74 protein-coding genes are annotated in these 55,854 nt (G+C 35.2%); 27 read left to right on the top strand and 47 right to left on the bottom strand.

What is annotated here, in order from left to right; genetic code table 11:
• The first annotated feature begins 59 nt into the window (after positions 1-59).
• Positions 60-1,394: an O-phosphoseryl-tRNA(Sec) selenium transferase gene (gene spcS, locus QVB70_RS16045; RefSeq protein ID WP_287588358.1), complete on the top strand. Its 1,335-nt coding sequence runs from the start codon at positions 60-62 to the stop codon at positions 1,392-1,394.
• A gap of 45 nt (positions 1,395-1,439) precedes the next feature.
• On the opposite strand, the gene QVB70_RS16040 is transcribed toward spcS, so the two are convergent.
• Both QVB70_RS16040 and QVB70_RS16035 read right to left on the bottom strand, forming a co-directional pair.
• Positions 1,440-1,925, bottom strand: coding sequence for a hypothetical protein (locus QVB70_RS16040; protein WP_287588356.1), 486 nt, complete (start codon positions 1,923-1,925; stop codon positions 1,440-1,442).
• Between the two features lie 18 nt (positions 1,926-1,943).
• Positions 1,944-2,687 (bottom strand): hypothetical protein, encoded by a 744-nt coding sequence (locus tag QVB70_RS16035; protein WP_287588354.1) that lies wholly within the window; start codon positions 2,685-2,687, stop codon positions 1,944-1,946.
• Between the two features lie 306 nt (positions 2,688-2,993).
• Between QVB70_RS16035 and QVB70_RS16030 the strand changes: the two genes are divergently transcribed.
• Complete coding sequence (locus QVB70_RS16030) at positions 2,994-3,797, top strand: radical SAM protein (RefSeq protein ID WP_287588352.1); 804 nt, start codon at positions 2,994-2,996, stop codon at positions 3,795-3,797.
• Between the two features lie 280 nt (positions 3,798-4,077).
• Here QVB70_RS16030 and QVB70_RS16025 read toward each other — a convergent pair whose 3' ends face one another.
• From QVB70_RS16025 to QVB70_RS16015, 3 genes are all read right to left on the bottom strand, one after another.
• Positions 4,078-4,356 carry a hypothetical protein gene (locus QVB70_RS16025; RefSeq protein WP_287588350.1) on the bottom strand — a complete coding sequence of 93 codons (279 nt, stop codon included), beginning with the start codon at positions 4,354-4,356 and terminating at the stop codon, positions 4,078-4,080.
• A 103-nt stretch (positions 4,357-4,459) separates the two neighbouring features.
• Positions 4,460-5,122, bottom strand: coding sequence for a hypothetical protein (locus QVB70_RS16020; protein ID WP_287588348.1), 663 nt, complete (start codon positions 5,120-5,122; stop codon positions 4,460-4,462).
• A 553-nt stretch (positions 5,123-5,675) separates the two neighbouring features.
• On the bottom strand, positions 5,676-6,311 hold the full coding sequence (locus QVB70_RS16015; RefSeq protein WP_287588346.1) for a hypothetical protein: 636 nt from the start codon (positions 6,309-6,311) through the stop codon (positions 5,676-5,678).
• A gap of 500 nt (positions 6,312-6,811) precedes the next feature.
• Between QVB70_RS16015 and QVB70_RS16010 the strand changes: the two genes are divergently transcribed.
• Positions 6,812-7,891, top strand: a complete 1,080-nt coding sequence (locus QVB70_RS16010; RefSeq protein ID WP_287588344.1) for a tyrosine-type recombinase/integrase — start codon at positions 6,812-6,814, stop codon at positions 7,889-7,891.
• A 252-nt stretch (positions 7,892-8,143) separates the two neighbouring features.
• Here the strand turns inward: QVB70_RS16010 and QVB70_RS16005 are convergent, their stop codons facing one another.
• The 5 genes from QVB70_RS16005 to QVB70_RS15985 all read right to left on the bottom strand — a co-directional run bounded on the left by QVB70_RS16005 (position 8,144) and on the right by QVB70_RS15985 (position 10,837).
• The gene (locus tag QVB70_RS16005) at positions 8,144-8,512 is read right to left on the bottom strand and encodes a hypothetical protein (protein WP_287588342.1); all 369 of its coding nucleotides are present in this window, start codon (positions 8,510-8,512) and stop codon (positions 8,144-8,146) included.
• A gap of 11 nt (positions 8,513-8,523) precedes the next feature.
• Positions 8,524-8,685 (bottom strand): hypothetical protein, encoded by a 162-nt coding sequence (locus QVB70_RS16000; protein ID WP_287588340.1) that lies wholly within the window; start codon positions 8,683-8,685, stop codon positions 8,524-8,526.
• Positions 8,686-8,944: 259 nt separating this feature from the next.
• Positions 8,945-10,486 carry a hypothetical protein gene (locus tag QVB70_RS15995; protein ID WP_287588339.1) on the bottom strand — a complete coding sequence of 514 codons (1,542 nt, stop codon included), beginning with the start codon at positions 10,484-10,486 and terminating at the stop codon, positions 8,945-8,947.
• Between the two features lie 7 nt (positions 10,487-10,493).
• The gene (locus tag QVB70_RS15990; protein ID WP_287588336.1) at positions 10,494-10,667 is read right to left on the bottom strand and encodes a hypothetical protein; all 174 of its coding nucleotides are present in this window, start codon (positions 10,665-10,667) and stop codon (positions 10,494-10,496) included.
• Between the two features lie 29 nt (positions 10,668-10,696).
• Positions 10,697-10,837, bottom strand: a complete 141-nt coding sequence (locus QVB70_RS15985) for a hypothetical protein (protein WP_287588333.1) — start codon at positions 10,835-10,837, stop codon at positions 10,697-10,699.
• A 937-nt stretch (positions 10,838-11,774) separates the two neighbouring features.
• On the opposite strand from QVB70_RS15985, the gene QVB70_RS15980 reads away from it, so the two are divergent.
• The 4 genes from QVB70_RS15980 (at position 11,775) to QVB70_RS15965 (ending at position 13,799) form a co-directional block, all read left to right on the top strand.
• A complete protein-coding gene (locus QVB70_RS15980) occupies positions 11,775-12,194 on the top strand; it encodes a hypothetical protein (protein ID WP_287588332.1) in 420 nt (139 codons plus the stop codon).
• Positions 12,195-12,234: 40 nt separating this feature from the next.
• Positions 12,235-12,912 (top strand): hypothetical protein, encoded by a 678-nt coding sequence (locus QVB70_RS15975; RefSeq protein WP_287588331.1) that lies wholly within the window; start codon positions 12,235-12,237, stop codon positions 12,910-12,912.
• Positions 12,913-12,931: 19 nt separating this feature from the next.
• Positions 12,932-13,354 (top strand): hypothetical protein, encoded by a 423-nt coding sequence (locus tag QVB70_RS15970; protein ID WP_287588329.1) that lies wholly within the window; start codon positions 12,932-12,934, stop codon positions 13,352-13,354.
• Positions 13,355-13,550: 196 nt separating this feature from the next.
• Positions 13,551-13,799, top strand: a complete 249-nt coding sequence (locus tag QVB70_RS15965) for a hypothetical protein (RefSeq protein ID WP_287588327.1) — start codon at positions 13,551-13,553, stop codon at positions 13,797-13,799.
• A gap of 113 nt (positions 13,800-13,912) precedes the next feature.
• Here QVB70_RS15965 and QVB70_RS15960 read toward each other — a convergent pair whose 3' ends face one another.
• The 3 genes from QVB70_RS15960 to QVB70_RS15950 all read right to left on the bottom strand — a co-directional run bounded on the left by QVB70_RS15960 (position 13,913) and on the right by QVB70_RS15950 (position 15,999).
• A complete protein-coding gene (locus QVB70_RS15960) occupies positions 13,913-14,431 on the bottom strand; it encodes a hypothetical protein (RefSeq protein ID WP_287588326.1) in 519 nt (172 codons plus the stop codon).
• A 526-nt stretch (positions 14,432-14,957) separates the two neighbouring features.
• A complete protein-coding gene (locus tag QVB70_RS15955) occupies positions 14,958-15,158 on the bottom strand; it encodes a hypothetical protein (protein ID WP_287588324.1) in 201 nt (66 codons plus the stop codon).
• Positions 15,159-15,312: 154 nt separating this feature from the next.
• Positions 15,313-15,999, bottom strand: coding sequence for a hypothetical protein (locus QVB70_RS15950; RefSeq protein WP_287588322.1), 687 nt, complete (start codon positions 15,997-15,999; stop codon positions 15,313-15,315).
• A gap of 197 nt (positions 16,000-16,196) precedes the next feature.
• Here QVB70_RS15950 and QVB70_RS15945 point away from each other — a divergent pair, with 197 nt between their 5' ends.
• From QVB70_RS15945 to QVB70_RS15935, 3 genes are all read left to right on the top strand, one after another.
• Entirely contained in the window at positions 16,197-16,736 is a 540-nt protein-coding gene (locus QVB70_RS15945) for a hypothetical protein (RefSeq protein WP_287588320.1), read from the top strand.
• A gap of 26 nt (positions 16,737-16,762) precedes the next feature.
• On the top strand, positions 16,763-17,353 hold the full coding sequence (locus QVB70_RS15940; RefSeq protein ID WP_287588318.1) for a hypothetical protein: 591 nt from the start codon (positions 16,763-16,765) through the stop codon (positions 17,351-17,353).
• Positions 17,354-17,677: 324 nt separating this feature from the next.
• On the top strand, positions 17,678-18,853 hold the full coding sequence (locus QVB70_RS15935) for a tyrosine-type recombinase/integrase (RefSeq protein WP_287588316.1): 1,176 nt from the start codon (positions 17,678-17,680) through the stop codon (positions 18,851-18,853).
• A 6-nt stretch (positions 18,854-18,859) separates the two neighbouring features.
• Here the strand turns inward: QVB70_RS15935 and QVB70_RS15930 are convergent, their stop codons facing one another.
• The 5 genes from QVB70_RS15930 to QVB70_RS15910 all read right to left on the bottom strand — a co-directional run bounded on the left by QVB70_RS15930 (position 18,860) and on the right by QVB70_RS15910 (position 22,440).
• The gene (locus tag QVB70_RS15930) at positions 18,860-19,000 is read right to left on the bottom strand and encodes a hypothetical protein (protein WP_287588314.1); all 141 of its coding nucleotides are present in this window, start codon (positions 18,998-19,000) and stop codon (positions 18,860-18,862) included.
• Between the two features lie 107 nt (positions 19,001-19,107).
• A complete protein-coding gene (locus QVB70_RS15925) occupies positions 19,108-19,455 on the bottom strand; it encodes a hypothetical protein (protein WP_287588312.1) in 348 nt (115 codons plus the stop codon).
• A 180-nt stretch (positions 19,456-19,635) separates the two neighbouring features.
• Positions 19,636-20,646 carry a DNA primase small subunit domain-containing protein gene (locus QVB70_RS15920; RefSeq protein WP_287588310.1) on the bottom strand — a complete coding sequence of 337 codons (1,011 nt, stop codon included), beginning with the start codon at positions 20,644-20,646 and terminating at the stop codon, positions 19,636-19,638.
• Position 20,647: 1 nt separating this feature from the next.
• Positions 20,648-20,965, bottom strand: coding sequence for a hypothetical protein (locus tag QVB70_RS15915; RefSeq protein ID WP_287588307.1), 318 nt, complete (start codon positions 20,963-20,965; stop codon positions 20,648-20,650).
• 587 nt (positions 20,966-21,552) lie between these two features.
• Positions 21,553-22,440, bottom strand: coding sequence for a spore photoproduct lyase family protein (locus tag QVB70_RS15910; protein ID WP_287588305.1), 888 nt, complete (start codon positions 22,438-22,440; stop codon positions 21,553-21,555).
• 118 nt (positions 22,441-22,558) lie between these two features.
• Here QVB70_RS15910 and QVB70_RS15905 point away from each other — a divergent pair, with 118 nt between their 5' ends.
• The 5 genes from QVB70_RS15905 to QVB70_RS15885 all read left to right on the top strand — a co-directional run bounded on the left by QVB70_RS15905 (position 22,559) and on the right by QVB70_RS15885 (position 24,740).
• The gene (locus QVB70_RS15905; protein ID WP_287588303.1) at positions 22,559-22,738 is read left to right on the top strand and encodes a hypothetical protein; all 180 of its coding nucleotides are present in this window, start codon (positions 22,559-22,561) and stop codon (positions 22,736-22,738) included.
• Positions 22,739-22,894: 156 nt separating this feature from the next.
• Complete coding sequence (locus QVB70_RS15900) at positions 22,895-23,308, top strand: hypothetical protein (RefSeq protein ID WP_287588287.1); 414 nt, start codon at positions 22,895-22,897, stop codon at positions 23,306-23,308.
• A 211-nt stretch (positions 23,309-23,519) separates the two neighbouring features.
• A complete protein-coding gene (locus QVB70_RS15895; protein WP_287588285.1) occupies positions 23,520-23,726 on the top strand; it encodes a hypothetical protein in 207 nt (68 codons plus the stop codon).
• Positions 23,727-23,766: 40 nt separating this feature from the next.
• The gene (locus QVB70_RS15890) at positions 23,767-24,186 is read left to right on the top strand and encodes a hypothetical protein (RefSeq protein WP_287588283.1); all 420 of its coding nucleotides are present in this window, start codon (positions 23,767-23,769) and stop codon (positions 24,184-24,186) included.
• Entirely contained in the window at positions 24,183-24,740 is a 558-nt protein-coding gene (locus QVB70_RS15885) for a hypothetical protein (RefSeq protein ID WP_287588281.1), read from the top strand. Before QVB70_RS15890 ends, QVB70_RS15885 begins: the two co-directional genes overlap by 4 nt.
• A gap of 18 nt (positions 24,741-24,758) precedes the next feature.
• Here QVB70_RS15885 and QVB70_RS15880 read toward each other — a convergent pair whose 3' ends face one another.
• Complete coding sequence (locus tag QVB70_RS15880; protein ID WP_287588280.1) at positions 24,759-25,709, bottom strand: hypothetical protein; 951 nt, start codon at positions 25,707-25,709, stop codon at positions 24,759-24,761.
• A gap of 606 nt (positions 25,710-26,315) precedes the next feature.
• Between QVB70_RS15880 and QVB70_RS15875 the strand changes: the two genes are divergently transcribed.
• Positions 26,316-27,191 (top strand): hypothetical protein, encoded by an 876-nt coding sequence (locus QVB70_RS15875; protein ID WP_287588278.1) that lies wholly within the window; start codon positions 26,316-26,318, stop codon positions 27,189-27,191.
• A 105-nt stretch (positions 27,192-27,296) separates the two neighbouring features.
• Here QVB70_RS15875 and QVB70_RS15870 read toward each other — a convergent pair whose 3' ends face one another.
• The 5 genes from QVB70_RS15870 to QVB70_RS15850 all read right to left on the bottom strand — a co-directional run bounded on the left by QVB70_RS15870 (position 27,297) and on the right by QVB70_RS15850 (position 29,077).
• Positions 27,297-27,611: a hypothetical protein gene (locus QVB70_RS15870; protein ID WP_287588275.1), complete on the bottom strand. Its 315-nt coding sequence runs from the start codon at positions 27,609-27,611 to the stop codon at positions 27,297-27,299.
• Positions 27,612-27,625: 14 nt separating this feature from the next.
• Positions 27,626-27,967, bottom strand: coding sequence for a hypothetical protein (locus tag QVB70_RS15865; protein WP_287588273.1), 342 nt, complete (start codon positions 27,965-27,967; stop codon positions 27,626-27,628).
• 21 nt (positions 27,968-27,988) lie between these two features.
• Positions 27,989-28,252 (bottom strand): hypothetical protein, encoded by a 264-nt coding sequence (locus QVB70_RS15860; protein ID WP_287588271.1) that lies wholly within the window; start codon positions 28,250-28,252, stop codon positions 27,989-27,991.
• A gap of 204 nt (positions 28,253-28,456) precedes the next feature.
• Positions 28,457-28,840: a hypothetical protein gene (locus QVB70_RS15855; protein ID WP_287588269.1), complete on the bottom strand. Its 384-nt coding sequence runs from the start codon at positions 28,838-28,840 to the stop codon at positions 28,457-28,459.
• A gap of 21 nt (positions 28,841-28,861) precedes the next feature.
• Positions 28,862-29,077, bottom strand: coding sequence for a hypothetical protein (locus QVB70_RS15850; RefSeq protein WP_287588267.1), 216 nt, complete (start codon positions 29,075-29,077; stop codon positions 28,862-28,864).
• 112 nt (positions 29,078-29,189) lie between these two features.
• Here QVB70_RS15850 and QVB70_RS15845 point away from each other — a divergent pair, with 112 nt between their 5' ends.
• The 6 genes from QVB70_RS15845 to QVB70_RS15820 all read left to right on the top strand — a co-directional run bounded on the left by QVB70_RS15845 (position 29,190) and on the right by QVB70_RS15820 (position 33,171).
• On the top strand, positions 29,190-29,966 hold the full coding sequence (locus QVB70_RS15845; protein WP_287588265.1) for a recombinase family protein: 777 nt from the start codon (positions 29,190-29,192) through the stop codon (positions 29,964-29,966).
• A complete protein-coding gene (locus tag QVB70_RS15840; RefSeq protein ID WP_287588263.1) occupies positions 29,959-30,252 on the top strand; it encodes a VRR-NUC domain-containing protein in 294 nt (97 codons plus the stop codon). The genes QVB70_RS15845 and QVB70_RS15840 overlap by 8 nt, the downstream gene beginning before the upstream one ends.
• A 114-nt stretch (positions 30,253-30,366) precedes the next feature.
• Complete coding sequence (locus tag QVB70_RS15835) at positions 30,367-31,368, top strand: hypothetical protein (RefSeq protein WP_287588260.1); 1,002 nt, start codon at positions 30,367-30,369, stop codon at positions 31,366-31,368.
• A gap of 119 nt (positions 31,369-31,487) precedes the next feature.
• Positions 31,488-32,291 carry a hypothetical protein gene (locus QVB70_RS15830; RefSeq protein ID WP_287588257.1) on the top strand — a complete coding sequence of 268 codons (804 nt, stop codon included), beginning with the start codon at positions 31,488-31,490 and terminating at the stop codon, positions 32,289-32,291.
• The gene (locus tag QVB70_RS15825) at positions 32,292-32,762 is read left to right on the top strand and encodes a hypothetical protein (RefSeq protein WP_287588255.1); all 471 of its coding nucleotides are present in this window, start codon (positions 32,292-32,294) and stop codon (positions 32,760-32,762) included.
• A gap of 16 nt (positions 32,763-32,778) precedes the next feature.
• A complete protein-coding gene (locus QVB70_RS15820) occupies positions 32,779-33,171 on the top strand; it encodes a hypothetical protein (RefSeq protein ID WP_287588253.1) in 393 nt (130 codons plus the stop codon).
• A gap of 157 nt (positions 33,172-33,328) precedes the next feature.
• On the opposite strand, the gene QVB70_RS15815 is transcribed toward QVB70_RS15820, so the two are convergent.
• The 7 genes from QVB70_RS15815 to QVB70_RS15785 all read right to left on the bottom strand — a co-directional run bounded on the left by QVB70_RS15815 (position 33,329) and on the right by QVB70_RS15785 (position 41,201).
• Positions 33,329-33,850: a hypothetical protein gene (locus QVB70_RS15815; RefSeq protein WP_287588252.1), complete on the bottom strand. Its 522-nt coding sequence runs from the start codon at positions 33,848-33,850 to the stop codon at positions 33,329-33,331.
• A gap of 1,315 nt (positions 33,851-35,165) precedes the next feature.
• The gene (locus QVB70_RS15810) at positions 35,166-36,410 is read right to left on the bottom strand and encodes a hypothetical protein (protein ID WP_287588250.1); all 1,245 of its coding nucleotides are present in this window, start codon (positions 36,408-36,410) and stop codon (positions 35,166-35,168) included.
• 244 nt (positions 36,411-36,654) lie between these two features.
• On the bottom strand, positions 36,655-37,161 hold the full coding sequence (locus QVB70_RS15805) for a hypothetical protein (protein ID WP_287588249.1): 507 nt from the start codon (positions 37,159-37,161) through the stop codon (positions 36,655-36,657).
• A complete protein-coding gene (locus tag QVB70_RS15800; protein ID WP_287588248.1) occupies positions 37,148-37,444 on the bottom strand; it encodes a hypothetical protein in 297 nt (98 codons plus the stop codon). Before QVB70_RS15800 ends, QVB70_RS15805 begins: the two co-directional genes overlap by 14 nt.
• A gap of 193 nt (positions 37,445-37,637) precedes the next feature.
• A complete protein-coding gene (locus tag QVB70_RS15795) occupies positions 37,638-37,853 on the bottom strand; it encodes a hypothetical protein (protein ID WP_287588246.1) in 216 nt (71 codons plus the stop codon).
• Positions 37,850-37,990, bottom strand: coding sequence for a hypothetical protein (locus QVB70_RS15790; RefSeq protein WP_287588245.1), 141 nt, complete (start codon positions 37,988-37,990; stop codon positions 37,850-37,852). The genes QVB70_RS15795 and QVB70_RS15790 overlap by 4 nt, the downstream gene beginning before the upstream one ends.
• Positions 37,991-38,318: 328 nt before the next feature.
• Positions 38,319-41,201: an N-6 DNA methylase gene (locus QVB70_RS15785; protein WP_287588243.1), complete on the bottom strand. Its 2,883-nt coding sequence runs from the start codon at positions 41,199-41,201 to the stop codon at positions 38,319-38,321.
• Positions 41,202-41,598: 397 nt separating this feature from the next.
• On the opposite strand from QVB70_RS15785, the gene QVB70_RS15780 reads away from it, so the two are divergent.
• Together QVB70_RS15780 and QVB70_RS15775 are read left to right on the top strand one after the other, a co-directional pair.
• Entirely contained in the window at positions 41,599-41,991 is a 393-nt protein-coding gene (locus QVB70_RS15780; RefSeq protein WP_287588241.1) for a hypothetical protein, read from the top strand.
• A 493-nt stretch (positions 41,992-42,484) separates the two neighbouring features.
• Complete coding sequence (locus QVB70_RS15775; RefSeq protein ID WP_287588240.1) at positions 42,485-42,769, top strand: hypothetical protein; 285 nt, start codon at positions 42,485-42,487, stop codon at positions 42,767-42,769.
• 430 nt (positions 42,770-43,199) lie between these two features.
• On the opposite strand, the gene QVB70_RS15770 is transcribed toward QVB70_RS15775, so the two are convergent.
• Positions 43,200-43,349 carry a hypothetical protein gene (locus tag QVB70_RS15770; protein ID WP_287588238.1) on the bottom strand — a complete coding sequence of 50 codons (150 nt, stop codon included), beginning with the start codon at positions 43,347-43,349 and terminating at the stop codon, positions 43,200-43,202.
• A gap of 141 nt (positions 43,350-43,490) precedes the next feature.
• Here QVB70_RS15770 and QVB70_RS15765 point away from each other — a divergent pair, with 141 nt between their 5' ends.
• Both QVB70_RS15765 and QVB70_RS15760 read left to right on the top strand, forming a co-directional pair.
• Positions 43,491-43,853: a hypothetical protein gene (locus QVB70_RS15765; protein WP_287588236.1), complete on the top strand. Its 363-nt coding sequence runs from the start codon at positions 43,491-43,493 to the stop codon at positions 43,851-43,853.
• Between the two features lie 6 nt (positions 43,854-43,859).
• Entirely contained in the window at positions 43,860-44,696 is an 837-nt protein-coding gene (locus QVB70_RS15760) for a hypothetical protein (RefSeq protein WP_287588234.1), read from the top strand.
• Between the two features lie 85 nt (positions 44,697-44,781).
• Here QVB70_RS15760 and QVB70_RS15755 read toward each other — a convergent pair whose 3' ends face one another.
• Together QVB70_RS15755 and QVB70_RS15750 are read right to left on the bottom strand one after the other, a co-directional pair.
• Positions 44,782-45,051, bottom strand: coding sequence for a hypothetical protein (locus QVB70_RS15755; protein WP_287588232.1), 270 nt, complete (start codon positions 45,049-45,051; stop codon positions 44,782-44,784).
• A 174-nt stretch (positions 45,052-45,225) separates the two neighbouring features.
• On the bottom strand, positions 45,226-45,837 hold the full coding sequence (locus QVB70_RS15750) for a M48 family metalloprotease (RefSeq protein WP_287588231.1): 612 nt from the start codon (positions 45,835-45,837) through the stop codon (positions 45,226-45,228).
• Between the two features lie 425 nt (positions 45,838-46,262).
• Between QVB70_RS15750 and QVB70_RS15745 the strand changes: the two genes are divergently transcribed.
• Positions 46,263-46,520 (top strand): HNH endonuclease, encoded by a 258-nt coding sequence (locus QVB70_RS15745; protein ID WP_287588230.1) that lies wholly within the window; start codon positions 46,263-46,265, stop codon positions 46,518-46,520.
• 251 nt (positions 46,521-46,771) lie between these two features.
• Here QVB70_RS15745 and QVB70_RS15740 read toward each other — a convergent pair whose 3' ends face one another.
• The 13 genes from QVB70_RS15740 to QVB70_RS15680 all read right to left on the bottom strand — a co-directional run.
• Positions 46,772-47,320, bottom strand: coding sequence for a hypothetical protein (locus tag QVB70_RS15740; RefSeq protein ID WP_287588228.1), 549 nt, complete (start codon positions 47,318-47,320; stop codon positions 46,772-46,774).
• Between the two features lie 2 nt (positions 47,321-47,322).
• Positions 47,323-47,613: a hypothetical protein gene (locus QVB70_RS15735; RefSeq protein ID WP_287588227.1), complete on the bottom strand. Its 291-nt coding sequence runs from the start codon at positions 47,611-47,613 to the stop codon at positions 47,323-47,325.
• 326 nt (positions 47,614-47,939) lie between these two features.
• Positions 47,940-48,158 (bottom strand): hypothetical protein, encoded by a 219-nt coding sequence (locus QVB70_RS15730; RefSeq protein ID WP_287588225.1) that lies wholly within the window; start codon positions 48,156-48,158, stop codon positions 47,940-47,942.
• Between the two features lie 122 nt (positions 48,159-48,280).
• Positions 48,281-48,478: a hypothetical protein gene (locus tag QVB70_RS15725; RefSeq protein ID WP_287588223.1), complete on the bottom strand. Its 198-nt coding sequence runs from the start codon at positions 48,476-48,478 to the stop codon at positions 48,281-48,283.
• 91 nt (positions 48,479-48,569) lie between these two features.
• Complete coding sequence (locus tag QVB70_RS15720; RefSeq protein ID WP_287588221.1) at positions 48,570-49,712, bottom strand: hypothetical protein; 1,143 nt, start codon at positions 49,710-49,712, stop codon at positions 48,570-48,572.
• A gap of 186 nt (positions 49,713-49,898) precedes the next feature.
• A complete protein-coding gene (locus QVB70_RS15715; protein ID WP_287588219.1) occupies positions 49,899-50,105 on the bottom strand; it encodes a DUF2997 domain-containing protein in 207 nt (68 codons plus the stop codon).
• Positions 50,102-50,602 carry a DUF1257 domain-containing protein gene (locus QVB70_RS15710; protein WP_287588217.1) on the bottom strand — a complete coding sequence of 167 codons (501 nt, stop codon included), beginning with the start codon at positions 50,600-50,602 and terminating at the stop codon, positions 50,102-50,104. Before QVB70_RS15710 ends, QVB70_RS15715 begins: the two co-directional genes overlap by 4 nt.
• A 97-nt stretch (positions 50,603-50,699) precedes the next feature.
• Positions 50,700-52,418, bottom strand: a complete 1,719-nt coding sequence (locus QVB70_RS15705; protein ID WP_287588215.1) for an ATP-binding protein — start codon at positions 52,416-52,418, stop codon at positions 50,700-50,702.
• A gap of 52 nt (positions 52,419-52,470) precedes the next feature.
• On the bottom strand, positions 52,471-53,412 hold the full coding sequence (locus tag QVB70_RS15700) for a hypothetical protein (RefSeq protein WP_287588213.1): 942 nt from the start codon (positions 53,410-53,412) through the stop codon (positions 52,471-52,473).
• A gap of 580 nt (positions 53,413-53,992) precedes the next feature.
• A complete protein-coding gene (locus tag QVB70_RS15695) occupies positions 53,993-54,277 on the bottom strand; it encodes a hypothetical protein (protein ID WP_287588210.1) in 285 nt (94 codons plus the stop codon).
• A 69-nt stretch (positions 54,278-54,346) separates the two neighbouring features.
• On the bottom strand, positions 54,347-55,291 hold the full coding sequence (locus tag QVB70_RS15690) for a C2H2-type zinc finger protein (protein ID WP_287588207.1): 945 nt from the start codon (positions 55,289-55,291) through the stop codon (positions 54,347-54,349).
• 93 nt (positions 55,292-55,384) lie between these two features.
• A complete protein-coding gene (locus QVB70_RS15685) occupies positions 55,385-55,519 on the bottom strand; it encodes a hypothetical protein (RefSeq protein WP_287588205.1) in 135 nt (44 codons plus the stop codon).
• Between the two features lie 22 nt (positions 55,520-55,541).
• On the bottom strand, positions 55,542-55,854 hold a 313-nt coding region (locus QVB70_RS15680; protein ID WP_287588203.1), incomplete at its 5' end, for a hypothetical protein.

Here is a 55,854-nt window from a genome sequence, read left to right as displayed (position 1 = left end):
GATTTGAAGAGCAAGAAAACTATCTAATAGTACCATATAACATATAATAGGGGATTCCTATGAAGTTACCAAAAGAACTTCTTTTAGGATTAATACCACCTCACATGCTGGATCGTGGTCTTATTGTTTTGGAAGAAACGCTAATAAAACCTATAAAAAGGCTTTTTGAACAAAGAACACTTCCAAAAGAGGGATGGTCTGATGAGTCAATTAGATTATTGCTCAAGGTTTTGTCATCTATGGATACAGATAAGGATCCTAAGGCGGCGCGAATCGGCGAACGGGAAGCGAGAATTGCATCGCCTTTAGTTTCAGAATTAGCTGCGGGATTTAATCATGGAGTTGGAAGAAGTGGTGTATTAATAGATCCTCAACCAAAGGCAGCAGGCGGATCTTTAATGTATCAGATCGCTAACAGACTTGCGACAGACTTACTCAAAAAATTTGGAATTGAAAATATTTCAGGGGCATACATCATCCCTCTAGCTACTGGTATGAGCATTGGTCTGGCATTAAAAGTTGCACGGGATCTTACAGGAGGACAAGAGGTCGTTTATCCTCGAATAGATCATGAATCACCGTTAAACGGTATTTCACTTGTTGATTTGCAACCGAAAATTATACAATGTAAATTAGACGGTGATGCTGTTATTTCTGATCCAAATGATGTTGAAGCAGCAATAGATGAACACACCTCTGCGATTTTGACAACAACTACCTTTTTCCCACCACGACAGCCTGATGATGTAATTTCAATAGCAAAAATAGCAAAAGAAAAGAGGATCCCACATGTAATAAATAATGCTTATGGCGTGCAATCACCTGTGATAATGAAGATGATAAGAAGCGCGATTTTTAAAGGACGTGTAGATGCAATAATCCAATCTACTGACAAGAATTTTCTGTGCCCTGTTGGCGGATCTATTATAGCTGGACCTGATGAAGAATTTCTTAAAAGAGTAGCGCATTCATACGCGGGACGTGCAACTGCTGCACCAGTTGTACAATTTCTGGCCGCGATTCTATCATTAGGAGAGAATGGATATAGAGAATTAATACAGCAACAAAATGAATGCTATAATTTATTGAAAACAAGACTTGAAGAGACGGCAGAAAAACATGGAGAGCGTTTACTTGAAGTAGATAGTACTATCGCTGTAGCAATGACAATTACAGAACCAAGAATCGCGCATAAATTAGGTGCGCAATTATACACTTTACGAGTAACAGGACCGCGCGGGTTACCTAAGGCAGACTCTACTTTTGGAACATGCCATGACACATATCCAACCCAATATCTTACAATTAATGCTGCTATTGGAGTAGAGAAAACAGATATTAACACAACTGTAAAACGATTAGATGAACTTCTCAGTAAACATCCTCTCTCATAAACAGCGATAAAAGGAAATTTGTTATAGCCTCCAGGAAAAGCAATGTTAAACTAACTTTTTTATAGTAGCCTTCACCCATTTAACGAGTTCTGGGCTTCCTCCCTTCATTAACGCTTCTTTGTCTGCAAGCAAATTAATAGGTGAGATTTTAAAAAACCATCCTGCTCCATACGGATCTGTTATAACCAATTGAGGATCATATTCTACATCTTGATTCACTTCTACTATTTTACCAGAAATTGGGTTGTAAAGAGTTAAAGAGCCCTTCCACGAATCCGATGCCCCTATTGGCTTCCCCGCAGTTATTTCATACCCAACTGGATAGAAGATTTCGATGAGCGCAAACTCTTTAACCGCTTTTACAGCAAGTTCATTGAGTCCGATTATCGCCAAATTGTCACTTTCTATGCGAATCCATAAAAACTGGTCGGAATAATAGAGATCATCAGGAAATACATAACCTTCTATGTCCATTTTTATTTCTCCTAAATATAATGTATAAATCTCCTGGCGGTCGCGTTCATCGCCCATCTCCCACCTCAAGAGGCTTTAAGAGGTGGAATCATTTGTATTTTTTATTTTATTTAATAGCGCAATACCTTGCTCCATGTTCGAGTGGAAATGTGTTTTATCCATACCTGCTGCAAAAACCACTGGTAAGTTGATCGTTTTTTGAGGCGATAGCTGTCCAAAATCCCATTGTAAGCCAATTGAACAGTCATCAGGACCTCGAAAGTTGATGTTTCCTAAGTTAAGGTGATGTGATTTGATTCTGAGTCCATAAGGACTGTTACATTCATACCGGGATGATTTAATTGTACTACAGAAGCCCGCATGAACATTAGATCGCGAATGGTATTGGTAAATTATGTCATCATCGTACCGTGCAAAATTATCTTTGTAACTCTCCTTACCCTCGATATCAAGGTCTATGAGCCAATAAAGAGAAACATCAGTAAGTGATGAGTTTTTCGAAGTATTTTTTATCATGTAATCAAGCACAAAGAACGGTTGCTTTGGAAAATACACACAGATGTTAAGAGATAAGGATATATTCCTCAAGGGATCGTATTGCAGATGAGTTTCTCTGTATCGAATTCTGTGACCACTAATTTCTGCAAATGAAGCAGTCGTGTCAACGATCTCCCAATAATCGCAACTTTTTATGATCTTCTGAGAATTATTCATATTGCATTTTATCCAGAGACCATTTACTCTTTTTAGCGGGTTATCCAATAATCTGTGTTCACCAGTGTCATCAACATATGTGATTCTTGCGATGTCAAGCCCCATCAGATCCGCTTCCGTGATTCATTTAGAGCAAAGCATTCGTGACTCTACTATCATTCTTTCGACAGTGGAAATTAGCGCCCACCTCCTCAATGTTCTTGCACTACATCATCAGCCTCATATAAAGATCTAATACTTAAATTGTTACTGTTAAAACTTTCTCCATCGGCATATTCTTTCCGATTTTTGGGCATTTACAATAACAAACAGCACAAAGTACTTCAATTAAACGCTTAACAAAAAGGTTTCATTACCTGAACAGTTACTAATTAAACTTAAGGGTCAAATTGATATGATTGAGGGACAAGAGTGGACAGTTTACAGTACGTAATGCAGAATCATCCTTGTTATATCAACGGCCATTCGAGATACGGGCGAATTCATCTTCCAGTCGCTCCAAAGTGCAATATGAAATGTAATTACTGTGACCAAAAAATAGGCTGCAGTTATCATGCTTTTAGACCCTCAGTGGCTACGAAAATTCTTTCGCCTGATGAAGCTGTTGAGTTAGTCAGAAAATATGCACACAATGAACGGTTGAGAGTAGCGGGTATTGCTGGCCCGGGTGAACCACTATATAATGAAAATACATTCAAAACACTAGAGAAAATTCATATAGCCTTTCCAGAGTTGATATTGTGTCTAAGCACAAATGGTCTTCTATTAGAAGACTATGCTGAAATGTTGAAAGACTTAGGCGTTAAAGCGTGTACAATAACGATAAATTGCTTAGATGCAAATATTGGAGCTAAGATATACTCCTATGTGACATATAAAGGTACTAGATATGAAGGAATCGAGGGAGCCCAACTCCTGATAGAAAAACAACTGAAAGGGTTAAGTAAAATCGTTAAACAGGGGATAGTTACAAAAATAAATAGTATTTTGATCCCAGGAATAAACGACATGCATATAGCGGAGATTGCAGCTGAAGTGAAAAGAAGAGGTGCACACCTCCAGAATATAACTCCATTAATCCCTTTAGCTTCTTTTGAGGATATTAGAAAACCTACATCTAGCGAAATAATAGATGCTAGGAATAACTGCGAAAAAATAATTCCTCAATTCCGACACTGCAAACAGTGTAGAGCAGATGTTATTGAGATCGCTTGAGATTTTGGTGGTTTTTATTACTCTTTCAAAATGAGCTGCGTGAAAATATAGTTTATTTAATTTGTAATGACAGTAAAAATTATAATGACAAGTTTATGAGAAGGAAAGTATTCATTACCTAGTATCTGATGATTAAGTTCTTTATGAGAAGGAAAACTCAAATTTTAGTAGGTTTCTAGAAGATACCTAAATCATAATCATTTTTCATAATGGTATTTTCTTCACTTCTAAGAGCATAAAAACAGGATTTTGTGACTTCTAATCGAATTTTTTTGTGATTTTATTCTGATTCTATTTTTCTCTTCGTTTCAGGTATTTTATAGATCTCTTTTACTGTATCAACGAATGGTCTGTATATGTTATGGATTTTCTGTAAATCTCCTTCCTTTTCTATTTCTATAGCTAAGTCCTGTAAAATATTACGAATCTGATGTTTCCATTCATAAGGTTCAGGTTCAACAAAAGGATCATCTTTTGCATGTCTTTCTTTGTAGGTATCTAAATAATCCTCTAAAGTGTATATCAGTGATTTTATTTCATCTTTATAATTTTTAGACAAATACCATTCCCCCTTTTGATTTTTCGAAAAAGAAATTATTGAATTATGTATGTATGTTGTACTTAAGAGCATGATATTTTTTCGAAAGTATCTTTTTTGCTGATTAATCGTTTTTATTGTATTTTTTCTCAACAGATTTTCTCATTCTCTTAACTCTTTTCGAAAGTCTATCATATAGAGTTACATTTTCTGAGTAGAGAAGATTTATCTTTGATCCTATCCAAAGAAAAGCAAACAACAAACTTATAATCAAAATTTCTACGTATCCGCTGCTTATCTGATTGAAAGTATCAATTTTCCATACAAATGGCTGCAAAATAAGCCAAATAATTGCGATAAAACCAAATAGAGATACTATAGTTCTCGATCTAACTTCCTTTCTACTTTCGACAAATAAATCATCGTATAATTTTAGACTTATAGAGGACAATTCTTTAATCAAATTATTTGTAGCTTCAGTCATGGGCATTGATTCACCTTTGGACAACTCAGAATACAGAGTTTTAAGTTTTTCAGAAACTATCTGTTTAATATCTGTAATTTTATTTGAAAATGCTTCATATTCTTTATAATAACGCTCAGTTGGGACTTGAAGGTCAAAAGCGATGAAAATACCCAGCACAGTAACTATAGTTCCTATGACTGCTAAACCGATTTCGTAGCGAATAACTGGAAATCCAAAAAACACATCTATTACAAAATAGACCATAGCAAAAAAAGCAGATAAGATGACTAAGCGAATATAGAATAATTTATCTTCATCCATATCTATTTCTAGTTCTCTTCATCCATATTACACTTTCCTAGAACTTGTTCCAAAATATTGACCACTTCTTACCACTTTTTACCACTGTGAAAAGTACATACTTTGTATAAAAGTGAAATATACAATGAATGGCGTCATTTAGTTTCACTGGCCTTAAACAACGCAACAATTATAACAATAATGAAAAAGAACACAATAAGATGAGCTGTCCATATAGCAAGCTCTATGATAAACGAATTAAAACTCATAGGCCGGTTGCATAGAAGTATAACTCAATGGTCAAAAGAGAAACAAAAATTGGAGAAGCAGAGATTACAACTGCAAAGAAAAACACGGTTCTTATGAAAGTGTTAAATTGTTATAAAATGGTAAAAAGTGTTAGAAAAGTGGTAAATTTGTGTCTTCTTATAGCTAATGTTCTCAAAAAAAGTAACTTAAAGACTTAAAATTCTTCATGTCTAGATCCAGGACCGATCATTTTCCTTCAAATAAATAATATCTTCGTTCTTATTTAATGTTTGGGGTACATACATTTTTTAGGAGTGATATTAAATTAAGCGAAGTGTGTTATCCAAATGAATGAAAGACAAAAACAGATTACTGTAAAAATCGATGTATAAACCGCTATCCTGAATCTTTTTTTAATACATTTGATTGTGAGTGCATTATTTCGTATTGCATGTTGATATGAAAGCACGGTATCATGATACCATTCATTTAATGATTGTGCGAAATCTGTTCTTATTTCAGTTTCATTCTTGTAACCGACACCCCAAGTCCTCACAGTAGAAACACCATAGATTGTTAGGATAGTTGCTGCTGACCAAACTGAGAAACTCAGAATTACTGGAACGCTCACAGAAAGCAAATCTTTTGCATCAATAAGGAAACCTTGGTCTAGGAATATCCTTAAAAGAAGCGCAACCAAAGCCGAAAGAAAAGACAATACAACCAGTAAATATTGAAAAAATGTTTTAAAATCTCTTAATATCTGATGTTGCTGACTTAGATATGTTTTTTGGGCATCATACATTACCTTTATGAGTTCGTCATCTGGCGTTCCAATTAGTCTTCTATCTGCCCGAGCTTCAGGTATTGGGCCACAATAAGCATAATACAAAAAAATACAATAGATTATAATTGAAACCGCGTCTACAACACAAAGAACTTCCCAGTTTATTTCTAACATTGCCCTCTCTCCCATTTTTGAGAACAATTAGAAGGTATTATGACAACTTATTCTTTAAAAATTTAAAATGGTTTTTTTTTCGATATTCCTATACCAGTCTTTTTTTAGGCAATTCGCCATTAATACTCAATGTTTATTACTTTACTTTAGAAAACAAGCATGCATTGACACTCTTTTTTAAAAAGTAGTCTTTATTGACAATTATTCACTTGCGACATTTGTCATTTTTGAATATAGCGTGAAATGCAGATTAAACGCAATATTTTAGAACAACAAAGAAAAAGGTACTAGATCCTTCTTAGTGACTTAGATACTACCATAGCATTCCAATTCCTTAGGAATATAGAGAGTCAATTGCTGTATACCTTTTCAAAACTTTATACGTTCCCGATCATAGCTCACGATAGTACTAATTGCGTGAAAATATAGTATTACCTCTATTTTTTGCATGAAAAAAATATATATACCACTACGTCTTATTTATACTCAGGTGTATTGTTATGGCAACTACAACAAAAGAAACCTTAAAGGAATGGAGTCAAAAACACTCTGTTGTTGAAAATTGGCTTACAAGTTTTCCTGAATCAACACAAAAACAATATAGACCTAAAATGAAGCATTTTTGTGAGTTTTTTGACATAACACCTGAAGACTTTTTAGAAGAAGCACAGTTAGACGTAATCAGTGTAAAAACAAAACTCAATAAATGGTATAATCACCTTAGAAGACAAAAAAAGACACTAAACTATAGCGCAGTGTCAGAAGCAATCATAAAATCATTCTTAAAATATTATGAGATTAAAATTCAGACTCCAAAACGTAAACGCGCTAAAAAATACAAACGAAAGGCATTACGAAAAGAACAAATAAAAGACATTGTTAATGCAGCTTCTAATTTACGAGATAAAGCATTAATCGTTGTAGCATTTCAAACAGGTATGGGTATAGGTGACCTGTTAAACCTTGATTATTCAGATGTAAAGGAAGCAATTGAAGACAATAAGGACTATCATATTATTGAATACATTAGGGGAAAAGAAGGGGTCGAATCAACAGCTGTTATAGGTAGGGATTCAATCAGTTTGTTGAAACAATATATTAAATGGCGCACACAACTGGGAAATGTGATTAAAGATGATTCACCTTTATTTACAGGAATTAAGAAGCATGAACTTCAAAACCGTTTGAGTAATAGGACAGCACAATATATAATGAGACACACTATAGTTAAAGCTGGTTTGATTACTTTTGAAGACCTTGAAAAATATGGAAAACAAAACCCTTTAGGTTTTCATGCTATAAGAAAGGCTTTTTCCAGTGTTGCAAAACAGAACGGTATTCCTTTTGAACAAGCAGAAATGAGTATGGGTCATAAATTACCCTTTGACAGTGCTTATGACGAATATAAAGAACATGAATTAATTAGGAATTTCAAACTTGCAGAACCACACCTTTCAATAAGTGTTGATACAAGAGAACTTGAAGAAAAGGCAAAAGACCAAGAAGAAGACATAGAAACCTTAAAACACAAGATTAGTGAACTTGAATTAATGATAAAAGCATTAGCAAAATCAAAATAAACTAACTTTCAATTAAAGAAGGTTTTTTTGTTCTACCTTCTATCCTACCCACTATTTCTTTAATTTCTTCAACTTTTTTTAACATTTTATTTCGAACTTCTTCTTCTATCATTCCAGTTCTTCACCACCTTGAAGTTTCATAATTCTGCATATGCATTTTTGAAAAGTGTAAATGTTGCATATTTTGTAGGATATAGCAATTTTTTCAACAATTTACAGTCTTTCAATTTCACAGTCTCACAATCCCTGAAATTACAATCTTAACCTTGAAATCACACTTTTAGTGTAACGTACATGGCGGGGAAAAATTGTCTTTTTGAGAGACACTTCTACAATAGGAATAAGTTCATTTATCAGTAAATCTAAGAATTGTTTTAGTTGGTTTTCGATAAACTTCAATATGGCTTTTTCACTTTCACCTGTAATTGATATACGTTTTTGATGTTTCTGCTTTATCCTTTCACGAATATATTCAATTAGAACGGTTTTAGATAGCAGGTCACGGTCTATCTTAGACAGGTCATAGTTCAGTTTTTCTTCCGTGTCAAGGTCTTCTTCGTCCTTAAGCCAAGATTCGTCCTTCAGGTCAAAATCAATATCATCAAACTCTGTATCTTTCATATCTTATTCCCCTATCTATTTAAACCATTAAACAGGTCTACTAATAGTTTAATCAATTCTTTGTGTTCTTCTGTTTGTGGTCTATCATCTTGTATTTTGTTAATCAAATTCCAACACTTTTTTCTTGTTTCTGGTGGTGTCTTTGGCAACTTCAATTTATCAAATAAATTCATGTCAGAACACCTTTTTTTCTTCATTTTCTTTTATTTTACAAACTTATCTTAATTCTCCTGATCCAACTTAGTTAGGATAGTTAGTTAAGTTAGGTTGTTTTTAGACCCAGAAACATACATTTATCCTATCCTAACTAAACTGAACCACCTAATTACATATCTTAATCTCCTAACTCTTTTCCTTGAACTTCATAGGTAAAGTTTTAACATTATCAGAAGCATATATCCACGTCATTTTTACCTAACTCACCTAACTATCCTAACTATGTCCGTCATTCTCCTGTGAGATCGCATCAATGGGGAATGGAGATAATCCACTACGTTTAATCCAATTTTCTACCTTCTCATAATCCACTCTAAATTTTGCACGATTACCTGTTCCTCTTGTGGGGTCACGATAAAGATTTAAATTCTTTAATGACTTCTGTATAGGTCTCCAAGAGTAATATTTAGGGTCTAAACCTAATGTATCTATAACAATGCCTGTAAAATCTTTAAGATAAAGATAACCGTCCTTAATGCGCCAATTTGTTTCATTCTGAGTTTCAGCGTCAATATCAATAATTTGTTTCAAAACTAAAAGCACTTGATAATCAAATTGTTCTGTTTTATCAATAGTTTTCTGTTTAATGCGTTCTTTAATGACTTCAATAAGTGAGTCTTCTATATAAGGCGCAAAAAACGAAGTTAATGCAAGGAATGGCTTAAAAAGTTCCCAGTCTCTATTAGAGATATTATAATCCTTATTTGAAAGGTTGTGATAGTGTTCACAAATTTCAGAACCAGATTCAAGAGTAACAATGTATAGTTTATCTCTTATAATCGTTGGTAAACTGTCTTCTCTGTAGGGTTCTGATTTATCTGAGTATTCAGATTTATCGGTGACTTGCATCATAACTTCTATAGCTCTGGTAGACGTAGCATAAGGCATTTCTTTGGTACTTGAATAAATAAGGGGACCGAACACAGAGAACGGTATAATTTTTCGTGGATTTCCTTCACTCATTCTTAAGACTGCACCACCTTTCTTGTATGCGTTGTTTATGAGATCTTCAAGAATAGATTCTTCCTTTTTACTCCTAATATTAGTTTCATCAAGTCCCAGTGAGCAATGATAATTAGACCTTGCGTAATAGAAGGTTGCGTCACTTAAATTAGGGGTGAACAGAGCATTGTAACTTACTGAACACATGACTTGATTAGTTCGTGTCTTACCACATTCAGGTGGTCCCCTTAGCGCATAAATAGGATAGACGTTAAATGCTTGATGAAAGTAAGTACCGATTACATAAAGGGTTTCCAAGTCATAAAGACGGTGGTCTTCGTACCAAGTGTATTGACTCAGGAAATTTTTCAAATCGGTATAAAATTCATCAAGTTTTGTTAGAGACGAATTTTTTTGAAGGAAATTTACCACAGCTTCCCTTGACATCCCCATTCCTTCAGGAAAGTCAAAGTCTTTTTTCACCTTGTAAGCAGTCCCATTAACAGAAAAGATGTTATTATCTTTTAAAGGTTCATACCCGCGTTCTTCATTAATTTTATATATTATAAAAGGGTGTAGTGATCTGTCTATTTCTGCAAGTTCTTTATCACCCGTCTGTTTATTGGTTTTTTGTATATACTTCTTTACCTGAAAATAACATAACTGAAAAGAAGACTCTTTATCAATGTGTCCAGTTTCAATAGACACTGTTTTTTCTTCTTCTTTCGGTAGTTCGATATAAATAGGGTCACCTTTTCCTGTTTTGCCTATAAGCCACCCGTCACCACTAAATTCATTGTTATCTGCTTCAGTCATTCCTGAATCACCCATTAACCTCTTTACTTAGTGCTCCTACTTCCCTAATCAATGAAAGAACTTCATTGAGAATATTCCATTGCCACCGTGATTTAGGATCGTTCAAAAGACCAATAATAAGATTTTCTGCTTTTTTCAATTGAACGATACCTTTTTTAGGCAAAAAGATAACATTAGTCACGGTGCTGACACACCCTTATTCCCTTTTTTTCATTTAGTTAATTCTTCTTCCATTTTTTTCAATTTCTCAACAACTGCATCCCTAAAGAAGCGTGAACGGTTACCGTTGCATACCTTGTCTATTTTTCTTCTTAGTTTTGCATTTATTGAGATAGTAATAACTTCAGGCATTCATGTCACCTTTAGGATTTAGTAAATAAACAAATATTTTACTAAATTCAGTTATATTTAAACTTAAGCATTGTACTAACACATTAAGACAACTGAGACAAAATGAGACAATTATATCTAAAAATAGAAGTATATCTCACACTAAATAAACCCGATACAATCCGTCTATACTTTTGATATATAAGGAAATAAGAGATTAAGGAAACTTAGTAGGGGAAATCTCTTCTTTTGATCTATTTTTATAGACATGCATATGCATAATTATAAACAGTAAAGCGCGCCAAATAGGATTGCGAAAAGTACCTTTTTGCAGGTTGTTAAATCTGCACCTGCATTTCTGTAATACACTAATCTGTAATACGCTAACACCTACAGAATTAATACAAATGACATGAATGGTCAACTGTTGACCATAAAACATTTAAGCCAAAAGAAGGTTATAGTGTAGTAAAACTTGAAAAAAATGGGTAGTTGTATAGGTGTTTACAGCATTTGTGTTGTGAATCCTTGTTTCTTGCATTATTGGTCACCAGTTCCTACAGAAGCACTGTGCCATACCCACACCTTTTTTGAAATAATGGAAGGGGTTTTACATTCGTTATGAATGCTTTTCCCCCTTCCTACAACACCTTTTGCTGTTTTTAGTCTCTTACCTATGAGAGTTTTCTGTTAAGTTGAGAATTAGTAATCTTATAATGTGTAGTGCCTAAATAACTCGAACACAATATCATTTCTAATAGACTTTAATGATGAAAAATCACCCTGTATGTGACGTTTGTATTAAAAATAGGGTGAATGCTTCCATTTATCCCCTTTCACTTATCTTTGAACTAATTCTTAATATGGTCAACTGTTGACCATAAAATTAATAAGTTGAAATAGGGGTATAGGATAGACTTAATAACAATGGTCAATCATTGACCATTAGGGGATTTCTATGAGTAAACACGAAGAAACTATTGGAAACGAAGAAATCATTGCTATACTGGAAGAAGACGGTATAAATGTTCCACCAACTTTGGAAGACTATGAACAATACAATGTTATTCCACCAAAAAAACTTTATGAACATGGGATACGACCACAAGACCGTATATACATTCTGAAATACAGGGATAAAATAGAACAACTAAAGACAAGACCTACTACAAAAAGAGAGAAATATGAAGCACATAATAAAGTCTTGAAGTATATTGAAGAAGTAGGTGAAATCAGAACAATAGAATTTGAAAAGGTTGGTCTTAACAATAAGCAACGCTTATATACAGTATTAAAATGGCTTAAGAAGGAAGGACAGGTGGAAAAGGTAGAAATTAGTCACAAAAACGTAATTTATAGAATCCCCGTAAACGAATAATAAAAAATCTAATAAAAATTAAGGAAAGGGTGATAAACGAATGGAATTTGACGGTCTGCAAAAAGTAGGTTTCTCCTTGCATATGTTTCTATTCTTAAGTCTATGGGGTCTTCTGATTTATCTCCAATACTACAATATGCAAGAATATGTTCTTGTGGTGTTTCTCGGTGTTTTATTTTCTTCTACATTTGCGGAATTCTTAGTTCTCGGTTCAAGAATAACTTCTGAAAAAATCACAGTTAATTTATTCATTCTAATTGGTGGTTTCTTTGTTCTGTTAAACGGTGTAGGTCAGACATTGCTATTCACAAACTCAATAGGTCTTAGTGCATATCCACCGTCTATAGACATTATAACACTTGCAGGAATGCAACTGAGCGCAGATTTATTTTCTCAAGTCTTCTCTATGCCAATAATGGGTGCGGTAATAGGTTTTGCAATCTTAGGTGGTGTGTTAATCAATGTAGGTGACGCAATGGATAACGGTTCTCTATATGGCGCAGGTGCATTAGTAGCTACAGTGTTGCCTATGATTATTTTGATAGGCGTGTTAACTGGTACAATAGCACCTTCAGACTACTTCTATCAGATAGGTGGGTCTATGGCTAATGTCTTAGAGTTCAGTGCCTTGTTAGGTGTTTTATTACTGGTGCTCACGGTGGTATTCTTGTTTGATGACCTCATAAGTAGTGCAACCGCAGGAGAAACATATGATTAAATGAAAATAGGTGGTTTTAATGTTAGAACACACCGAACAAATACGCATTCCAACAGAAATTGTTCAAGAAATCATGTTTCAATCAAACTATGCACAGTGCACCCCTGAACTTATTTCAGAACACTTAAGCAAAGAAGGACTTTCTTATTCAAAGGAAGACGTAGAAAATGTGATAGACTACTATAAAACTGTTTCTAAAGATGAAAGGGAATGCTATAGGTTAGAACAATATGCAAAAAAGCGCATAAGGGAAATAGACCGAATAGGACGTGATTCAGTACCCATTTATTTGAGCAAGGAAGAAAAGGAAACAATCAGAAGAGCCAGTGAATTAAGTGGAAAAGTTTTCTCACAGTTTATCAGATTTCATATGATACGAATAAGTGAGCAAATATTAAACGGTGGTACTCTCTGTAATCACAAGGATAGTTCAGGAAAATAACTTTTACTTCAATGAAAAATAGGATGAAAAATAGCACAAAAAATATTCAGTAACCTAAAATTAACCCAGTTTTAGGGGGATTCTTTTGGTGTCCTGTAGTGTCCAAAATGTCTTATTTAGATTGATTAATTCATTAAATTATAGTTAAAATTAGTTAGGGGACAGTTAAATTTAATGAAATGGTGGTAATAGAATCATGCCAAAATCAAAATATGCCAATTTGATAAGTCCACCTGAAGACTTCCATAAGAAAAAATACGTCAAAGTCTATTTTAATTCATTAGAATTTGAGACCGTAAAAGAAGTTTTTGGTAAATGTATATCTGCTAAAATTAGAAGACTTGTGATGAAATACATTGATTTTATTCACAAAGTTAAGCAATCAGAAGCAGAATTATTTGCAGAATTTCAGGAAGACGTTTTCGGTTTAACTTGCGAAGAGTAATCTTTATTTTGTCTCATATCTGTCTCATTTTAATACGTCTTGTCTCAATAAAACTAAGACAATGAGACAAAAGGTGCGCGTTTCAGTTTCTTAGACATGTATGATACAACTATTTATTTCCTACTTCTTCTCATTGCCTCTTTGATTTTTTCTCCTATTTCTATTATTTCTTGATAGTTTTTATTGACATTATTATAGATTCGATCTCTTTCCTCTTTGATTTTTTTTAAAAACTCTCTGAAATATTCCCTTTTTACGATGTCAAAATAGAAAATACCGTCAGGATACCAATGACGCAACAAAACATGATTGATTTCTTGAAGTCTTGGTTCTGTATTTTCGATAGTGCATTCGTAAAGTTTTCCATCAAAGACAATAATAGGAAAGAAAAATCTTATGTACTCTGGGATCTCTGTATATTCAATAAATCGATCCACTTCATAAATGACATAATTTCTAAGTTGATTTATTGCAATAAAGATTTCCTCTTTCTGACTTTTCCCTTTTTGTTTTTTAAATTCACCATAAGTACTTGCAACTCTATTAAAATCTTGATGATGAATTCTTCCAGTATATTTAAGTAGTTCTTGCGTAAAAGTTATATGTCGAACATGGTTGACAATTTGTTGCATACCAGCAACTTGATATTTTGTGGGACGTGAAAAAAAAAACCCACGCGTGTGTGTTGCTTTTCTTACATTCGACTATTAAAGTTATAGTACAAAGAAATTTAATTTTCGATCCTTCATGTTTACTAAATGGGTTGTTTGCAAGTATGTCAATTTCTCTTTCTTTATTGGAGATCTTATCCAAATAAAAAGCGTTATTTACTACAAACCAATCCTTTTCCAAAATTGACGATACTTCAATTTCCAGTGGATAACCAGATTTTTTTATATTTTCAAGAATAAATTCCTTCTCGTTTTTAGTCATTGTAATCTGATTAAGAATATGTGCATAAACTGTTTTAAGTTTTATGGAACTTAGTATCTTAGTGTCTTAGATTATTAGATGCTTTGTTTTTTCAATTTTGGTAATATATTCATTCAAGTAAAGTCTAAGTCTTACTTAGTCTATTATTTTTATTTATTTGCAGTTTAAAAAAAAGGAAAAAATGTTTTCGCTCCTTTTAGACATTCTTATTTCATTACATTTTGCTTATTTTACAAGTTGTTTATAAAATACACCTTTATGAAAGAAGCCCATTCCTTCACTCCCAGTTTCAAGGTTAGCATAGGAGAAATAGAAGGGGACTTCTAATTCATTCATTAATTCTTCAAAATCTGCCCACTGTGTAATTAATATCACTGGTGTCGTTTCAGGTAATTTCTCTATTATTGCCTTTATTGGTTTCGGCATACTAATCACCGTTCTAATTATATTACAAAGTCTCCTTAATATTCTTTCTACGAGTCTATACTCTTAAAAAATCGAGTTTTGTAATTTATTTGTGAGTTTATTATTACTTTTTGATGATAAAAAAAAGCAGAATGTTAAGGACGAGTTATTAATATTATTTAATATATTTTTGCATTTCTTCGTTCCATTTCTTTGAGATATTAAATATTGCATTCATTACCTTATTTGTAAATTCCAAGCATAGATCAAAAAGTTTAGGACGGAACATGGTTGTTGTGACTCCTGAGTCTATTTCTGTGAAGGATGGATGCACATAACTACTCAATTCTTTGTATAGTTTTTTCAGTTTCTTCTTATTATCAAGTTTAGATTTGTCGATAACATTTCCTGCGGTAATAGGTCGATCTAAATCTGCAAGTTCTTTGAGAATTTCTAATTTACATTCAAGTGATGCTTCAGGATGATTTATGTCTAAATAGTATGATTGAATCATCGTTTCCAGTGAATATCTCAATTCACGAATTGCTTGGTGATATGCACCAGATAGAACACAGTTTTGAATCCATGTAAGATTTAGAAAAAGTTCTATTCCACGTCTTAGGAATAATTGAGTATTTCCACCTTTAGGAAGTATATTTATTTCTTCACCTAATTGTTCCTCTGAAAATTTCATCAGTTTATACCATTCTGCTATCCATTTACTAACAAAATCAAACCATGTAAGGATTTTATCTTGTCGATTCTCAAGTGTTACTTCTTCTACAAATTCCCAAGTTTTTCTAAAGTCTCTAAACATTTGTAATTTAATTAAAGAATCATTTTTATTGTCATTATTAGACATATCAAATCACTTCAATCATTCTATAATAGAACTTAAAGGAAATAAACTTTTTTCACTTCTATGGTGTTCAATACGATGATTTATTACAGCGAAAAGAAAAAGAAAACACTAATTACCAAATCTTTATTAATACAATCCCAATAATGATCAAAAACGAACGGGGTAGGGTAAAAATGTTTTCCTTTATTGGGAATCTAATGCGAAAAATAGGCATAGTAAAGCTTAGTCTGCTCTTGTTTATACTGATCCCTGTTGGAACTGCCACTATAATGCATTTTTCTTATCTAACACCCCCCTACGAAACAGTTAAGGAATTTTTAAACATACTCATAGAAATTACTGGCATTTTGTTTGGAATAGGTGGTATTTTTGCTACCTTTCTACTAAAAAATGCATATGATTTACGGGAAACCTTTAAAGAAAGATATGAGAAGATTGGTAAAAGTTATATACGCACACAGTTACGAGAGATGAGAGGTCTTATTTCCAGAGTGATTACACTGATAAGTTTTTTCTTTTATTCTTCGATTCTTTCAGTAATCTTTTCTTTCTATTATATTTTGACGATGGACATAAGTTCTGGTGATCTCGGTCTTTGTTTTGGTTTGGTGATTTATAGTTTTGTAATATTATTTCTAACTTTTCGTCATCAAATTAACGAAATTGAAGCACTACAGTACATAATATCTATTGATAGTTTAATTGAAGCTTTAAAGAACGTAACAATGGAAAAATAGAATAAGTCTTCAAGAGTCTGATTGAAATGCTACAAAATGCAACACAACCTGTATCCAATACAATGGATCCAGCAACAGCAGCTATAACAGGAGCAATAGTAGGAGCATTAATAGTTGGAATCATAAGTTTAGTTGTTGCACATTATACTTTATACAAAACAAGAAAATGGGATCTTGAAAAAGATACTCAAAGAAAACAAGAAGAACTTGAAAAAGATACTCAAAGAAAGCAAGATGAGTTTAATAAGGTAATACATAATATTCAGCTTGAGTTAACTCATAATTCAGGAATACTTGAGGCAAATATTGAAAGTCTAAAAGTGTCTGCTGAACCACTCAATCCCTTAAAAGATGAATTATGGAGAATTGGATTATATAGTGGATTTTTAAGATATATTTCATCAATGGATGTTTATAAGAAGTTAATAGTGATCTATTCTTCTATTGGAATAGTTAACCGTGCAATTAAGTATAGAGAGAATTTAACCACTCCGACTGTAGAGCTAATGGAGGAGCTGAATAATAAGCATATAAAAAGTTGGGAAAAGTTACAGACAGAAATTGAGGATATGAAGAGAGAATTAATCGAAGAATTAAGAAGACTGCATGAATTTTGATATAAATAAGAAATGAAAATAAACGATTTAAGTTTGGTACTCTATAATGATGGAAAATTACAAATAACTTATTTTTTTCTATTTAAAATAAGATTTTTCTATAAACGAAAAGCAAAATGTTCAGGACGGTTTTTTCATATTCAAGTTTTAGTTCGCTGAATTGTCATAAGGTCTGTTTTCCTAAGAGATAAAATGCAGATTTTTTGGATTAGCCAGTGAGTGAAACTAAAAATATGCAATAAATGGTAGTCATAATATAGTTTAACTACTATAGTATATGCGTGAATAAAATTTAAATACCAAGTTTCTCATGAAGAAGTATTTATGACTGCCATTACAGAAGTAAGTTCTAAAGAATGGGTTAAAAAGTATGAAAATGTAGAGGAGTTTCTCGCGGGGAGGAAAGAATCAACTAAGAAACAATATCGGACCAAACTCAAGAAATTCTTTCATTTTTTTGGGATTTCTCCTTATGAATTCCTCGAAGAAGCAAAAAAGAACAAAGTTAAAACGAAAACAAAACTCAATATATTCTATAAACACTTACTCGATCAAGGGCTCTCAGATAAAACCGCTTCAAACCACGAAGACGCAGTCAAATCGTTTTTAACTTACCACGAAATTCGAATTAAATCACAACGACGTTCTAACGCACGAAAATATAAGAGGGCAGTATATAGAAAAGAAGAGATCAGAAAACTTTATGAGGCCTCCCCTGATTGGCGGGGAAAAACCCTCATTATCCTCGCGTTTCAGACCGGGATGGATATAAGTTCGATGCTCAGGCTTAATTACGGAGATGTGAGTGCCGCAATAGAGAATGACAAACAGTATCATGTAATAGAATATACGCGCTCTAAGACAAAAACAAAAGCAAAAGCAGTGATAGGCAAAGATTCTATTGATACACTCCGTCAATATGTTCGATGGCAGAGAGAAAGAGGAGAAGAACTTTTCTTTGAAAGTCCTCTGTTTGGTTCTGTTCGTAATCTTAAAGTAAGAGCACGAATTTCCAAAAGAACCGCTCAATTAGAGATGCGAAAAACGATCGTTAAAGCAGGAATACCGTCGACCAAATACGAAGGAAAAATAGTCACGTTTCAAGAACTGAAAGAATATGGGAAATTTAACCCGTATGGCTTCCACGCGATAAGAAAAGCCTTCTCAAGCGTTGCAAAACAATGGATGCCTTTTGAACAAGTAAAAATGAGTATGGGACAGACACTACCTTATGATGGCGCGTATGATGAATACACTGAAAAAGAAATGATTAAAAACTTCAAAAATGCAGAACCATATCTCTCGATCTCTATAGATACCAGAGAACTTGAAGAACAGGTACGCGAAGAAAGTGAACTTGTTAAACAGTTAGAAGAAAGATTGAAATCGACAACACAGGAACGAGATGTGCAACAAGAAAAATTAGAGGCTCTCACTAATCGTTTTGAAATATTAGAGGGACTTTTCGTTAAAATACTTGAAAAAGAAACTAAAAAATAAGTGAATTTACGACTTGATGATTTCTTTACATTCTTTAATTAATTTTAGACCATCAAGAGCGAGTTGAGAGACCGTCTTTTCCTCTTCTCTTCCTTTTTCGACAGAGACTTCTTTTGTCGATAAAACTGATGTCACAACAATCACCATTGTACAGTCTTCTATAGAACCAAGAACTACTTTATATCTTTTACTAATTGATCCTCATTACCTAAGTACTAATATTAAGTTTTCAAAAAAAGAAAGAAAAAGGTATGTTACAGGCGGATCCATCCGCGAGGAACATTTTTATTTTGTCTACGTCGATATGCTCTATGTTTTAAGAATTTGGTGTAACTGCTTTCGATACTTTCGTTCTTGCGATATTCAAAGAGAGATAAAAATAACACGAATGCAAAGAAGAAATTAATACAACTTAGTAGAGCTATGTACTCAAGGTTTAATGTTAGTAATAAAACTCCAATGGTAACGATTGTAAGACAGACATTAAATACTGCAAAACACAGTTGCCCTCTATGTAATGTTTCTTTGTAATCTTCTAACGTGTATTCTTGTGATTCTAGTTCTAATTCCTCATCTGTGATCTTTATTTTCTTCCTTCCCAACTTATCACCCCTTTTTCTCTTATTATGGCACTCCGCTCATTCCACCGCAATCATCACGACTGAGATACCATTTGTAAAATACAATTCCTCATCACCTTTCAGTCGTCGTATTACGGGATTCTGCTCACTCCACCACGATCATCACACTATAGAATTCCCGTAACGCACGATATTAGGTCCTCATCGCCTATTGAAAGGCTTAGGTGGACGAAAAGAGGTTATCCTCTTTCGGCTTCTACCGACAAGGCAGATTTCCCTCATCGTGTAGCCATGTAAAGAACTTGGGAGCCCAACCATCGCTTTGGGGTGTTCTGTGATTGAACTATCTGCTCGAATGTTGTTTTCTTTTAATTTCTCAACGAGGTCTTTTCGGAACTCAAGTTCTTTTTTGAATGATTTTGAAGAATTATAATCGCAAAAATAAACATGAAAGCCTTTTCTTCCACTAAAATAAATCATAAAGTCAGTTAAACTTAATTTATCCTCGCAAAAATCAAATAACTTCATCGTTTCGTGTTTTACATGGTCTAGTCCAATTTCGCATATACCACTTTGAGTCAGGAGACATGGCACATGCAGATCGCTACAATCAATATCAAAAGCTAATATCGAATCTAAGAGAGTGTTTGAATTTTTTCTAAAAAATAACTGCTTTGGATCTCGCCACTTTGAGATCGAAACAAAAATTCTAAGAGGAAAAACGACTCTTTTGGTGACTTCACGCTTCAATTTTTCTGTGTTTGAAATTCTCTTGTCAATTTGGTTTCTGAATCTACCGCTGGACATGACGTATGAAAAATGATGCCACCCTAAACGTGTTTCAAAATACTTAGGTAGTTGTGGTTCCCATTCCTGGTAAAATTGTTGTAGCCGGGAAGGAAAATTTTCAGTCGTAAAGGTCATATATTCAATCCAAATATCCTGTCCCTTCTCAAGATATTTGTTTTTGAATCCTGGCGCAATTATAATCAGTTTTTCAAAGTGCTTGTTTGTCTTTTCTACAAGTTTTTTACAATCATCTCTGGAAAGAGGATACGATTTCACTTCTACAACAGTTTGACCATCAAGGGAAAGTCCGTCATATTCAGGACTTGTAGAATCGCCGAATCTCACATTAGTAAAAATAGGTCCTACCGATTGTGCAACTGCTGCTAATGCTGCATATTCGTAAAACCGCCAAAATTGGTTCATTTTACCTGATCGCCTTCTGTATTATGTCTGTTTCCTTCATTGACAAAAGAAGAGGTAAATCTCTTAACGGGCGTCCTATATCAAGAATTTCTGTTATGGCTACTTTGCCATATTCTTTCTTATCATTGGAACTCAAGAGGACTTCTGAAGGGAACAAAAACTTTGTAATAACTTTGCGCTGTGTTTTTAAAAGAAAGAGGAATATCGAAAAAATTCCATTCCGTTCTGCCTCTTGTAGCCCCTCTAATTGTACTTTAGTGATGTGGATATTTGCTAAACGCTTCCATTTTTTCCCGTTATGAACGTAGTAGTTCCACAAACGACTATATTTAACTTCGATATAGAGAGGACGTTCGTTAAAGGATGCAACTATGTCTGCCTGACCCCACGTCCCCGTACCATTGGTTGCAAAGATCTTTAGTTCTGCTAGTTTTTCTTTGGCAATTTCGATGCCTTCTTCACCAATAAGTACAGAAGTTCTTGGAATGTTTATCCCTCCTCCTCATCGTCCTCGTAAGCAAAGTGTTCACTGCATAGCCCACAAAATTGCTCAAATGGTATCTCTTTAAAGAGTGCGTCTTCAAAATTTATGACCTCTGTATGTCTTAGAAGATGAATTGTGCGGCAGTCTCGACATCGAGTAACATCATATTTTTTCGGTATTTCTTCCACCGATCTACGCGATAAATAATAACCTCGACACACTATCGGAGAATCATAAGAGCAGTTTTTACACGTAAAATAGACATTCTCACAGTTGGGGCAGATCCGTATGTAGTCTAATTCACGAATTTTAGCCCCTAAAATTACCTCTAGTTGGTTTAAAGGAATCAAATCGCGGTCTATGGTTAGCGGATAGATTTTCTTTTCAATTTCACGGCTTGTTATTTCTTAACCCTCCTCAAATTATAGTTGACAGTTACACAGACATCTCTTAGAATCAAGACCCAGATTATCCCATACGTCCTGAGTCTCCTTACAAAGTGCATATCGAGAATAGCCAAATTTTTCTTCTAATAAGCGGATCATGTGACGATAGATTTCTTCTCGATCCGTTAAGCGATACCTCCCATCCTCAGCACAGCGTTCTGCTGGAAAGAGGTCAAATAAGGAAGTGTCTCGTTCTAACTTCTTCAACCTTGAGGGAAGCGAAGGAAAATAGCGAAGAGTTCCAAGAGTTATTCTCTCAGGAAAGCCAAAGTCAAAAATATTCTTTAGTAAATCCTCATATTTCGTTTTCCAATTTTCTACAGGAAGCATGGGATCTATTCGTATTCGTGTCGATCCTGGAATACAATAAGTGGCGTTGCCAAATGCATGTATTCGTCTTATAGGACTTGGTGCGCCTTTTTCCCATTGATGGGCCACCTTCGGAATATTGACACTCCAGGAAAGAATTGTTTGTGTCACGTTGCCTTGCTCAAATAAAAACCGAAAATTGCGAAGGTTATTTGATTTCGTCAAGAAAAGTATTTTATGTACGTTCTGTGACTCAAAAAGTGGCACAATAAATGTTGAAAACGGATTATCCGTGTTTTCCATCAAGAAAGAGTCAGTCAATTCCCCTGCATTGAGAAGAGTAGGATATTCTACTTTTTCACAAAAATTACAAAAGTCGTCTTTTAGTTGATTCCAAGAATACAGATGTGGCTTGACGCCCTGTATTCGATAAGTAAGGGCGAGATAACAGTACGAACAACCATATCTGCACCCTCGGGCAAATTTCAACATCCAGAAGTGCGGACAAACAATCCCTTCTGGTGTTTTGTCAAAAAACTCAATGAGTTTTGCCAATCTTTCACCTTCCTAATTACTTAAGTACTCATGTTATAATACCTAAAAATTGAGTACCATAAATTATATATTGGTAGATGGTATATAAGATATTCGATTATCTTATAAGGTGTAACCAATGGGAAAAATCACTGTTGAAATTCCAGACGATTTAGAAAATGAGTTTCGAGACGTTGCTATACACAAGTTCGGAAAAAAGCGTGGTCATTTGAAAAAAGCGGGTATCGAAGCAATAAAATTGTACGTTGACAACGCAGTAGTAGAAGAAGGAATTGCAATGGGGTTAACGGACCACTAATTAATTGTGGTGAAAGGATAGGAGACACGAGAATACAGAGATGAATGCCGCGATCAAAAAACTGCATCTTGTAACAGACTGGTCATTTTTATAAAAGTCCTGAATGGATTAGGCGTCTCCTATCCCACCAAAATTAAAACTACTTAGGTAATGAGAATGAAAAACCAAAAACATCATGCAACATTAATTACTGAGGCTAAAAAGCAAGTTAAAGAAATCTTAGATCGTGAACAGTACGAAAAGGACGGAGCGGATGAACTCATCGAAGAATACAATCAATTATTAAAAGAAAATATGAAAGCACTTCAAAAGGCACGTGCACAATTAGAAGAAGCTCAAAAACGAGCGAGAAAAATTATCAGGGATGCAAAAAAGCAAGCGGATGAGATACTAACCAAAGCAAAAGCAGATCTCAAAGTATGGGAGAGGGAAAGAAGGGAATTACTCGAAGCCATGAAACTTTGTAAAAAAGAAAGAAAAGGCAATATTGGAAGTAGAACGTATCGAAAGTTAACAAAAATTGGTTTAAACAAAAAATTGGCTAAACATCTTGTTGGAGAGGCGTGCTAAAACACTAATTACAAGTTATTGTGTATGAAATTAACCATTGACGTAATTGGATGTTTTGATGTAAAATGATTAAACCCATTGAAAAATGGATTCTTTTACTATTGAGCGCAAATAACAACCAACCGATTAAGGGAAAAAAGAGATTTATTTATCAGATGTTTATAATCTCTAAAGAGATTGCTGAAGATAAAAAACTTGATGAGAGTTTAGAATGGTTTCCTATGAAGTGAGAGACTTTGACGGAGTTGATATTATGAAAATAGAAGATCGTGTTAAACGACTTGAACGCCTGTTATTAGAGGTAGCTGATAGCATGGCTGAATATGATTGTATTAACCCAGATCTATATGCGAGATTATATTCTGAACTTAAAGAAACATCAAAAGGAAAGCATCAGCAAAAAAAATTGACAATGTAATTACTTGAAATGATGTTTGATATGATTAAGGGTGTTTAAAATGACGGAAAAAACAAAATATATTCAATTAGACCCCGACGAATGGAAACAATGCAATGTTTGTGATGGATATTTCGAAAAAGAGAATATATGTGAGTGGGGGCGGTGTGTGCATTGTTGTATGACCGTTTGTGCCATTGAAGAGTTCGATCATGTAGAAACAGAAGATTTGACACCTAAAGCAGGGAAAATCTTTGATGATCTAAAAAAACATGGCGTTCATCAGAGAGAAATCATCCCTCTGATACGTTTAATCTTTGGCGGATACGGTTTAAGACTCGCCGAAGAAACACTCAGAGGAGAAATTGATTGGCCCGCACGAAAGAGAATTGCACGATCCTTAGAGGCGTTAGCAAACTGTTATAAAAAAGAATCAGGTCAATCTCGTAAAATTTCCCTGTTGCAGGAGGCTAAAGGATGAAAGTACCTGAGCCTAAAGAATGGGAAGATGATTATATTTTCAAATGTGACAGTTACAAGGTCCACATATATTACAAGCCCAATAACGGCTCTGATCTTACCGTATGTGATATTTGCCAAGATCAAATGTTTCATTATGTTCTTACTGCTCTAAATCGACTAAGAAAGGTGTTTAATATTAAAACTCCTTTTTTCTTGGTTCTTAATCAGCAAGAAAACGTCAAGGATGAGAATATCAGAGCAGACATGACAATTCAACGCTATAAAACTACTAAGAAAAAACAAATATTCTTTGTATTAAGATTTCCCAAATGGAAAAATACCATAAAAGCATTGATTGATCTTGGTGCACAGATCCTTTTTGCCCATGAATACACACATATCGTAAGCAAGGATCGGTACACTTCTTCGGATGGTCTAACTTATGAGACTGCACATGACAAGAAATTTATGGATACTTTTCTAAAATTAGCAACAACTCTTCTTGAAGTAGATAATGAACTTTCAATTCAGGAAGCAAAAGAAAAGGGTTGGAACGAGGAGTATGGCAAGTGATTCTATTCAACAGTGGCTTCATTTTGTGCTAATTTTTATAATATTAGTTGCTCTAGCCCAACATTTCTTAAAATAGGCTTTTTTACTTTCAACATCTTGGATTCTTTTGATGTCTCCTAGCTTTTTATGAATAATATTCATCGGCGGAATATTATAACAATTTTCTTCACTTAAAATATATCTATCATGTATTCTTTCAACATCCTTTTCATCAAGAATTCTAAGTTCTACAGTTATTCCTTTATTGTCCATCTCGGTTTTAAAGGCTTTAAATATATCCTTAAAATCTCTACTTAAATGATCTGTACTCATTAAGATTTTCACATTACTTACAAACAAGGGATTGAGTTTTTTTACAAACTTAAAGCCTTTTTGATCAAAGTGTTTCTCAATTAAAAGGATATCTCCTTTGAGTTTTTGCATTAATTCAGAAACTTTAGTTATATTCGTAAAAGGGGTCTCAAGCGCCATCTCTATCTCATTTGGCATGGAAATTGTATCTTCTTTCGCAAGTTTATTTTTTTCAGGAACTAGTTGATCAATACCATAACTAGTGATCTTAATGTCGAATCTTTTTCCTGCAAACCAGTTTATTTCAACAAGGCCAGTATCTTCTAGATATGAAAATATTCGTCTTGAGGAAAAATCATCCATATCTAAGAATTCTTGAAAAAATATATTCTCTACGTAATTAGGATAATTCTTGTTTAGTTGTTCAAGTATGATCATAAGAGTTTCATTATCAACTATTTCTTCGCCAATATACCGAATTCCAGCAGCGGTTATTTTGAAAAGAGGACCATTTGATTTTCTAATATAGCCCTTTTCCGCAATGTAATGGATATATCTTGACAAATCACTGTCTGAAAGAGAAATATATTGTTTCAATTGTTCCTTGAACATAGAATTAGGATACAAGTCTGCTAATTTCTTTAAAATGATTGTTATTGTTTCATTCTTTATGTTCAATCCCCTCGTTCAAACTTAGGATCGAGTTCAACCACTCTTACATAACTCTCAATCGCTTTAAAATAATCTTTGCTTTTTTATCCTCAGGATTGATCTCTAAAACTTTTTGATTGCACTCAATTACTTTATTTTATTTTGCCTACCAAAATAAATCTGATACTCTTTCGAAGCAATAAACTATGTGAATCTTTTCCGATGATAAGCTTATATCTCCTGTAAATTTTGTCTTTAATCTTCCAGAATGAGAAAATACGTAATTACCACCAATATTTTCTACTAAAAATGAACTAAATACTCCCGTTCTGATTGCTAGAAATATTCCTGTTTCTTCGTTGATCAACTCTGGATACTGCAATCTGGTATATGATGCGAGAGATAAAAAACTAACGTCCTTTGATATCTAAAAAAATAAAAGAGAATGTTACTAAAAGTCAGAGGGATCCTCGAAGAAATCATCGCCCTCATCATAAAAATGTGAATCCCCACAACTACCAACGCCACAAGGAGACTGCATTACTTTTATTTTTGCGCCTTTCACAATGTAGTATGTTTAATAGATGAAATTGAATAATTATTTGGATAAAGATTTAGAGAATGTGAAAAGAAATGAATGACAAAAGTGACCTGAAACATTATCTTGATGTTAAGTTAAGGATTGGAAAACTCGATTCAGCGTTGTTATTTCTTTCCTCGTCCATAACTATCATTTTTGCACTCATACAAGTGTTTATTGGCGGAGTTGGTGCCCTGATATATTTCTTACCTTTATTTTTCTTGGGTTGGATTATTCCATTCTATGTAGGATATATTAAAGGAGGATTAGGAGATTCCGTTGTTGAGAGATGTAGAGGGTGGTTATATTTGATTCTGGGCATTATTATGTCTATTACCACTTTATCTATGGCTTTAATCGTTAGATTCTTCTCCGTGATAATAATGGTCATTTTTATGATTCCCATTATCTTCTTAGTTAGGATATGGAAAGACACTATAGTTAGAAAGATTTCTAAAATTTGTAACTACAAACTATCAAACGTAGAATCTATGGCAATGTCTTGCACATTTATAGCAGTTATGTCATTTTCTGGCTTTATCATCGCCTTCTTTATTACATTTCCGTACTACTATGCACTTGTGACTTTTTCCCCATTAGAATTCAATGTATTATTAATTTTTTTATTTGATCTTATATCACCATTTTTGGTGTGCTGGTTTTATTTTGAAAAAAGGAGCAAATATTATATGAATCGACTTGATATCTATAAGGAACCAATTAAGAAGCCAAAATTAGCCAGAACGATAACGATCCTAAATGTAGTTTTAATATTGACTTGCCTCATCTTAACAGGTCTCATACTAATAATGTTATATTTTTCAGTGATAAATATTTATATCAGATTTTTAGCAATCATTAATATCTGGTTGATGTTTTTTAACCTCGTACTTTTCGAAAAAACGGGAGATTTATTTATTTACTTTTGATGGGAAAATTAAGGCTTATAATGGTGCAAACACTCCTTTAAATTCCTTCTTTTCTTCTTTTTGATTGTTAATTAATTTTTCTAAGTTCTTTACCGATATCATTACTTATAACCCATCCTCAACTTTCAATTGTTCTATCTCTTTCAAGAGTAGTTCAGGCAGTTGTTGTTCTGCAAGTCTCTTCTTTAATTCAAGTCTATATCGCTCAATCTTTTCACGTATATCATTGAGTTCTTTGATTTTTTTCTTAAGCCTGTAAATATTAAGATCTGAAAGGACTAAAATAAGAAGGACAAGTATAGCCCCTACCAAAAATCCGATAATCAAGAAGAAGGCGACGGTTAGAACTACCGCAATATGCAACACAAGTAGATCATTTTCGTAAAAAAATAGAAAAACACTTTTTACTTGTGAGATCATTCGATCATACCTCATTACCTAAGTAGCCATCTCAAAAATAATATTATTGCACTTGTGAAAACCACGCCGCCGATTACATCTAACCAGAACACGATTGCCAGCCAGAGATTCGGTTTTAATCCAACGAAGTTCAATAAAGCCGTATAGGTAAAAAGATGATGTGCGAAGAAGAGATATAACACTGCGCCAATTCCTATAAAGGGAATCAGTATGAACCCTGAGATAAACGCGAATCCGCAGTACTTAGCACCGTGTATCAGAGTTCCTCCAACTGCCCAGCCAATAATAAAATTCATTGTAAGCCATAACATCACAATAAAACTTATTGAGCCAACACTTAATTCAACATCTCCCAAATTAAGTCACCTCCTTCCTCATTACTTAGGTACTTGCGTTTCAAAGTCCTCTTTACCTTCCTGATCGCCATAGATTACAGACAGAATGTTGTCTACTTGCATTTCGAGACAGTTTATCGCGTCAATAGTTTTCATTAAAAACTTACGAAGTGTTTCTTTTCCAGGCTTTTCCTGAGAGACTTCTGTAATTTCTTGGATCTTTCGTATTGCATGATCCCAAAGGTCTTGAATCATGTGATTCGTATGATGTCCGTACACAGGTACTTTTGCTAAAATCCTCTCCATTTTCAGATCGTCTATTTCTGACCTGTTTACGAATAAATATGGTTTTTTCCAAGTAGCTATATCAACTAATTCAGGGCTTAAAGGTTCACATCTTTTGTAAGACCCTAGTGCCTTACATTCGGTACATTCGTATGGTGCCCCGCTATCCTTATCCAGGTAGAATCCACAGTTTTCACAATAATACGGTATGCGATCACGCCTCCTTTATTTAGTCCACGATACACCCTTACTAAGCCCATTCGTCCATAGTACACTTGCAACGGTCACATGATCCTTCCATTTGCGAAAGGGATATGTACAGTCTTTCCATGGAGATGTTACGTCAGGGTATCGTGGTACAGGCACGGTTCTTGGATTCGGGTTTGGTATAACTACGGGCTTTTCAACGACCTTAATAACCTCTTTGACCACAACTTTTTCTTTCACTATTTCTTCTGGTTTTGCTAAAATTAGTTTTCCATCAAGAATGTATCCAACCCAAATTGAGCCACAAATACATTCAACAGGCTTCTCTATTGTTGGAATACGGGGCAAGGGACTCCCGCATTCAAGACATTCGATTTTTACCAAAGGCAAAGATACCGACATTCTTTTAAGACCTCCTTTAATTCATTTTAATTTTCTAAGAACTAATCCTCCGCCTCCCGTCGCTGTGAACTCCCAAAAGCAGTCAGTTCCTTTTTTTAAACCGAAGGCTTTTGCTAAATCGCTGGAAATAGTAATTTCATGTTGCGTGGAGTATTTTATGCCTTCTTTAGTCGGGTAAGGAACTTTTTTGACTCTAACCTTATAGGTTTTAGTTCCTGTATCAGAAATTTTTATCACCTAAGTATTGGTTTTTCATACCTATAAATTTAGTATAAAGTTTTAGGTAGTAAAAATTATATATAAGTTATTAGTTACACTTGTAGGTATCAATGTAACCAGAGGCGATTTTGTGAAAAAAGCCGTAGGATACATAAGGGTAAGTACGTCGGGACAAGAAGAAAAAACAAGTCCAGAGGTACAAAAAGACGTTGTTAAAGAAAATATAAAGGCAATTGGTTACAAATTTATTCGATTTTATGATGATGCTAAACGATCGGCAAGTGGATATACCTCTAAGCGAACAAACTTCAATCAAATGATCGAGGATGCCCGGCAAGGTAAATTTAATGCGATTTTTGTCACTGATTTAAGTCGATTTGGGCGAGATCACAAGATCCGCATGAAAAATCTTTGGTTTTTGGATGAGATTGGTGTAGAAGTCTGGAAGGGTTCAACAAAAGTCGATCTTAACGATCCTAAAACGTATTTACTCGAATCAATTGACGCTTACGCTGACTCAGAAAAGAAAAAGGAAGAAGTTAGCAAAAGCAAAACGTCAAAAAAATTTAATGCCACAATGGGAATCCCACAAAATAGAGCTCCTTTTGGTTATCGAAACAAAAAACGAGTTATTCCCTCGATTGGTAGAGAAGTTGCTATTTTTGAAATCGTTGAACATGAAAAAGAAATTGTAGAGAAAATCTTTAAGAGAAGAGCCAAAAATGAATCAAAATATTACATTGCAAAGGATATGAACTTGGGGCTTGTAAAGGTTTCTCGCATTCTCAAAAACAAAACTTATTGCGGGTATTTCTATTGGCAAGGAAAGTGGCACGAAGCACATCCAGAGTGTATTCCGAAAATTATTTCAGAAGAAGTTTGGGAAAAGGTGAATAAAGATGAATGAATTGGAAAAAAAGTTCAAAGAAGAAGCAAAAAGGCGTGGTTGCGAAGTTCTTAGAGGAGGTTATCCCGATTTCTTAGTAATCCCACCAGAAGGTGACCCCTTCTTTGTTGAAGTGAAAAAAGACGGGACCTATTTAACTAAAAAACAGCATAAGATGATAAGAACATTTAGTCAGTTAGGATTGTCTGTTTTTATATCTTTTAATGGTGAATGGGCTTGTATGGCAAATCCGAGTGACTATTACAGAAAATCAATGCAGAAGAAGAAGTTTAGAATAACGCCATAAAACGCGAAGGATTAATTATTACTCTTCCTATTACTGTAAACTCAAATCTTAGTACTTAGGTAGTTCATAATGATCAATTTAATTTATTAGTGTGGTTGAGTGGTTCCTTATAGTATGCGACGCAGAAGTAAAATAATAATTGCCATCTTAGGCTTACTTGGATTCATAACGCTGACAGTCCTCTTGGCATATTGTAAGGTTGTTTCTTGGAACCAAGCAATGTCTTGGTTAATAGGAGGACTTGTAATAGGAGTCATCCTGTTTTTTCTTGATCGTCTACTATTTGGGGGGCAATCTGCACGTGAGAAACATAAACTTGAACAAAAGGCCGCCCAACGTAGAAAACTTGAAGGTTATCTTAACGCTCATTATGAGAATGACCTTTTACCTGTAATAAAAGCATGGCTTCAACCGCTTGTCCCCCCAATAGACGATAGTCGCCAAGAATACTCATTGCTTTCAGCGTCCGCATATTATCATCCTCACGGAAAATCTGTTATATCAGAGCTTTCTGAGCCAAACCACCATCGAGAAAATATCGTCAAAGAAGTCATCGAACATCTTCGCACAGGCTATCCTGAAGTTTGGGGTAAATGGATAAGTCTAAAAGAGGCGGTAAACGACCATCTGGGCAGTGTGGTTCAAAAATGGGAAAAGATTGAAGAAGATGTTAAAGTTATAGCTGAGGAGCAGGGTCTAGCAGGGTGGGATGGAAAGGGAACGAAGCCCACCACCGATTATTGCAGTATTAACCATCTTGTCGAAGCGACCTGGAACGATCCTGAATATTATCGAACCCAGAAGAGGCACTCCTGGGATGAGTATGAGATCCATCCTGCGGGAGAAGGGTTTCAATTCGGAGGAACTTGGGCATATAGCCTAAGACGTGAAGTTCTTGAAGAATTAAAAAAGCGTCTTACTAATGAGAGCAATAAGATTACAGAGGAAAAAAAGAACCTTGAAGAAGAGAGATCGAACCTTGAGAGTGAAGGTGAGGTGATCAAGAACTCTTTGAAGAACATCGAAGAAGATTACATACGTCGCCATATAGAGATTCGTTCATCTTGTCCTACATGCAAAAAGTGGCTCAATGAACTAACTGAGCTAGATGCGTAACATATCCAGCTATTTTCAGTGGTGTTCAGTTAGTTTATATAATTAATTTATTCTATACTGAAGTGCATAAATGCAATAATTTTTTATCATATTTTTGATATAGTATCTCAGTGATATTAATGAAAGAGCGTCCTTTATTGAAAGGTACTAATATTTGCATCTGTATTCATTTTGATGTCGATGATGAATCGTATAACAAAATTATTGAAGCTTACAAAACTATATTTCCCGAAGAGAAGGATCATCTAGAAGAAAATCTGGTGAGAAAATTCTTAAAATTTAATATTATGCCACCTATTTTAAAAGGGTTAGAAGATGAAAAGATACGTGCCAATTTTGCTCTTCAAATTTATCCGTCTAAAGACCGATTTGCGCGTATTATGACAGATAAGATGTCTTCTAATACTTTAAATTCTGGTGTTAAATATCACGATTTTGGAAAACTAGAAAACATATTAGATGAAAAAGCATCAGTTTTTTACAAAATGGAGTGGGAAATAAATACTGATGAAAATGGAAACGTATTTTATGAATACGAAAATAAAAAAGAGACTCCCTTTGAAGATTATAGGAGATATAGTGAATTATGGTTGAAACATCAAGAAAAATTTCATGGAAGTTGTTGTGCAAAACTTATACTAAATGCAAAAAATGTTAAACTCGTGGGTGGACTTAAATTTCCACAAAAACTTATTCTTCCAGATGTTATCATAAATAAATTTGGTGAATCTACGTTAACAGGAATTAAGATCGGATTTGAAGACTCTCCTTTAGGTGTTAGGTCTATAAAGATTGAAAGAGCTGATGATGAACTTATTTTAGATATAAAAACGGATTTTGAAACTGATTCACCACAAAATATACTTAGAGAGGTATATGAAACAATAGTGGACATAGGGAAACTAATGGTGGGGGTGCCCTAATTGGATATTAATGTCACAAAGAAAAGTGCTGCTCTTGGTAGAGTCTTTTGTGCTCACGAACCTTTTTGCGAAGTTGTTCGTTCTAGAGATGAACTCTTAGGACTAAAAGAACATGAATTGAGAGAGATAAAGGAAAAATTAGGGGAATATAAAACAGTTACCAAGATGCTTTTCGAAATAATTAATAGAACTTTATTGCCATATAACGCTGTTCTCAATATATATAGTGAGAAAATCTCAAAAATAAAAGAGGTAGAGGCCGTATATATATTTTTAAGAGATAATGTAATCGATATCTGGACAATAATAAAAGAAGATGATTTTGATGTTAAAAGAAAAATAGCAGAGGTTCAGGGAGAAATAGTAGATGTTTTTCAAGAGGTATTATTTGATTTTTTGATTCTATCTAAAGAAGATATAGAAGCAGATCAAAGTTTATTAGAAGATAGTATAGAAATCTATCAGAAATAGGTAGAGGTTTTCTATATTGAATACAACCGCACATTCTAAGCAAGCAATTCATAATGAACGTTTTTTAAAAGATCTGCTTCAGGGGAACACACCTTATCGAGATTGGGTAATAACAGTCACATTTTACACAGCACTTCATTATGTGCATGCTTATTTCGCAAACATTGGAATCGCGAATAAAAAGCGTAAAAATCATAGTTTAGTCATAGGCTTAGTTAGAGCTAGATTGACTTGCATTTCAAATGACTATTACCTATTATATGAAGAATGTAGACGTGTCAGGTATTATCAGAAATATCAAAAACGAATTAGCCATAGCCATATTAATTACTATCTCTCTCTATTTAGAACTATAAAATCTCATCTACAGTCACTTTTAGGGAATACTTTAATACCTCGTTTACGGTAAATATCCACCTAATTTTGATCGAACAGAGTCGTCTGGAACTTTTACAAGGTTTACTAAGGAGAGGCTCTCCTAATTTACAAATAACCAGTTTTACGTGTATGGAGCCTTGGCTTGTGATTGCGACTCAATCATTTTAGATGAGTGTTTAAAAAAATTCTCAACTTAAGAAAAATTCTGGTGGCATGCCAAAAATCAACCCATTTGTAGCAACTATGCCTCCCAAAAACAGCAGGAAATAGATAAGTACGGCATTCCCTATTCTTGAAGGATCTATAGAATCCCAATGAAAGACCATCAGAATGTTTGAAAAAATGCCAATAGCAGCTATATATTGAAGCATCACGAATATGTTATTAATTACCATCCATTCAAGCAATAACCCTTGATCGTAGAGGATTAAGAAAATACAGAAGGTATTAACAACCCGGCCAGATAGCAGATATGTAGTCTTATATGTACCTAGGCATTCCCATAGCAAGGCAAGTGTTATAAAGAATATTACGGAAAAAGAAAAGAAAAACTCAAAGGTCATCATCTGGAGAGTGGCTAAAGTAGCAACCACGGAGATAGAAGCAAAAGCAAAAGCAGGCTTGGAAACATAATGTTTTTCTTTTGCTAGACTCCACAGAAGTCCTACAATATTTATAAATATTGCTGCTTCCGTCCCAGATATTAGCATTATAACAACACTTTCTCATTTTCTATCTTAATTTCAAGAATAATGAATTGTTCTCTCTAAGTATCCGTTTTTGCCTTCTTTGAGGCATACTGAGTTTATAAATGTATCTCTTACTTGCACTAAGTACTTGTGTAATTATAATATTTGCAAAAACCAAGTTATGGGTAATTAAAAACAATTATTAATACCTATCATAAGGTTATTAGTCTTATTTTAAAAAATAACCGACAAAACTAGGGAGTAGGTATATAGGTTGTGAGATATAAAAGTTTTAGGATAGTTCATAAAAAATTTAATTCACTTGCTAATGTTGGCGATCCCCCTAACTTTTCCCATAATTAAATTATTCTGATTCTACGATCTCAATTCTCAAATATTTTTGAGTTTAAGGGTGATATTGATTTTACCAGGTAACAACGACCGACTATTTCAAGAGACTTCTTCCTCATTACTTAGGTACTAAGGAATGAGACCTAAAAATATAAATATAAGTTATAAGAAAGAGGTTGGCCAGACATCTACTGCAATGGCAGTCACGGGGGATTTCATAAGTCTGTCAGGAAATCCTCTAAAGGTGTATAGTAGAGCCCCTAGCGAAGTCCTGCTTTGCTAGGGGCATACCAGAGATTTATTTCCTGCTGACTGAAAAATTCCCCCCCTGTGGCGCTCTCAGTTTCTTTATCTTTTTTTATTTTTGGTCAAGTAAAGGGGTAAAATACGTTTGAGCGTATATTTTCACTTTTTTAGTTGTAAAAAGGTCTCCCTCTTTTTAAATACAAGTACTGCTCTCCGTTTGAGAGCAAACCGAAAATAAAATCAAAGGAGGTGGAGTAGATAAACGCATTTACTACAGGGAAACAGTTTGCTTTTGCAGATTTGCTGACGTTAGTACGAAAAATCAAGGAAGATGAATCAATGAAGACAGAAGAAAAATTAGATACACTCGAAGAGGAAATCGAAGGCAAAATAGTAGACAACGCTATAGATGCAGTAGGGAAAGAGAGTTGAAGCGTTTATCTATCACCGAGGAAGGTAGTTTAAAAAAATAAAGTGTCACGCCTACCTACCTCACCCCGATACGTCCCTAAAAGGGATGTCATCGGGACTCCCTCGATAGATAAGCTTCGCGCTAAAACAATAGTTGAAAGTCTTACTACAAAAGGATTACGGTAAAAGGAGCCGACTTTTCTCCTTTTTTTTATTTTCCCAAAAAATGTGAGGAGGAATTTACCTCAAATAATTTAATAATATACTTAGTTACACATGTATAACCTACTCTCATCCAGGGGACTCCCTCTTTAACAGGCATTTATCTTTATGCCAGTAGAATTGCGAAGACAACTGTACCAAAAAAGATAAGGATCGTTAAAATATTTGAAGTTGAAAAAAACGGTTCTTTCCATGGCTTGATTTTCTCAAAGTGAGTATTAACAATCCCTTTTAAGTTGCTCAGTCTTGGTGCAGCGTCCATTATTTTACTAAAACATTCTAAAGTTTCAGGGATCATATCCATCATTAGATATATTATACTCATATAAAGGAGAGCCGATAGTTCTTTTCTTTCTTCTAAATTGCCGTATTTTATAATTAAATACATAGTTCCAATGCAATTAGTGAATTCCTCTCCTTCTTCGAGTAATGAGTCATAATAAGAAAAATATCCCTTCATATACCTATAAAACTCTTCTAATAGGATGGTATGTTTTTCAGTTTCTCGACTTTTTCTTACTCTTAAGGGGTGTGTCAGAACTTGACTAAGAAGTATGGGGCGAAGAGTTATGGCGAAGTCCGATTTATCTTCTTCAGATTTGAGTTCTCTTCCCTCGAAAATAATCTCTCCGAATTTTTTAAATCGCTTAATTTCTTTATTTGAGTTTTCTTTTTTCTCTTCTTCTTCAATGATCTTATCCCATTCAACTTTAGCTTTCTGAAGTGTTGGAGTTTCTTTTATTAGATCTTCTAAATAAGAATCTATTCCTAAAAGGCAATAGAGGGATCCCACTTGAGGATTAGGTCTAAAAGGGTCTTTAATTGTGGAATACATAATTAGAATCATTAAGAAGATCATAATGTTTTCCAAAACATAAAATGACATCTCTAAAAATTCGTTAGGAATAAATATATTCATATAAACTCCTAGATAGGGATTTACTATCTGTCTTAACAATAAAACGAATACTAGTAGTCCTAGTAGAAGGTTATACAGCTTAAGTGCTCTATCTGTAATTCTATCAAGAAAAGTATACTTCCCTATATTCAAAAACAGTAGTATATTTTCTGAAGAATGCTTTTTCGTTAATGTGTTTGAATATTTTCGAGACCCTGAAGATAAGATAATAACTACTATAATAAGGGCTATTGGAATGCATAGAAAAATAACACTTGATAAGAAATACTTTTGATATGTCAGAATTGAAACTAGAATGTTAATTAATCCTAGAGGTACTAGGAAAATAAAGAGTCTTCTATTTGAGTCTTTTATCCAACTTATCAAAGATAAACCGAGTTTTTGTATCTTTTGATTTGAAAGTATTCTTATGAAGATCTTTGCTAATGACATTAGTTATACCTATCCATGTTCCATTTAAAAGGTTCAAAATTTATAAACGTTAGTATTATTTAGTTTCTAGGTATTATAACTTATCTCATACACAAAAACTGAGTCATAAAAGATATATTTTGAGAACTAATACTTAATAATAAACTCAATTGGAGTGGGATGTTATCCGACAAAATTAGGAGATTAATACAAATATTTGGAAAAAATAAAAAATTTATCATATTAATGTGATTAGAAAAAGAGATTAGGATTGAGAAAGCATAACTCTCAAAAGATCAAATGCAGTACGTATTTCTGCCGCTGATTTTGCTTCTCCGTGTTTCGTTCCCTCACCCGTCAATCTCTTAATCATATAGGGTGCGGAACGAATACCTCTATTCTCTTTGAGCCAAGATATGAATTCCTCCAAAGGAGGGATCTCTAGTTTTGAGGTCCTCTGTATTTTTGATAAACTTGCTATTTTGGTCTCCAAGTGGTTAATTCGATCCTCGAATGCAGTAGTAGCCTCTTGTTGCGCCTTTGTTTCTAATTTCGATAACTGCTTTTTGAGGGTTTCAAGTTCGGCTTCTTGTTTTTTGAAGTGTTCTAAATCATTCTTAAGTTTATTAAGTTCTTTTTCTTGGACCTCGAATCGCTTTAAGTCATTCTTTTTTATTTCTACGGTATCCTTTGGTTCAGTTTTAAGTTTAGGTGGCAGAATAGGTTCTTCTGCGGATTCTTCCGCCTCTTTTAGTGCCTTACTTAGTGCCATTATGTAAATACTCCTCCTCAATAAGTTCTATAAACTGTCTCTCGTCATCAGAGAGTTCTTTTGCTAAGATTTTCAATGCCGATCGGGGCAATTTTGCTAACGACTCGTTAAGAATTTTGAATCCTCTCCGTAACTTGTCGTATGAATCTACACGGTGGATTATTAACGCTGTTAGTGAATTTGTATTAGGATCGACTCCTACTTTATCGTTCCAAGCGTTTTTCTTTTCACTTTCTATCCGAAAATGGATATAACTGTCCTTTTCGCCCCATTTACGTCTCAAAATATACACCCCAATTTGTGATAACAATTCTGGACCAGGAACTATTTCGTTATCACAACTTACTACTTTGTTATTACACTTGTAATAACAAACTTAATATTTAAGTTTTATGTCTTAGTTTTTGGTTTTTAGTATATGACTACTTAGGTAGTAAGAAAAAAGAGAAATTAGACAAAAAGAAATTAAACTCAGTTCACTCTTGACTGGGGAGATTATTTACGAGGCAGATATACCCCTCTACGTTCTTGCAGACCCGTTCTTCTACTTCTGAAATCCGCTGCAAACCCGAGACTGTACTCCAAAATTCGTCTAAGCGACCGTCCTCCCAAGCATTAGCGAGATTACGAAATTGAGTTGCTGAAATCTCATTTAACAGTTCACAGGCTTCTTTTCGCTCGTTTTCGTTCAAAGAACGCCCTCCTTTCGTAGTTTCATAAATGCTATCGTAGCTTTCTTGCCTCGTTCCGCCATCTCTTCAGGTGATAACGCTTTAACTCTTGCAACGGCCTCTTTCAAACTTTTGGTCAGTTCTTCACGGTTTCCCATTTAGTTCACCACGTACTACTAACTAAGTTATTTCTTAAGAAGTTTTGTTTGAAAATGTTCATCAGTACCTAAGTACTTTTAAAATGATACATAACGTAGATGAGCACCAGCACACACAATATTCCTGGCACAATAAGTATGATAAGTATGCCCTGAATATACTCGACATCGCGTGTGACCTGTACTTCTTCCGACTCATTTCTTCTAAAAATTTCTAATAAAACGTCCCCGATAGAAATACTATTTGGGAGATGAGTGAAACTAAAAAGAAAACTAACCGAACCTTTGTAGAGTGCTTTTCTTATAATATGCAAAGAGAGGCTTTAATCTAACTATACTTACTGAATTCTTTCAGTAGTTCATCATATAACGCATCAAGAGTATTTAACGGAATATTTAACACTTTAAACCATGTTTCGTCCAGTTTACGCAAAGCAGAACTCGAATCCTTATTTCGTGCTTTAGAGATTGTTTCAGCGAAAGAGGCGCGATTTTCGAGGGAAATACTTTTATTATGAGTGTTAGACGCATCCCATATCAGTTTTTTCTGTTCCTTCGAAAACTGTGGAATGTTTGGAAATCCCATTAATGTTTTCAAGTCGGTTGAATACAATCGGCGAAAAGGTCCTGAAGCAACTCTGGATTTTTTGATGTAATCTAACAGGAAGACAGAACTTGTTAGATATGCAAAAAGGATATCTATATTTTCTTGTGTTTCTTGGCTATCGTTAGCTGGGATAAATATAACTGAAACGAATCTTGTGCTTTCTAATGCTTCAGGGGAACGTATAGCTATCGTCTTGCAAGCAGTTATCGTCACTTTATATCGAATAAAGAGGTTTGCTGGTCGAGGTGGCGCAAAAACCCAACTAGCTACGATTTTTCGAAATAATTCGCCCCATTTAAAGTAATCTTCCTTTAGGTGTTGGGAAAATTCTCTATAATGAAGAAAATAAAGAAAGGGAAAATCTTTGGATAAATAAGGTGGTTGATCATCTAGTTCTCTGATTCTCCGAACTAGACTTTTTGTTAAAAATTTCTTTGGTATACTGATCACATCGGGGATGTTTTCATCTGGAAATTCTTCAAGTAGTAACCTTCGAGTTTGTGATGTTTTTTCGACAGTTAAAGTTGTATCTGAATCCTTTACTAAACTCCAATATTTGTTGGGCAGCCAAAAATAATCTACTGGTTTTGAGGCATTTTCACCCCCTGTTATGACAAAGTTAAGGATATCTATTGGAACAAAATCTCTTTGGAATAATTCAAGTAGACCTGGAGGAGCAAAACTCCATTCTCTACATGACATTGCCTGTAACTCATCTTGAGGAATCAACTGTCCTTCAAAATAATCTATGGAAAACCTTCTTTCATCAACTTTCATAATTTTTTCGGCTAATTCTTGAATATCACAGTTCTCTAACTCTTCCTTGAGTTGAATCATTTTTACATTCTGTTTATATCCACTCTCCATCACAACAAGCATCTCTTGTTCTTTTGAATCTGAAAAACTGGGATCTTTCAGGGGGGCGTTAATCATGTACTTCACACCTAGATTTGTTTTTTTAAATATTTTTTTCCACACCCGCTCCATATAGCGTGTCGCTATTGCTGCTCGCGGAAGTACAAGACCAATCCGTCCTTTCTTGCGTAACATCCGAAATTCAGGGGCTAAAAGAATAAATGAGGCGTATAAATTCCAATCACGCCATCCGTGCTCAAGACCATAACGTTTTGAAACTTGCAAAAGAATTTTTCGTTCATCTTCTGTTAAACGACTTCCTCTTGTAAATGGCGGATTCATGATTACTATATCTGCCTGAAGGCCAGGTTTTAGAATGGTTTCTGCGCCATCAGTGGTTTGTTTTGTAAATTCCTTGAAGGAAATTTCTTTGTTAGCTAACTGCTCAATCAACTTTATAATATGCGCTTTAGGAAGACTAAAGGCATTTTCGGTGAGTATACCTACCAAATTGGTCCATAATTCCGGGTCCTGAATCGCGAGATTTACGCTCGCAAGGATGGTGGCGAAAACAGATATATCAGAACCAATAATTTCACCTAATAATTTTTGATGTTGTGCTTTATCCCCTAATATTCGCTTTTTCTGGAGATAGGCCTGAACTAATAATGTTCCAGAACCACAAGCCGGGTCTAAGATTGTTTCATGACCTGATTCGATGGTAAGACGTGCAAGGAGTTCTGCAGCTAATGGTTTAGTGTAATAAGCAGCCAATTTCTTCCTCAAGTCAAATGGAATTAGTCTTTGAAACAATAACCCCAAGAGGTCATGTTGAATAACTAACTCGCTTGATAACCCCTCTAAACTTTTAATCATTTGATTTAGTGTATCCTTAGCTTTATCGGGCAGGTTTGGAAATATTTCGTAACTATAAATCGCTCTATAATTGATTTCGTCTCTGATTTCATTTAATAATTCCTGTATCTGAGTGGGCACCCCATTTGTTATTCTTAGCGGACGTAACTTTGGATTAACATTTCTTTCAGCTATAACGCGTGATTTTCTGAGAACTATAAAGAATAATAACTGGGCAAGTGCCACGAACGCTGCCCCTCTATATCTCGCCTCTTCTTTCTCCTCATCGGTCTTATAAACAGCTTCATCTTCCAGTGCCTTGATTCTTAAGATATCTTCCCATAAGTTTACATCCACTTGCGAAACAAATGACATAAGTTGATTCATTGATGTATCTAGTGTCTCAATAATTCTCTCGACTGGTAAGGGCATGGGGATATGAGAAATATCCTCTTTTATACATTCCACAATCCAACTAGCAACTTCTTTTACATCAGTACACGTGGTACTTTTTCTTAATCGTTCAACTGTAAAATGATGACTTGCTACATCTTTGTAATTTGTTAAAAAGCCTAAACGAGCTTTTAAATCAGTCATATATCGATATAATTGACCAAAGTGCTCATTCTTCTCAATACTTTCGTTAAAGACCTTAGTATCTATAATGGCTACAATGGCTCGGTTCTCATCCCATTTAATGAGATCTTCATCTATTGTAATAAATTCTCTATTGAAGATTATTAGATCAGGTTGATCTCTTCCTTTCTTTTTGATAAAATGTTCTCTATGCTTTAGTGAACTTTCCTCAGCAACATAAAACAATTTTCCCAGAAGTTCTTGTAGTTCTCGAATTAATTCATTTCTGGCTCCAATTTCGGTTATCTTTGCTTCCATAACAAACCCTACCCACCGTGAAGTTCAGAATATAACTCTATGTTAATTTCTTAATAAATGCCTAAGTACTTTTGTTGTGATAATTGTTGAAAATTGTCACGATTTTTCCTGCAAAATTTGCATGAACCTGCAGGATGTCAGTATTATCCAGGAAACCAATTCGTATTACTCATTACCTAAGTAGTCACGAAGGATGCGTTCTATTTGCGCCCATGTCATTTAAACTAATACTAGAGTCTCAATTCTGAGTTTGTGGTTGTCCTCAGCACTTAAGTAGTAGTGAAGTCAATCATTAATAGGTGAAAAAAGAATGCCGAGAGAATGGGGAAGTTTTAACAAACATCTTCTCTCGCAAAAGAGAGAAGTCAACTCTCTTTTTAATATAAGGTGATGTCGAATGATCGTGGAGTCGCATATTGATCCCTCTTTAAAAGAATCAGTCTTGCAAGTTTCAATATTTGGGGCGGCCACCTGTCTTGTGGTGTTAATGTATATAGCACAATTCAAAAACGAGATCCCAAGAAGCACATCTCTTGCTTTTTTGGCGTTTATCGTCTCTGCACTATTCCTCTTTTCATCCATATTGTTGATCTTTAATGTAGAAATAAGTGGATTCATATTTTTCTTTTGTGGGATAGGTGGAATGATTGCATTATTAAGTATGTTTATGGGAACGATCTCGCAGGAATTGACCGTTGTTAGTTTGTTCAGTTTATTTGGAATAGTCATAGTTGCTGTAATTATCGAACGGGTTATACTCGCGTACGTAAAATCCGAATTGAAAAAGTAGAGTTGGCTTTAAAGAAAATGTGGAAATGGTCGCGTGTATTAAAAAACCAACAGTTTTTTGATTACATAAGTACTATTGATGACTACAAAAATGCACACTTATTGATATCGAAACTATACTGAATTTACTCCTATAGGGTTATGTTAGTTAGACTACATAGACTTCTCCCTGGAGCTATGCCACACGTGATAGGTTCTGATGTCTATTCTTTTACGATCTTAGAACATGCGTAGAATTTTTCTACAAACTATTTAAGACACCGACAAGCGTGTTCTATTACATAAATAAGTAAATACATCGTTCATACAACGAAACAGAATCTCTGAAGCTAAGACACTCTTTCAAAGAAGAACTATCATACTTTCAAGACTTTTTAGTGGTAGCAGTTGTAATGGTCGACAGGTAGAGAGTTGCTATTCGCACTCGAAGCTGGGGCACTAGATCGTGGTCTACACATTCGTAGACTGGAAACATAGGAGGAAGGGAGAACGACATGCAATATTCGGAATTATGTAACGAATTGAATAAATTCCTACAAGGAGGAGTCCCTCTTTCTACCATTAAGGATTGTTTCTCTCTCTATTGGAATAACGTTGACGAACAAGGCAATCACGAAAACAACATCGCCAAAGTTGAGTTACTCCATATAGCTGTGGAGGCCTACGAATCCGGGTGGTATTCAAAAGAAGACCTACAGAAAACTTTTTTGCATTATTCCTCAGAAGTGAACCATTCCCAGCATGGAGTAAATGAGGATCGTACACAAAGCCATGGGTGAGAACATCCCCTTAAAAATAAGGGTTTTGTACATAGGAAGGATTTTGTTTGCCATACCCCTCTTTTCTCTTACAATCCCCTTACACCTCTTTTTTGTGTAAGATAACGACCACATTCAAAATTTTGAAATTCTTGAAATCACTAATTCCTAACTACCTAAGTAGTCACGAACAATCAATCAAAAAAAAGAACGGAAGAAAGTTACAGTGAAGCCATAACCCTCTTCGCATTTTTTGTGGCGTCCTGATAGTTCTGTATGCAGTCCACGACCACTACAGTAAAGATGTCGTGACATTCCTCACACAGACCAAGCGGGGAAACGTTTTTATTTCCACATACCCTACAACTATCTGTAGGTGAAACTTTCTCATCTTTTGTAGACATTTAGATCGTCTCCGAACGGTTTATTTGCCTTGATGGGAAAGCACTACTTATACAACGACTTTTTTGACTTCTACTTTTTTCTCTGAAACAATGAATACTATATAGTCTTGTTCCTCTACATCTAACGCTTTGCAAACTTCAGGCGGTAATATCATTCTTCTTTGAGATTTTACTTTCACAATATATTTCTCTGACATTGTATTTTCACTTCTTTAGTGATTTCACTACTTTCCCTAAAATGGGAAAGTCACGGAAAATTTATATAGTTTTTCTTGTATAAATTAGTACCCATGTTTTAGGTTTTGAGTTTTAGGTTTAATGAAGTTGAAGGTGAGTCAATGATTGACGTAATTGACTCTGTAGTAAAAAATCTCGAAGACTGGGATATACACCCCGAGAGGCTACTGGACGCAATATTACTCGGTATGTCTGTAGAAGAACTTATTGACACATTTTACAACGTATATCAATATGAGTGTGACAATCAAGACTGTTTGGTCAATATTACAATAGGATTCGCCTTGTTAAACATGCCCGATATTTGCAGAGAACCAGGCTGTAATGAACCATGCGCTGAGGATCGGTACGGAAGCAAGTTCATTAAATGTGAAACGCATATCGCTAAGAGACATCAAAAACTCAGGGATTGGTTAGATTGGACGAGTTTGGAATTCAGCGGAGATTTAGAGAAATGGAAGTGACCATATATGGACGAAGTAAAGAAAGTAGAAATCCTTGATCTTGATGGGAAGAAATACAAACGCATACAGACTCCTGAAGGTGAGTTTTGGTGTTTAGAAACCATAGCGTACCATACCAATGTACCCTATAAAACAATCACCAACCATTTATACAAAAAGAAGAAAATCTTCGCACCTTTTATAAAAAAATTCTTGAAAAGTAAGAAAAATTCAGTAGGGCGTAGACGTTTATTTTTGAAAGTTCCAGAAGCACTTGACCAACTAAGGCTCTATGTACGTGCTTTGAAGAACAATACTGAAATGAACAGGATTATGGAACACATCAGCAAAGTTAGAACTGGTGAACATAGGATAATAACACAAGACGATGTAACCAAACTACAGAACCAGGTTCTCACACAAGTTACGGAGAATATCACTGCGGTTTTAAAAGGCAATCCTCTTTTACAGAAGTTTAGCACCATGTTTGTTCAGATTCAAGAGACTCAAAAGAAACTCGATCAGCAGATTGAATACCTCAAAGGCGAGCAAAAATTCACCTCGCAGCATACTTACATAATTCAGAATCTCATTAGGACGTATGCCGTCAAATACAAGCTTAGTGGCCGCCAAGTATGGTTAGAATTTGCTGAGGAATTTGGAATTTCAGGATATCGTAATGCCGAAAGGAAATACTTTACGGCATTTGTGGAGTATTTCTTTGAGTTAGATCCAAGAGTAGTGGCGTCGGTTTTTAACAGATATGTCAAGAAATCCTACAAAGACACAGAAATCATAGAAACAGTACTTTCAATCCTTCAGGGAAAATCAAAAACACTCGTTAATTTAGGAGATTATACCTAACTCCACTTCATTTTTTTAAAACTTTATTCCTGACTACTTAGGTACTTTTGAATGATAGTGGAAAGCGTGGAACACTGCTCTCGTTTTAAAGAGTGATATCCACAAGTTTAGAGAGAATTATATCGGAACCAATTCTTACAGTGTCACTAAGATACCATTCTTTTGTTCCGCGATCATATGTGATTAGACCATACTCTTTTAATTTCTGTAGAGCTTTTGAGACTTTCTTGTCACTCAATCTAGATATGCGCTTAATATTTCTTCTTTTGAAGCCTGTATTTAAAAGATTGGTTATTGCATATTTTAGCACGTATTTAGCGGCATAAGACAGGCCTACAATAAATCCAAACTCCATAGAGACTCACCGTATACTAATATTTTTTTACTTTAAAAATCCAATTGTTTTCTGACTACTTAGGTACTTACGAACATCCACCAAAAAAAAGAAGAAAAGTGACTATTCGTTGTGTAGCCAAAAATCTATGAATTGGCGTATCATTTGTGCTTTGAGATCCTCTGGAAAAAATCATCATTTAAATTTGTAACCTTGGTTTTCAAGAGCGGAAGCGCGAACTTCAATTTCCATTATTCGTTGGCCCATAGTCATTATTGGCAGTTCAATATCTGAACTCTCCCATGAATGAGATGGTTGAGTTAAATCATAATTAACTAATTTCGTTAGACAACTTATTGCTGCAGTTTTGTTATTTGTAACCCAGATAGCCCAAATGTCAGCTTCTAATTCTTGTTGTTTAATTTTTAAGGCATCACGTGGCAAGATACCTCGTGAATAATTCCAGAGATCTAAAGTATCAAAAAATATAGAAAAAATTTTAGCAATTTTTTCTACCTTTCCCAATTCACGAATTATGTTTCTTAATACTTTATTAATCCCACTCGAAGAGATTAGGTGATTTTGATCGATATGAAAAACTTCGTGGGCTAAAAGAAAGTAAAGTTCGTCAGGCGATAACCTATAATAGTCAAATAATTTTCTATTTATTTGAATTATTCCCCACGGGATGAGGTGCTTTATACCTATAGCTCTTGCCAGTATTTTTGGATTATCAACTATTTTTATATAAACAAGATTTTTATCGTTCCTTAATTGAGTAAAAAAATAATCAACGATATTTTTCAATTTTTCCTCCTCCCTGTAATCTCATCTCTTCTATCAAACAAAGTATTTATCTATGAAAACAATTGATTGAAAATGTTCCTGACTACCTAAGTACTTTTGTTGTGATAATTAGGAAAAACTATCACGATTTTTCCTGTAAAATTTGCTTGGATCCTGCAGGATGTCAGTATTATCCTGGAAGCAAAATTGTATTACTCATTACTTAAGTAGTCACGAAGGATGAGTTTTCTATTTTGCGTCTATATCATTTAAAGGGAGAAATTAATGGAGGTTTTACAGTGAATAAGACTTAAAAAGTCGTAAAAGTAAGTGATATTAATAAATACATAATATCAAAGGAACTAAACGTATTGTCGGGGAGGGTGACATTATATCAACGCATTTTATTGAATTTGAAAAAACAAAGAGGATATGGAGGTGATACAATGGGTCGGGGAGTCTGTAAGTACTGTGGTAGTACATGGAAAACAGAAAAAGATCATGTAATAGCAAGAAGCAAAGGAGGGAGGAAGACAGTCTCTGCATGTGCAGCCTGTAATCAAAGCAAGGGAGATAAACCGCCAATGGTATGGCTAAGATGGCTCAAGAAAAACGATAGCTATCGTTGGAATAGGATTGTACAGTATAACTATGGAAGAAAGAATCCCATTGCGAAAAAAGTCCAAAAGGTGCGCGATGAGTAATTTTGAAGTTCTTGAAACCACTAATTCCTAACTACCTAAGTAGTCACGAATATTCATTAAAAAATAAAAAAAGGGATTATAGGTTCTTTATGAAACAACACGAGGTACAAATCAGTATTTGTGGGGTATGAGGCCACCACATTGCAAATCCAGGTATGAATCGACCCCCACAAATGGGGCATGATTCTTTTACTTGGATAGGGGTTGCATATAGTTCGGTTATTCGTCTTTGTCGCATTGTGTTCACCACTTTAAAACGGAATGGGGTAGTCACCGCTATATGGCGTCGGTCTTTTGACGATCTTGACCTCCAGCGTAGGTTCTTCTACAAAGACGTAGCCTCCGCCTTTCTTATTCTTCTTGACGTGTTTGCGTCTTAGTTCCCAGATTTTTTCTCTCGTATAGTGTTGCCAGTCAGGATAAAATGGATGTAGCCAATCGAATTCGATGATCTGAAAAGGAATGTCCAAAAGATATACTTCACCGAAGCGTCCTTTGTATTTTTCTGTAAACCACTCTGCCATCTCATCGTAAGAACTGAAGCCATCTTTCTTCGCTATTTCATCGTCCATGTCTTTAATTCGTTTTTTCGACAGCACAGTAATCTGTGAGAATCCCAAGAAGTGAGGAATCCCGGCGATTATTTTTGTTTCAAGTGAGCGACGTACCTCCCAGTAATTATGGACCAAGTCACCCACGCGTAAGTTCCATTTTAGCCGTTCTGGTCGAATGGTTTGACATTTCGTTCTCATCAGTAGATTTGGTAGCAACTTGTATTCAGTAAAACTCATCATAGGCAATGTTAGTCCTCCTTTTGCCACAGGTACTTCTTCAGAATTTGTGCAATTTCTATCTCGATTTCATTAGCACATCCTTCACAGATTAACGCCCTCGAAGGAATGTTCCAGGAATATCCTTCCTTGTCAATGTATCCATGATGTATCATTGTCGTAAACTCGAATACCGCGAGACGTTCACCAGATTCTCCGCACATTGCACACTTGTTTTCTTCTTTCGATAAGTCTGCACAGCACGCAACGTCTATACTCATCCATATATTCATGGATTTTGGAACTTCAATTTGTGTTGCCATAGCGTTTCCTCCTGATTTTAGTAGCCAATCCCACAATGGGAAAAGCCCCTCACTTATTTTACTCTCTTATCTCCCCTCTCCTCTACGATCTCCCAAAATGCAATTAACAACCTATGAGAAAAAGAAAAAATGGGAAACTAGTTTTTTATACTTAAAAATTAATACACAAAACCTAAAAAATAGGTCTCCAGTCGAACTATTAGGGGGTTAGGTATGAGTCCACTCGTCCATAAAAATTAAGGAGAATATCATTTCTGCGAACGTGCTAAAAGATATACGTCTATTTCCACACGAACTTATCTTTCGGGTGGAACTTACGTCAGTACTTAAGTAGTCGTGATTACTTCTTCTTGTGTTTCGGGTTCTTGTCCTTCTGTCGTTTTTTCAACATATCTATACTTGAAAAAGCGGTCCTCGCTGATGCGTTTGATTTCATCGTTATCCATGAAGAGCGGGATTAAAATATTCCTCATTAGCGACACGGATACATTGAACTCCATTGCTAACTCTTGTGCTGTGAACACGGTAGGCGCGTTTTCTCTCAAGAACTTTTTGACAAGTCTCAATCGTGTGACTGGAGAGACCCTCAGAAGTTGTATCTTTTTTCGTTGTCTAATATCAATCCCTCACAAAAAGTTGGTAGCGTTCTTCCTGGAGAAGAAGCCCCTCATAATAAAAAAATAAAAAAGGTTCTCACAAAGCGCACAAGAAAGTCTAAGAAGATGAGTATTGGTGTGAGAACCTTATAATTGAGATCATTGCGGACTTCTGGAATATAGAAAGACACAATAATAATATCTATACCGCAACCGATTAGAAGCCCTTCGATCGTTTCAATGAACTCTTGCCATGAATCTATAGGCATAGTTTGTTCACCCCTGAGCCATGAAGCCCCACATAAAAATAAAAAATTGAAAAATATTTCTTAGTACCTAGGTACTAAGATTTGATTTAAACTAATTTGTAGAAAAAATCTCTTCTTTCTGGTCACCAAGTTCAATTTCAACTGCTTCTTTTTGTTCTAGTTCAAGCGTTTCTGTACCAATTTCTATGTCGATGTCCTCTAATTTGTCTATTAGATCCAGCGCAATATTTTCATTTTCTTCAGCTTCTTTGATTTTCTTTTCGATGTTCTTCGAGATGTTTGTCAAAACTTTCAGTGCAGCTTCTTTGTCTGCAATCTGTGCATTGAGATTGTCTATAGAATTAGAAATCTGAGGAATTTTGAAGGTGCTTTTATTTAGTTCTTCTAATGCATCTAAATCATTCTTGATTTTATCAAGTTGGTCTGCACGAAGTTTTTCTCTTTTTGAAAGCCGATCATCTATGTATTCAAGGATTAACTTCATCTTTTGCCATAACTGTTTTTTTATTGCAGACTTGCATGTAGATAATTCTGCCTGATACATTTTTTGCTTTTGCTGTTTAAGTTGTGTATCAACTAAGTTGTCAGTGAGTTCTTCAGTGGGGAAAAAATATTTGCTGAAGCGATAATAAAATCTCTTTCGCGCTTTAATCTCCTCTAACGAGGGTACTTCTATCACCGACTTATTTTGTTCTAACCAATGATCCATGAGTTTTTTAGTGAATATATGCGAATCATCGCCTGTGCATCGCAATTTTATGATCTTTCCCGCCTTTTCTTCTTTCACAGGTCGCCCGCAATAAATACAATGCTCACTGTAAAAACTAAAGATTTCTTCATTCAAAGTATCTCTGATTTTGCCAATAAACTCAAGTGTCTTTTTATATTCCTTTTTGAGTTCCCGTAGGTCTTTGCGCAACTTTTCGGTCAGAGACTCGGGACAAAAATATACAGCCCCTCTGTTGTCTTCAACGCTGTTTTCAAATAACCTGAAACAGTATTTCTGCCTTAGTTCATGTGCTTTTGTCTTGATTGAATCAAGCGTGAGAGTATCGCCGTTTGTATAAGTTTTCACCATTGTTGATGAAAGCCTTTTATATCCTTTGTAGAGCAATTTATTCAACTTAGATTGACTAAACATATCTCCTGACGAGATATGAAGATCTATTCGTTGACCATTCAGAAGAACATCCATTTCATTAACAGAAATGGAAATGTTTTTCGTATCTGACATCTTGGTTTTCTCCTGAAGTTGGTAGCCTCTCAACGAAGAAGCTCCATCCTAACGAATTACCTAAATAATAAGAAAAAAAAGAGAAATTAATCGCCCCGCAATGCTAAGGCTAAAGGGATTAACTCAGTTGGAATATCGCAAAAAATGACTGTTCCATCGTCCTCAATGCGAATTATTGTTTTTATTTTAATGTCTAAGTCGTTGGCGGGTTGTTTGGACTTGTCGAGGTTTTTTATAGTACTCTGGTGTTCTTTTGTCATGTGTTATCTCTCCTAACTCTTCAAATGACTTTAAAACGTCTTCACAGATCGGTCCTTCGAATCCTTTGCCTTCGATTGTCAAGTTACCTGTCTTTTTGTCGATTTTGAAGAAGATCTGCTCTTCTTGTGTCATCTGGCAGACCTCCTTGCTTTTGCGGAAACAGTCACTCTTCGTTTCAAACGAACTTCAAAATGAGTTTCTTTGTCTGTCAATGACAGATTCCAACGGTTTTTCTTGGCAAAGTCTCTGATAAAACTGAGATTGTATTGTTTCTTTATCTCAGTATTCGGAATTCCTTTGCATTGAGTCGAATATGGCGGACCATACAAATTAAGTTCATTAGCGAGTCTTTGGGGAGTCATTGATGCTACTACTTCGTCAAATTCTGAGATAATCATGGTATAAACACCGTTTTCATTTTTCTTGAATCCAAGATCGTTTGACGCTGGATGAATGAAGCGTCTTGGTACTACGATATCTGCCTTTTCTGGTCGTATATTGCCAAGATAATCCTTGAGAGGTAAATTTTTACCCGCTTTGACTGTACCGTAGCCATAGATTGATGTTAATGCCTCGATAAGATGTGCCATACTTTTGAATTGAGTTTTTACTTCGAGATATTTACTCAACTTTTTTCCTCATTAAAGTTAGTAGCTTCCTGGAGAAGAAGCCCCTCTAAAAATGAACACAATTACCTAAGTAGTGATAAAGAAAAAAAAGAGGAAATTATTGAAAGAGTGAATCCCAAGTGCCTTCTTGAAACTCTTGAACCTTCTTTTCTTTTTCTTTGTGGAGTTGTGGCGGCAAAAGCCTTTTGTCATTCACTACTGAAAGTGCGTCGGCGGTCATTTCTTTGATCTTTCGCGTATCGGGTAGAAACACCGTTTTTGCGACATCAAAATCTTCCTGCTCGGTTTTTTCTTTGTCATTTTCAACACAAGCAATAGCCCATGCTACACTTGCTAATTCTCGTAATTCTGCGCCTGTGTATCCCTGAAGTGTTGCGGCAATTGCTTCAAAATCTATGTTCTTATCGTATGGGACTTTTAATTGAACATCTAACACCACACGAAGTATTTTAGCCCGTTCTTCAGCGGTAAATGGTGGCAAAAGTGGTATTTTGTAATTAATTCTGCCCACACGAACCATGGCAGCATCGAGTTTCATTGGATAATTAGTATTGAGTATAAACAATACTCCATGATCTCTCGCCATTTCATGAAGAAAGGTTGCCTTCAAATTGGATGTCACACCGCTATCAGTGTTGACTGCTGTAGATCGCTCGCTGAGTAATTCTTCGGCTTCATCAATAAGGACAACTGCCTCACCAAATTGTCTGATTACTCGGAAAAATTGAGCAGTCCGTTTCTCACTCTCCCCGACATATTGAGAGAGTAAATTACTTGCGTCAACGGTAATCAACGGTCTGTTAAGTTCGTAGGCTATTACTTCCGCCAACACTGATTTCCCTGTGCCTGGTGGTCCTGTGAACAAGATCCCTTTTGGACGAATTTGCATAGCTTGTTGATATGGCTTTATTATGAAGGTCTTAAGGAAAGTACTTAAGTAGTCTGGTAGAACTAAGCCCTCGAATCCGAACTTTGGATTCTCTAAAGAGACCATGTCGTACTTCTCTAACTTTTTCGCTTTTTGATCATAGAAGTCACCTAACATAATTGTGGTGTCTTTCTGATAAAGTTCAACTATGATCGACTTAAGTTCTTTGATTGTCAAACCTTTCGATCCGACTACCCATTGATCCAAGTCCTTAGGATTATAAGCGACTTTTTCAGTTGCTTGTTCAAACACTTTCTTTCGTGATGTATCGTCAGGAAGCGGAATTTCAATGATATTAGCTACCTTTCGGACTTTTTGGGCAATATCCTCAAGCCTCTCGGCAGTCACTATGATTGCGCTTCCTTTTTTGCGAATTTTGTGGTCTAATGCTAAATTTTTAAGTAGTTGCGAACATTGACGATCCTGTAGCGTCATGTGTGCCGCCGAACTGTCAGGTGCTATTGTTTCGCAATCATAAAGAACAAAAAGCCCCTTATATTCGCGGAATAAATAGCGGATAAAGTTCAGCGTTTCTACGGGATCAACAGGTAGTTCATAAACTTCGTCTGACTGTATAAACTTCGCATATTCTTGACATAGTTTGTCGGTCATTGTAATTTGTTCAGAGCTGTCTTCATCTGTTGTAAGTTGTTCAGAGTCTGTTTTTTGTGGTTCAAAAGGACATAACCCCGATCCAATATCATACTCAATTACGAATTCAAAATATCCAGGAAGAGTTTTCCCATTTACTTTTGCAGTAAAAAGTTGCGGGAAATCCTCGATATTGAAATGTGTGATACTGAGGGGTGTTATTTGGGCACGATATTTCTCAAAAAATTCATGTATCCACGAAATTTGAATTCCTCCTGTTTGTGGTAGAGCCTTCATGATTGAAGCTCCATGAAAAGAAAAAATAAAACAAACATGAGTACTTAGGTACTCACGAATACTTCTGAAGTGTTTTCAGGGTTGAGTCGATCTCTTCTTGTGTATCTCCTAAGCGGCTTATCTGTATGCAGTCTCTTATATCGCGGTTTTTAAAGTGCCATACTTTTTCAGCGATATAGGTGGCTAAGTCATGGTCTTTTCCTTCCCGCATAAGAAGTTTTACGGCAGTTTCTATAAAATCTGCTTTTGAATACTCCTTAAATCGAAGTGCAATAAATCGACTTTTAACTTCTCGCGGAATTTTTTTGTCATCATTGGCAGCCGCGAATACAGAACATTTCAACTGAACACTTCGTACTCTCTTGTATTTTGTTTCTCCCACAAGTCCACTCTCACATAAGGAGAGCAGTACGGAGTAGTCAGGTGTGTTCATTTTGTCCAACTCGTCGATCAATAATATGCGCGGAGAATACTCAATAAGAAAATCAGATAATCCGCTTTTGGTACTCGATGAGCCAAGAGAATAATGAGCCCCATCTAAACGTGCAAGACAAAAAAGAAACATACTCTTTGCGCTGGCGGGTGGTCCAATCATGAGGATATGTATCGGTTCTTCACTCCGCAACGCCCGTTTAAAGAGTTTTTTCACATCGTTATAGCCTATAATGTCATCAAAGATAGATTCTGAGAATTCAATCTCTTCGTCTGTCTCTGGACTATAATTTAATTGTGCTTCGTATAGTTCGATCTCTTTCTTTGTTTTTTCTCGATCTACTAACAAATAGCCGCGATTCTTGCGGGATTTATACACAATTTGAATTATTCCCGCCAAAACTAACTGATTCAAGTGTGGTCCTGAAAGTCTAATATCATCCCAAGACCACCCTAAGTCCTTGAAATACTGATCGTCTTTATGGTCCTCTTCATATTCGAGGATTCTTCTGACACCTGAGAGGTAGTCAGGGTTTTTCTGCAAAAAGTGCACTAAGGACATATTTCGCACTACCTAAGTAGTTCTGAAGTAAAAACTCCCGTTCCATTAAATTTATTAAGCTCCACGTATAAATAATATTTGCGACTATATGACTATGCGGCTACGCTAGTCTTTAATTTTTGAGGGAGGAGCTTGGGGGAATCGAACCCCCGTTCTTCTACCTCAGGAGGGTTTTTTCTTTTTATGAGTTTTCTGTTTCACTGACTTCACTACACGACTTTTACCCACATTTCGAGTCGTGACCACGCCCGCTTACTCACGGAGGGAAGTGAGTGACGTTTCAAACTCCCGCGGCAGGAGACCCTTCCTTTTCTGAGACATAATAGGTCAGCAAGGGTGCGACCTTGTAGATGTATTTCGTGTGTGTCTCATGAACTACATTATAAGAACTCAATTATATATTTTGTGTCTCAGTTATTAGGTTATAATTTGTCATCACAAAATAAGTTGCCGGGTGTAGAATGTTATTACAAATGTGATAACAAAATGAAAGTAAGGGCCTGAATTGTAATAACAAATTCTGATCCTGGAGGTTTGAGCCCCTGCAGCACTTTGCAGACAGAATTAGAAAAAAAGGATGTTAGGACTTACAAAGTTCAAGATCCGCATTGAAGTACTTATGTGCTGGTGGGAAATTATCTGTTTCCATCATAAACTTAGCTATCTCTAAGGCTTTTTCTTTTGTAGTAGCCCATCCAACAGTTCTTGGGCTACCGTGTTCAAATAAATAAAGATACCAACCACTCGGACCAGACTTTTGTATCAATAGATATAAGTCCTCTTTCTCAAAATCAACGAACGAGAAAGAATTGTCTTTGTAGAGTCCTTTTTCTTCGGTATCCCATATTTTTTTCCATCCGTTCATGTAAATACACCCTGGAGTCAGAAGCTCCTTAAAAAATTACTTAAGTAACGAGAAAAAATAGAGGAAGGACTATTCATCAGAGTCTTTATGTACGCGCATGTGTGTGTTAAGTCCTCTTTGGCTAGTAAAGGTCTTTCCGCACTCGTCACAAGGGAATTCCTTAGTTTCTTCGTGCGTTTCTTTTTCCTCTTCTGTGTCATCCTTAGTTTTTTCTTGTTCCTTTTCCTCTTTTTTTGGTGGTTCTTCATCCGAGGGTGGAATACGTGGAGCTAAGTAGTAATCTAGTTTTGAGCCGTTTAACATCCACGTAAGTTTCAGAGGCATATCATTTGAGAACTCAATACTTACCTCAGATTCGCCAGGGATAGGATCGGTCATATCGTCTAAGTACTTTAAAGCATAAATTCCAACAGCGTCACCGCGTTTCTCAAGAGAGATTGATTCTCCATATTCATAGTCTATGCTGACGTTTCCTGTATCGCCTTCTGCCCATAAAGAAAATTTATCGGCAGTCGTCTTGAGTTTTAAATAGTCACCCATCACAGCGGCGTCTTTAATTGCCTCTTTGAGGTACTTTGCTTTAAGTTTGATTTTTGTTGTAAAGTCTATCTTCGGTACAGGAATGTCTTCAGCGGAAGTTGAACCTAGGAGAGGAATTGAAAATCGTCGTTTTGTGTATAAAGAGTCTGCTACGACATGAAATTTGCTTTTTTGTGAATCCAATGTCAGCGTCAATTTTTCTCCAATGGGGATACGTCGCATTATTGTAGCCATTTCAGTAATATTTATGCCGAATTTCGCGAAGTCTGCCTCTTTGTCATGAAGAGTAAAAGAGTATTCTTTCATAGAATCGCTTGGTATGTCCAAGTCGATCATGGCAATGTGCGCGTCATCAATTGCTCGAAGATGTAGTCCTTCTTTAGTGGTCTCAAATTCGGCTTCTTTTATGAGAGCATTTACACCCTTCACAAGAGAAGACCAAAGTTTTGCACTATCAAATTTGATTTGTACCATATTGTTCACTCCAGAGCCTTTTGAAGCTCCACACATAAAAAAATAGGAGATGTTTGGAATTACCTAAGTACCTAATTACCTAAGTAGTCTCGTTTAAGATTCAATGACATCGTAAATTTCGAAATCTTTATCGAGTATGTCCTGATCTACTTTATCTAAAGCGTCTTGGCGGTCTGTCGCCATCTTTCTTAAGATGACAAATACACTAAATTCGCGTTCTTCTGTCATGTAAACACCCTAATTCTGATCTTCACTCCATAGCAAGTTCTTCTTCCATATTAGCGTCCATTTCAGTGATTCGATCTACATAGGAAAGCCGTTCCTCATCCGTCGACGTTCTGATTTCGATGTTCTGTTTCTTTATCGCATTACAAAGAGCCTCAAAACTCGGTTCTTCCTTAGAAGTCGCACACCGTAAGGTGTACTGATATGCGGTGTCCCACAACTTTTTGAAGTCTTGTTTCCTGTCATTTACAAAATATTCTGGTGCTTCTGAAGTTTCACATCTGAAATGTGTTAAATACACACGTTCATCGTCTTCACTGACGTGCCATTCGTAGTTT

Origin of the sequence: Candidatus Borrarchaeum sp. (genome assembly GCF_019058535.1) — an archaeon.
Classification (GTDB): domain Archaea; phylum Asgardarchaeota; class Sifarchaeia; order Borrarchaeales; family Borrarchaeaceae; genus Borrarchaeum; species Borrarchaeum weybense.
The sequence above is the reverse complement of the archived record's forward strand: the minus strand, read 5'-3'. Positions and strand labels throughout refer to the sequence as shown.

Coding starts and splice junctions, on each gene's coding strand:
- spcS (WP_287588358.1), top strand. CDS start 60: ATGAAGTTACCAAAAGAACTTCTTTTAGGATTAATACCACCTCACATG.
- QVB70_RS16040 (WP_287588356.1), bottom strand. CDS start 1,925: ATGGGCGATGAACGCGACCGCCAGGAGATTTATACATTATATTTAGGA.
- QVB70_RS16035 (WP_287588354.1), bottom strand. CDS start 2,687: ATGGGGCTTGACATCGCAAGAATCACATATGTTGATGACACTGGTGAA.
- QVB70_RS16020 (WP_287588348.1), bottom strand. CDS start 5,122: ATGGATGAAGATAAATTATTCTATATTCGCTTAGTCATCTTATCTGCT.
- QVB70_RS16015 (WP_287588346.1), bottom strand. CDS start 6,311: ATGTTAGAAATAAACTGGGAAGTTCTTTGTGTTGTAGACGCGGTTTCA.
- QVB70_RS16010 (WP_287588344.1), top strand. CDS start 6,812: ATGGCAACTACAACAAAAGAAACCTTAAAGGAATGGAGTCAAAAACAC.
- QVB70_RS16005 (WP_287588342.1), bottom strand. CDS start 8,512: ATGAAAGATACAGAGTTTGATGATATTGATTTTGACCTGAAGGACGAA.
- QVB70_RS16000 (WP_287588340.1), bottom strand. CDS start 8,685: ATGAATTTATTTGATAAATTGAAGTTGCCAAAGACACCACCAGAAACA.
- QVB70_RS15995 (WP_287588339.1), bottom strand. CDS start 10,486: ATGACTGAAGCAGATAACAATGAATTTAGTGGTGACGGGTGGCTTATA.
- QVB70_RS15985 (WP_287588333.1), bottom strand. CDS start 10,837: ATGCCTGAAGTTATTACTATCTCAATAAATGCAAAACTAAGAAGAAAA.
- QVB70_RS15980 (WP_287588332.1), top strand. CDS start 11,775: ATGAGTAAACACGAAGAAACTATTGGAAACGAAGAAATCATTGCTATA.
- QVB70_RS15975 (WP_287588331.1), top strand. CDS start 12,235: ATGGAATTTGACGGTCTGCAAAAAGTAGGTTTCTCCTTGCATATGTTT.
- QVB70_RS15970 (WP_287588329.1), top strand. CDS start 12,932: ATGTTAGAACACACCGAACAAATACGCATTCCAACAGAAATTGTTCAA.
- QVB70_RS15965 (WP_287588327.1), top strand. CDS start 13,551: ATGCCAAAATCAAAATATGCCAATTTGATAAGTCCACCTGAAGACTTC.
- QVB70_RS15960 (WP_287588326.1), bottom strand. CDS start 14,431: ATGCAACAAATTGTCAACCATGTTCGACATATAACTTTTACGCAAGAA.
- QVB70_RS15955 (WP_287588324.1), bottom strand. CDS start 15,158: ATGCCGAAACCAATAAAGGCAATAATAGAGAAATTACCTGAAACGACA.
- QVB70_RS15950 (WP_287588322.1), bottom strand. CDS start 15,999: ATGTCTAATAATGACAATAAAAATGATTCTTTAATTAAATTACAAATG.
- QVB70_RS15945 (WP_287588320.1), top strand. CDS start 16,197: ATGCGAAAAATAGGCATAGTAAAGCTTAGTCTGCTCTTGTTTATACTG.
- QVB70_RS15940 (WP_287588318.1), top strand. CDS start 16,763: ATGCTACAAAATGCAACACAACCTGTATCCAATACAATGGATCCAGCA.
- QVB70_RS15935 (WP_287588316.1), top strand. CDS start 17,678: ATGACTGCCATTACAGAAGTAAGTTCTAAAGAATGGGTTAAAAAGTAT.
- QVB70_RS15930 (WP_287588314.1), bottom strand. CDS start 19,000: ATGGTGATTGTTGTGACATCAGTTTTATCGACAAAAGAAGTCTCTGTC.
- QVB70_RS15920 (WP_287588310.1), bottom strand. CDS start 20,646: ATGAACCAATTTTGGCGGTTTTACGAATATGCAGCATTAGCAGCAGTT.
- QVB70_RS15905 (WP_287588303.1), top strand. CDS start 22,559: ATGGGAAAAATCACTGTTGAAATTCCAGACGATTTAGAAAATGAGTTT.
- QVB70_RS15900 (WP_287588287.1), top strand. CDS start 22,895: ATGAAAAACCAAAAACATCATGCAACATTAATTACTGAGGCTAAAAAG.
- QVB70_RS15895 (WP_287588285.1), top strand. CDS start 23,520: ATGGTTTCCTATGAAGTGAGAGACTTTGACGGAGTTGATATTATGAAA.
- QVB70_RS15890 (WP_287588283.1), top strand. CDS start 23,767: ATGACGGAAAAAACAAAATATATTCAATTAGACCCCGACGAATGGAAA.
- QVB70_RS15885 (WP_287588281.1), top strand. CDS start 24,183: ATGAAAGTACCTGAGCCTAAAGAATGGGAAGATGATTATATTTTCAAA.
- QVB70_RS15875 (WP_287588278.1), top strand. CDS start 26,316: ATGAATGACAAAAGTGACCTGAAACATTATCTTGATGTTAAGTTAAGG.
- QVB70_RS15870 (WP_287588275.1), bottom strand. CDS start 27,611: ATGATCTCACAAGTAAAAAGTGTTTTTCTATTTTTTTACGAAAATGAT.
- QVB70_RS15860 (WP_287588271.1), bottom strand. CDS start 28,252: ATGGAGAGGATTTTAGCAAAAGTACCTGTGTACGGACATCATACGAAT.
- QVB70_RS15855 (WP_287588269.1), bottom strand. CDS start 28,840: ATGTCGGTATCTTTGCCTTTGGTAAAAATCGAATGTCTTGAATGCGGG.
- QVB70_RS15840 (WP_287588263.1), top strand. CDS start 29,959: ATGAATGAATTGGAAAAAAAGTTCAAAGAAGAAGCAAAAAGGCGTGGT.
- QVB70_RS15835 (WP_287588260.1), top strand. CDS start 30,367: ATGCGACGCAGAAGTAAAATAATAATTGCCATCTTAGGCTTACTTGGA.
- QVB70_RS15830 (WP_287588257.1), top strand. CDS start 31,488: ATGAAAGAGCGTCCTTTATTGAAAGGTACTAATATTTGCATCTGTATT.
- QVB70_RS15815 (WP_287588252.1), bottom strand. CDS start 33,850: ATGCTAATATCTGGGACGGAAGCAGCAATATTTATAAATATTGTAGGA.
- QVB70_RS15810 (WP_287588250.1), bottom strand. CDS start 36,410: ATGTCATTAGCAAAGATCTTCATAAGAATACTTTCAAATCAAAAGATA.
- QVB70_RS15805 (WP_287588249.1), bottom strand. CDS start 37,161: ATGGCACTAAGTAAGGCACTAAAAGAGGCGGAAGAATCCGCAGAAGAA.
- QVB70_RS15790 (WP_287588245.1), bottom strand. CDS start 37,990: ATGGGAAACCGTGAAGAACTGACCAAAAGTTTGAAAGAGGCCGTTGCA.
- QVB70_RS15785 (WP_287588243.1), bottom strand. CDS start 41,201: ATGGAAGCAAAGATAACCGAAATTGGAGCCAGAAATGAATTAATTCGA.
- QVB70_RS15780 (WP_287588241.1), top strand. CDS start 41,599: ATGATCGTGGAGTCGCATATTGATCCCTCTTTAAAAGAATCAGTCTTG.
- QVB70_RS15775 (WP_287588240.1), top strand. CDS start 42,485: ATGCAATATTCGGAATTATGTAACGAATTGAATAAATTCCTACAAGGA.
- QVB70_RS15770 (WP_287588238.1), bottom strand. CDS start 43,349: ATGTCAGAGAAATATATTGTGAAAGTAAAATCTCAAAGAAGAATGATA.
- QVB70_RS15765 (WP_287588236.1), top strand. CDS start 43,491: ATGATTGACGTAATTGACTCTGTAGTAAAAAATCTCGAAGACTGGGAT.
- QVB70_RS15760 (WP_287588234.1), top strand. CDS start 43,860: ATGGACGAAGTAAAGAAAGTAGAAATCCTTGATCTTGATGGGAAGAAA.
- QVB70_RS15755 (WP_287588232.1), bottom strand. CDS start 45,051: ATGGAGTTTGGATTTATTGTAGGCCTGTCTTATGCCGCTAAATACGTG.
- QVB70_RS15745 (WP_287588230.1), top strand. CDS start 46,263: ATGGGTCGGGGAGTCTGTAAGTACTGTGGTAGTACATGGAAAACAGAA.
- QVB70_RS15735 (WP_287588227.1), bottom strand. CDS start 47,613: ATGGCAACACAAATTGAAGTTCCAAAATCCATGAATATATGGATGAGT.
- QVB70_RS15725 (WP_287588223.1), bottom strand. CDS start 48,478: ATGCCTATAGATTCATGGCAAGAGTTCATTGAAACGATCGAAGGGCTT.
- QVB70_RS15720 (WP_287588221.1), bottom strand. CDS start 49,712: ATGTCAGATACGAAAAACATTTCCATTTCTGTTAATGAAATGGATGTT.
- QVB70_RS15715 (WP_287588219.1), bottom strand. CDS start 50,105: ATGACACAAGAAGAGCAGATCTTCTTCAAAATCGACAAAAAGACAGGT.
- QVB70_RS15705 (WP_287588215.1), bottom strand. CDS start 52,418: ATGAAGGCTCTACCACAAACAGGAGGAATTCAAATTTCGTGGATACAT.
- QVB70_RS15700 (WP_287588213.1), bottom strand. CDS start 53,412: ATGTCCTTAGTGCACTTTTTGCAGAAAAACCCTGACTACCTCTCAGGT.
- QVB70_RS15695 (WP_287588210.1), bottom strand. CDS start 54,277: ATGAACGGATGGAAAAAAATATGGGATACCGAAGAAAAAGGACTCTAC.
- QVB70_RS15690 (WP_287588207.1), bottom strand. CDS start 55,291: ATGGTACAAATCAAATTTGATAGTGCAAAACTTTGGTCTTCTCTTGTG.
- QVB70_RS15685 (WP_287588205.1), bottom strand. CDS start 55,519: ATGACAGAAGAACGCGAATTTAGTGTATTTGTCATCTTAAGAAAGATG.